Source organism: Rhizobium sp. Root1203 (assembly GCF_001424945.1).
Lineage (GTDB): Bacteria > Pseudomonadota > Alphaproteobacteria > Rhizobiales > Rhizobiaceae > Rhizobium.
Genome location: NZ_LMCW01000069.1, coordinates 1 through 55,970 on the forward strand (window position 1 = coordinate 1; position 55,970 = coordinate 55,970).

General features: G+C 62.1%; 56 protein-coding genes (1 of these 56 running past the window's edge). 33 read left to right on the top strand and 23 right to left on the bottom strand.

The window, feature by feature from the left end; translation table 11 throughout:
* Positions 1-129: 129 nt before the first annotated feature.
* Positions 130-849, bottom strand: coding sequence for an anti-sigma factor (locus ASC97_RS31520; RefSeq protein WP_057472273.1), 720 nt, complete (start codon positions 847-849; stop codon positions 130-132).
* Positions 846-1,385, bottom strand: a complete 540-nt coding sequence (locus ASC97_RS31525) for a sigma-70 family RNA polymerase sigma factor (protein ID WP_057472274.1) — start codon at positions 1,383-1,385, stop codon at positions 846-848. Before ASC97_RS31525 ends, ASC97_RS31520 begins: the two co-directional genes overlap by 4 nt.
* A gap of 161 nt (positions 1,386-1,546) precedes the next feature.
* Between ASC97_RS31525 and argB the strand changes: the two genes are divergently transcribed.
* Positions 1,547-2,434, top strand: a complete 888-nt coding sequence (gene argB, locus ASC97_RS31530; RefSeq protein WP_057472275.1) for an acetylglutamate kinase — start codon at positions 1,547-1,549, stop codon at positions 2,432-2,434.
* A 59-nt stretch (positions 2,435-2,493) separates the two neighbouring features.
* On the opposite strand, the gene ASC97_RS31535 is transcribed toward argB, so the two are convergent.
* Genes ASC97_RS31535 through bchE form a run of 3 tightly spaced genes read right to left on the bottom strand, consistent with a single transcriptional unit; the run spans position 2,494 to position 5,945 of the window.
* Complete coding sequence (locus tag ASC97_RS31535) at positions 2,494-3,273, bottom strand: isocitrate lyase/PEP mutase family protein (protein WP_057472276.1); 780 nt, start codon at positions 3,271-3,273, stop codon at positions 2,494-2,496.
* Entirely contained in the window at positions 3,270-4,349 is a 1,080-nt protein-coding gene (locus tag ASC97_RS31540; protein ID WP_057472434.1) for a bifunctional transcriptional activator/DNA repair enzyme AdaA, read from the bottom strand. Before ASC97_RS31540 ends, ASC97_RS31535 begins: the two co-directional genes overlap by 4 nt.
* 54 nt (positions 4,350-4,403) lie before the next feature.
* The gene (gene bchE, locus ASC97_RS31545) at positions 4,404-5,945 is read right to left on the bottom strand and encodes a magnesium-protoporphyrin IX monomethyl ester anaerobic oxidative cyclase (RefSeq protein ID WP_057472277.1); all 1,542 of its coding nucleotides are present in this window, start codon (positions 5,943-5,945) and stop codon (positions 4,404-4,406) included.
* Between the two features lie 156 nt (positions 5,946-6,101).
* Between bchE and ASC97_RS31550 the strand changes: the two genes are divergently transcribed.
* Both ASC97_RS31550 and ASC97_RS31555 read left to right on the top strand, forming a co-directional pair.
* Entirely contained in the window at positions 6,102-6,809 is a 708-nt protein-coding gene (locus tag ASC97_RS31550) for a pyrimidine 5'-nucleotidase (protein ID WP_057472435.1), read from the top strand.
* Positions 6,810-6,917: 108 nt separating this feature from the next.
* Complete coding sequence (locus tag ASC97_RS31555; RefSeq protein ID WP_057472278.1) at positions 6,918-7,559, top strand: EF-hand domain-containing protein; 642 nt, start codon at positions 6,918-6,920, stop codon at positions 7,557-7,559.
* 51 nt (positions 7,560-7,610) lie between these two features.
* Here ASC97_RS31555 and ASC97_RS31560 read toward each other — a convergent pair whose 3' ends face one another.
* A complete protein-coding gene (locus tag ASC97_RS31560) occupies positions 7,611-8,477 on the bottom strand; it encodes an LOG family protein (RefSeq protein WP_057472436.1) in 867 nt (288 codons plus the stop codon).
* A 194-nt stretch (positions 8,478-8,671) separates the two neighbouring features.
* Here ASC97_RS31560 and dapD point away from each other — a divergent pair, with 194 nt between their 5' ends.
* The 3 genes from dapD (at position 8,672) to ASC97_RS31575 (ending at position 11,437) form a co-directional block, all read left to right on the top strand.
* Positions 8,672-9,532 (top strand): 2,3,4,5-tetrahydropyridine-2,6-dicarboxylate N-succinyltransferase, encoded by an 861-nt coding sequence (dapD, locus tag ASC97_RS31565; protein WP_057472279.1) that lies wholly within the window; start codon positions 8,672-8,674, stop codon positions 9,530-9,532.
* Between the two features lie 128 nt (positions 9,533-9,660).
* Entirely contained in the window at positions 9,661-10,854 is a 1,194-nt protein-coding gene (gene dapE / locus ASC97_RS31570; RefSeq protein ID WP_057472280.1) for a succinyl-diaminopimelate desuccinylase, read from the top strand.
* Positions 10,841-11,437, top strand: coding sequence for a hypothetical protein (locus tag ASC97_RS31575; RefSeq protein WP_057472281.1), 597 nt, complete (start codon positions 10,841-10,843; stop codon positions 11,435-11,437). Before dapE ends, ASC97_RS31575 begins: the two co-directional genes overlap by 14 nt.
* A gap of 4 nt (positions 11,438-11,441) precedes the next feature.
* On the opposite strand, the gene arsC is transcribed toward ASC97_RS31575, so the two are convergent.
* From arsC to ASC97_RS31610, 7 genes are all read right to left on the bottom strand, one after another.
* A complete protein-coding gene (gene arsC / locus ASC97_RS31580; protein ID WP_057472282.1) occupies positions 11,442-11,846 on the bottom strand; it encodes an arsenate reductase (glutaredoxin) in 405 nt (134 codons plus the stop codon).
* Positions 11,824-12,630 carry a tRNA pseudouridine(38-40) synthase TruA gene (truA, locus tag ASC97_RS31585; protein ID WP_057472283.1) on the bottom strand — a complete coding sequence of 269 codons (807 nt, stop codon included), beginning with the start codon at positions 12,628-12,630 and terminating at the stop codon, positions 11,824-11,826. Before truA ends, arsC begins: the two co-directional genes overlap by 23 nt.
* Positions 12,630-13,565 (bottom strand): methionyl-tRNA formyltransferase, encoded by a 936-nt coding sequence (gene fmt, locus ASC97_RS31590; protein ID WP_057472284.1) that lies wholly within the window; start codon positions 13,563-13,565, stop codon positions 12,630-12,632. The genes truA and fmt overlap by 1 nt, the downstream gene beginning before the upstream one ends.
* 30 nt (positions 13,566-13,595) lie before the next feature.
* Entirely contained in the window at positions 13,596-14,018 is a 423-nt protein-coding gene (locus tag ASC97_RS31595) for a type II toxin-antitoxin system VapC family toxin (protein WP_057472285.1), read from the bottom strand.
* Entirely contained in the window at positions 14,015-14,299 is a 285-nt protein-coding gene (locus ASC97_RS31600) for a FitA-like ribbon-helix-helix domain-containing protein (protein ID WP_057472286.1), read from the bottom strand. Before ASC97_RS31600 ends, ASC97_RS31595 begins: the two co-directional genes overlap by 4 nt.
* Before the next feature lie 63 nt (positions 14,300-14,362).
* Complete coding sequence (def, locus tag ASC97_RS31605; protein WP_057472437.1) at positions 14,363-14,881, bottom strand: peptide deformylase; 519 nt, start codon at positions 14,879-14,881, stop codon at positions 14,363-14,365.
* Positions 14,882-14,979: 98 nt separating this feature from the next.
* The gene (locus ASC97_RS31610; protein ID WP_057472287.1) at positions 14,980-16,479 is read right to left on the bottom strand and encodes a globin-coupled sensor protein; all 1,500 of its coding nucleotides are present in this window, start codon (positions 16,477-16,479) and stop codon (positions 14,980-14,982) included.
* Positions 16,480-16,675: 196 nt separating this feature from the next.
* Here ASC97_RS31610 and ASC97_RS31615 point away from each other — a divergent pair, with 196 nt between their 5' ends.
* From ASC97_RS31615 to ASC97_RS31625, 3 genes are all read left to right on the top strand, one after another.
* A complete protein-coding gene (locus ASC97_RS31615) occupies positions 16,676-17,899 on the top strand; it encodes a DNA recombination protein RmuC (protein WP_057472288.1) in 1,224 nt (407 codons plus the stop codon).
* A 48-nt stretch (positions 17,900-17,947) separates the two neighbouring features.
* Positions 17,948-18,847 carry a ribokinase gene (locus tag ASC97_RS31620; RefSeq protein WP_057472289.1) on the top strand — a complete coding sequence of 300 codons (900 nt, stop codon included), beginning with the start codon at positions 17,948-17,950 and terminating at the stop codon, positions 18,845-18,847.
* Between the two features lie 220 nt (positions 18,848-19,067).
* Positions 19,068-21,407, top strand: coding sequence for a methyl-accepting chemotaxis protein (locus tag ASC97_RS31625; RefSeq protein ID WP_057472290.1), 2,340 nt, complete (start codon positions 19,068-19,070; stop codon positions 21,405-21,407).
* A 74-nt stretch (positions 21,408-21,481) separates the two neighbouring features.
* On the opposite strand, the gene ptsN is transcribed toward ASC97_RS31625, so the two are convergent.
* The 6 genes from ptsN to lptC all read right to left on the bottom strand — a co-directional run bounded on the left by ptsN (position 21,482) and on the right by lptC (position 26,711).
* The gene (ptsN, locus tag ASC97_RS31630) at positions 21,482-21,946 is read right to left on the bottom strand and encodes a PTS IIA-like nitrogen regulatory protein PtsN (protein ID WP_007529605.1); all 465 of its coding nucleotides are present in this window, start codon (positions 21,944-21,946) and stop codon (positions 21,482-21,484) included.
* A 63-nt stretch (positions 21,947-22,009) separates the two neighbouring features.
* A complete protein-coding gene (gene hpf, locus ASC97_RS31635) occupies positions 22,010-22,585 on the bottom strand; it encodes a ribosome hibernation-promoting factor, HPF/YfiA family (RefSeq protein ID WP_057472291.1) in 576 nt (191 codons plus the stop codon).
* 252 nt (positions 22,586-22,837) lie between these two features.
* On the bottom strand, positions 22,838-24,400 hold the full coding sequence (gene rpoN / locus ASC97_RS31640; protein WP_057472292.1) for an RNA polymerase factor sigma-54: 1,563 nt from the start codon (positions 24,398-24,400) through the stop codon (positions 22,838-22,840).
* A 158-nt stretch (positions 24,401-24,558) separates the two neighbouring features.
* Positions 24,559-25,368 carry an LPS export ABC transporter ATP-binding protein gene (lptB, locus tag ASC97_RS31645; RefSeq protein WP_057472293.1) on the bottom strand — a complete coding sequence of 270 codons (810 nt, stop codon included), beginning with the start codon at positions 25,366-25,368 and terminating at the stop codon, positions 24,559-24,561.
* Between the two features lie 15 nt (positions 25,369-25,383).
* Positions 25,384-26,031: an LptA/OstA family protein gene (locus ASC97_RS31650; protein ID WP_057472294.1), complete on the bottom strand. Its 648-nt coding sequence runs from the start codon at positions 26,029-26,031 to the stop codon at positions 25,384-25,386.
* A 14-nt stretch (positions 26,032-26,045) separates the two neighbouring features.
* The gene (gene lptC / locus ASC97_RS31655; RefSeq protein WP_057472295.1) at positions 26,046-26,711 is read right to left on the bottom strand and encodes an LPS export ABC transporter periplasmic protein LptC; all 666 of its coding nucleotides are present in this window, start codon (positions 26,709-26,711) and stop codon (positions 26,046-26,048) included.
* 210 nt (positions 26,712-26,921) lie between these two features.
* On the opposite strand from lptC, the gene sppA reads away from it, so the two are divergent.
* The 4 genes from sppA to ASC97_RS31675 all read left to right on the top strand — a co-directional run bounded on the left by sppA (position 26,922) and on the right by ASC97_RS31675 (position 29,766).
* Positions 26,922-27,872, top strand: coding sequence for a signal peptide peptidase SppA (gene sppA / locus ASC97_RS31660; RefSeq protein WP_057472296.1), 951 nt, complete (start codon positions 26,922-26,924; stop codon positions 27,870-27,872).
* 29 nt (positions 27,873-27,901) lie between these two features.
* A complete protein-coding gene (locus ASC97_RS31665) occupies positions 27,902-28,201 on the top strand; it encodes an integration host factor subunit beta (protein WP_057472297.1) in 300 nt (99 codons plus the stop codon).
* A 123-nt stretch (positions 28,202-28,324) separates the two neighbouring features.
* Positions 28,325-28,657, top strand: a complete 333-nt coding sequence (locus ASC97_RS31670; protein ID WP_057472298.1) for a DUF1049 domain-containing protein — start codon at positions 28,325-28,327, stop codon at positions 28,655-28,657.
* A gap of 203 nt (positions 28,658-28,860) precedes the next feature.
* On the top strand, positions 28,861-29,766 hold the full coding sequence (locus tag ASC97_RS31675; protein ID WP_057472299.1) for a S1C family serine protease: 906 nt from the start codon (positions 28,861-28,863) through the stop codon (positions 29,764-29,766).
* 5 nt (positions 29,767-29,771) lie between these two features.
* On the opposite strand, the gene ASC97_RS31680 is transcribed toward ASC97_RS31675, so the two are convergent.
* Positions 29,772-30,209 carry a GNAT family N-acetyltransferase gene (locus ASC97_RS31680; RefSeq protein WP_057472300.1) on the bottom strand — a complete coding sequence of 146 codons (438 nt, stop codon included), beginning with the start codon at positions 30,207-30,209 and terminating at the stop codon, positions 29,772-29,774.
* A 50-nt stretch (positions 30,210-30,259) separates the two neighbouring features.
* Complete coding sequence (locus tag ASC97_RS31685; protein ID WP_057472301.1) at positions 30,260-30,712, bottom strand: SRPBCC family protein; 453 nt, start codon at positions 30,710-30,712, stop codon at positions 30,260-30,262.
* Positions 30,713-30,829: 117 nt separating this feature from the next.
* Here ASC97_RS31685 and ASC97_RS31690 point away from each other — a divergent pair, with 117 nt between their 5' ends.
* From ASC97_RS31690 to ASC97_RS31710, 5 genes are all read left to right on the top strand, one after another.
* Positions 30,830-31,930 carry a class I SAM-dependent methyltransferase gene (locus tag ASC97_RS31690; protein ID WP_057472302.1) on the top strand — a complete coding sequence of 367 codons (1,101 nt, stop codon included), beginning with the start codon at positions 30,830-30,832 and terminating at the stop codon, positions 31,928-31,930.
* Entirely contained in the window at positions 31,927-32,787 is an 861-nt protein-coding gene (locus tag ASC97_RS31695) for a TrmH family RNA methyltransferase (RefSeq protein WP_057472303.1), read from the top strand. The genes ASC97_RS31690 and ASC97_RS31695 overlap by 4 nt, the downstream gene beginning before the upstream one ends.
* Entirely contained in the window at positions 32,784-33,287 is a 504-nt protein-coding gene (lspA, locus tag ASC97_RS31700; protein WP_057472304.1) for a signal peptidase II, read from the top strand. The genes ASC97_RS31695 and lspA overlap by 4 nt, the downstream gene beginning before the upstream one ends.
* A 55-nt stretch (positions 33,288-33,342) precedes the next feature.
* On the top strand, positions 33,343-35,610 hold the full coding sequence (locus ASC97_RS31705; protein WP_057472305.1) for a hybrid sensor histidine kinase/response regulator: 2,268 nt from the start codon (positions 33,343-33,345) through the stop codon (positions 35,608-35,610).
* Positions 35,611-35,720: 110 nt separating this feature from the next.
* Positions 35,721-36,596, top strand: coding sequence for a GNAT family N-acetyltransferase (locus ASC97_RS31710; protein WP_057472306.1), 876 nt, complete (start codon positions 35,721-35,723; stop codon positions 36,594-36,596).
* A gap of 96 nt (positions 36,597-36,692) precedes the next feature.
* On the opposite strand, the gene ASC97_RS31715 is transcribed toward ASC97_RS31710, so the two are convergent.
* Positions 36,693-38,978: an NADP-dependent malic enzyme gene (locus tag ASC97_RS31715; protein ID WP_057472307.1), complete on the bottom strand. Its 2,286-nt coding sequence runs from the start codon at positions 38,976-38,978 to the stop codon at positions 36,693-36,695.
* Between the two features lie 124 nt (positions 38,979-39,102).
* Here ASC97_RS31715 and mutS point away from each other — a divergent pair, with 124 nt between their 5' ends.
* The 4 genes from mutS (at position 39,103) to murJ (ending at position 46,723) form a co-directional block, all read left to right on the top strand.
* Positions 39,103-41,823, top strand: coding sequence for a DNA mismatch repair protein MutS (mutS, locus tag ASC97_RS31720; protein WP_443216799.1), 2,721 nt, complete (start codon positions 39,103-39,105; stop codon positions 41,821-41,823).
* Positions 41,824-41,826: 3 nt separating this feature from the next.
* Positions 41,827-42,102, top strand: a complete 276-nt coding sequence (locus ASC97_RS31725; protein ID WP_057472309.1) for a hypothetical protein — start codon at positions 41,827-41,829, stop codon at positions 42,100-42,102.
* A gap of 120 nt (positions 42,103-42,222) precedes the next feature.
* Entirely contained in the window at positions 42,223-45,132 is a 2,910-nt protein-coding gene (locus tag ASC97_RS31730) for a [protein-PII] uridylyltransferase (protein WP_057472310.1), read from the top strand.
* Between the two features lie 10 nt (positions 45,133-45,142).
* Entirely contained in the window at positions 45,143-46,723 is a 1,581-nt protein-coding gene (murJ, locus tag ASC97_RS31735; RefSeq protein ID WP_057472311.1) for a murein biosynthesis integral membrane protein MurJ, read from the top strand.
* Positions 46,724-46,743: 20 nt separating this feature from the next.
* Here the strand turns inward: murJ and ASC97_RS31740 are convergent, their stop codons facing one another.
* Positions 46,744-47,172, bottom strand: coding sequence for a YcbK family protein (locus ASC97_RS31740; protein WP_057472312.1), 429 nt, complete (start codon positions 47,170-47,172; stop codon positions 46,744-46,746).
* 463 nt (positions 47,173-47,635) lie between these two features.
* Between ASC97_RS31740 and trpS the strand changes: the two genes are divergently transcribed.
* The 11 genes from trpS to ybeY all read left to right on the top strand — a co-directional run.
* The gene (gene trpS / locus ASC97_RS31745; RefSeq protein WP_057472313.1) at positions 47,636-48,700 is read left to right on the top strand and encodes a tryptophan--tRNA ligase; all 1,065 of its coding nucleotides are present in this window, start codon (positions 47,636-47,638) and stop codon (positions 48,698-48,700) included.
* Between the two features lie 82 nt (positions 48,701-48,782).
* The gene (locus ASC97_RS31750; RefSeq protein WP_057472314.1) at positions 48,783-49,208 is read left to right on the top strand and encodes a cupin domain-containing protein; all 426 of its coding nucleotides are present in this window, start codon (positions 48,783-48,785) and stop codon (positions 49,206-49,208) included.
* Positions 49,209-49,287: 79 nt separating this feature from the next.
* Positions 49,288-49,779 carry a universal stress protein gene (locus tag ASC97_RS31755; protein WP_057472315.1) on the top strand — a complete coding sequence of 164 codons (492 nt, stop codon included), beginning with the start codon at positions 49,288-49,290 and terminating at the stop codon, positions 49,777-49,779.
* A gap of 110 nt (positions 49,780-49,889) precedes the next feature.
* The gene (locus ASC97_RS31760) at positions 49,890-50,456 is read left to right on the top strand and encodes a NifU family protein (RefSeq protein WP_057472316.1); all 567 of its coding nucleotides are present in this window, start codon (positions 49,890-49,892) and stop codon (positions 50,454-50,456) included.
* A gap of 94 nt (positions 50,457-50,550) precedes the next feature.
* A complete protein-coding gene (tsaB, locus tag ASC97_RS31765; protein WP_057472317.1) occupies positions 50,551-51,210 on the top strand; it encodes a tRNA (adenosine(37)-N6)-threonylcarbamoyltransferase complex dimerization subunit type 1 TsaB in 660 nt (219 codons plus the stop codon).
* Complete coding sequence (locus ASC97_RS31770; RefSeq protein ID WP_200959580.1) at positions 51,207-51,707, top strand: GNAT family N-acetyltransferase; 501 nt, start codon at positions 51,207-51,209, stop codon at positions 51,705-51,707. Before tsaB ends, ASC97_RS31770 begins: the two co-directional genes overlap by 4 nt.
* Positions 51,708-51,743: 36 nt before the next feature.
* Positions 51,744-52,172, top strand: coding sequence for a Fur family transcriptional regulator (locus ASC97_RS31775; protein WP_057472319.1), 429 nt, complete (start codon positions 51,744-51,746; stop codon positions 52,170-52,172).
* 30 nt (positions 52,173-52,202) lie between these two features.
* The gene (locus ASC97_RS31780) at positions 52,203-53,000 is read left to right on the top strand and encodes a lysophospholipid acyltransferase family protein (protein ID WP_057472438.1); all 798 of its coding nucleotides are present in this window, start codon (positions 52,203-52,205) and stop codon (positions 52,998-53,000) included.
* Between the two features lie 48 nt (positions 53,001-53,048).
* A complete protein-coding gene (gene miaB / locus ASC97_RS31785) occupies positions 53,049-54,458 on the top strand; it encodes a tRNA (N6-isopentenyl adenosine(37)-C2)-methylthiotransferase MiaB (RefSeq protein WP_057472320.1) in 1,410 nt (469 codons plus the stop codon).
* Positions 54,459-54,477: 19 nt separating this feature from the next.
* On the top strand, positions 54,478-55,530 hold the full coding sequence (locus tag ASC97_RS31790) for a PhoH family protein (RefSeq protein WP_037065662.1): 1,053 nt from the start codon (positions 54,478-54,480) through the stop codon (positions 55,528-55,530).
* Positions 55,530-55,970, top strand: partial view of an rRNA maturation RNase YbeY gene (gene ybeY / locus ASC97_RS31795; RefSeq protein WP_057472321.1) — the 5' portion only. Its footprint extends 75 nt past the window's final position; only the first 441 of its 516 coding nucleotides appear in the window; the start codon lies at positions 55,530-55,532; the stop codon falls past the right edge of the window. Before ASC97_RS31790 ends, ybeY begins: the two co-directional genes overlap by 1 nt.

Consider the following 55,970-nt stretch of genomic DNA (forward strand, 5'->3'; position numbering starts at 1 on the left):
AAGCTTCTCAACGAACGGCTTCAGCCAATCCGTCAGTGCAATATCCTGCTCCACCATCCACCGCACCCCTTTTGAGGTGCCAAAGATGGCCGATCATCGTTAACCACCGGTTAATCTGCCAAAGTAGTGCTAGGGCCTGTGCGCACTGCCGCTGGCGACGATCGGCCCGGTGGCCTGTCCGGTCGGCGAGCCGCCGAAGGGCTCGAGGCTGACGGCGAACGTGGTGCCATCGCCGATGCTGCCACGCATATCGGGCGGAATGACAAGCTCGCCGGTCTGCCCCGGCGGGAACACGCCGAGCGACTTCGGCGCACCAGTTGCCGGCACCATCCAGAGTTCGAGCGACTTCTCCTCCGGTCTGCCCGCGGCGACCGGGACGATCTTCATACGGCCGCTTTCGGCATCGTAGGATGCCATGAGACTGACCTGGCTGCCCGGGGCGGAGAGTTCGGCAACGAGCGGCGCGCCGGGTTTCGGCGGAGACACCGCCGCAAAGGCGAGCACGAGGGCGGCTGTGGTGAGCAGCAGGGATACGGCCGTCAGCGACCGCCAGAAAACCACCGAATTCCACAGGCCGCGGGACGGAACGGATGACCTGTCGGGCGTGCCGAAGAGGCGCGCCTCGACCTGCTTGAAGGTTTCCTGGCTTGGGGTGACGACGTCATAGTCGTCGTTGAAGGTGGAGAGATTGGCCTCCCACCGGCTGACGATGGCGGCGAACGGGCGGTCGCGGCGCATGCGCTCTTCGACCACCTGCCGATCCTTGAAGGAGAGAACGCCGAGCACATACTCGCCTGCGAGCACTTCGTCGCGGGAACGGCCGCCCTTGCTTTGATCGGAGGATGTCATCGTTCCATGCACTCTCTCAGCTTCAGGAGGCTGCGCCGCAGCCATGTGCGCATCGTATTCAATGGTACGCCGAACTGAGCAGCCAGCTCAAGATAGCTCAGTCCTTCGACATAAGCCCTTCGTACTGCCACTGCCCGATCAGCTTCCAACTCTTCCATGCAGGTGTCAATCCGCCTTCCTTCATCCCGGATCACTGTCTGCTCCTCCGGATTGAGATCGCCGTCAGCTAGGTCGTAGGCGCTGTCGAGTTCGTCTGCCACGGGTTTGCGGCTGCGCAGCGTGTCGATCGCCTGGTTGCGTGCAATTGCTGCGAGCCAGGACGACGGCGCGCCCGTGGTGGCGGCAAAAACCGAGGCGCGCTGCCAGATCTTGATGTAGACCTCCTGCAGCGCTTCCTCGGCCTCTGTGCGGTCTTTCAAGATACGCAGGCAGATGGAAAAAAGTTTCGAACCGGTGACACGATAAAGAGCCTCGAAGGCTTTGCGATCGCCAATGGCAACGCGGCCGATCAGTCCTGCGATTTCCTCGCTCGTCATCCGGCGCCTCTTCCCCGTGTTGTCGCATCAGCAAGGGCGCCTTGCAGCACTTGGCAAACCACCCGAATGCAAGCAGATACGGTAAACTAATGCCGTCTGGATTATTCCATCTGTCAAAAACTTGAGATAAAAGGCCGCAACCTAATTCTGCGGGGTACCCCATGATCGAGACCGAAAGCGAAACTCAGGCGCGCCTGCTGGCTCAGGCACTGCCCTACATGCAGCGTTACGAAAACAAGACGATCGTCGTCAAATACGGCGGCCATGCCATGGGCAACCCCGAACTCGGCAAAGCGTTTGCCAGCGACATCGCCCTGTTGAAGCAATCCGGCGTCAACCCGATCGTGGTTCACGGTGGCGGTCCGCAGATCGGTGCGATGCTGACGAAGATGGGGATCGAATCGAAATTCGAGGGCGGGCTTCGCGTCACCGATGCCAAGACGGTCGAGATCGTCGAGATGGTGCTTGCCGGCTCCATCAACAAGGAGATCGTCGCGCTCATCAACCAGACGGGCGAATGGGCGATCGGTCTTTGCGGCAAGGACGGCAACATGGTCTTCGCCGAAAAGGCGCACAAGACCATCAAGGATCCCGATTCCAATATCGAACGGGTTCTGGACCTCGGCTTCGTCGGCGAGGTCGTCGAGGTCGACCGGACGCTGATCGACCTGCTCGCGCGTTCGGAAATGATCCCCGTCATCGCTCCGGTTGCTCCCGGGCGTGACGGCGCGACCTACAACATCAATGCCGACACGTTTGCCGGGGCCATCGCGGGCGCCCTGAATGCCACGCGGCTGCTGTTCCTGACGGATGTTCCCGGCGTGCTCGACAAGCAGGGCAACCTGATCAAGGAACTCTCGGTCTCCCAGGCGCATGCCCTGATCGCCGACGGTACGATCTCCGGCGGCATGATCCCGAAGGTCGAGACCTGCATCGACGCCATCAAGGCAGGCGTCCAGGGTGTCGTCATCCTGAACGGCAAGACCGCCCATGCGGTACTGCTCGAGATCTTCACCGAGCACGGCGCCGGAACGCTGATCGTTCCGTGAGCCGGCGATAGAGCGTTTCCGCTTTTCCTCAGATCGCGAAAACGCTCCATCTTTTGCTTTTACGCAAAACCGGCGGCGGCGAAGACGGCCGTCGCGTCCTGCTTCAGCTTTTCCATCATCGCCCGGTATGGCCCGGGACCATAGCTGACGCGGCCGACGCCGAGCTTCGCAAGCGTCTTCAGATCGGGAGTCCCCGGCCACATCATGATGTTGACCGGCAGTGCCGAGGTACGGCAGATCCTGTCGATCAAGCCTTCGTCAACCAGACCCGGCACAAAGAAGCCGTTGCCGCCGGCGGCCGCATAGGCCCTGCCGCGCTCGATCGCTTCATCGACCAGGCCGGCATGCTTCGACTGGTCGCTCTCGGCGAGAAAGAGATCGGTGCGCGCATTGATAAACAAGGCGATCCCCCTTCCTTCGGCTGCGTCTCGAATTGCCCGGATACGGGCGGCCTGCTTTTCGACGGCGTGCAGGCCGCTTCCGCCAACCACCCGATCTTCGAAATTGATGCCGACCGCGCCCGCATCGATCAGCTTGGCGACGTTGGCGGCGGCGCCGGCGGGCTCAGTCGAGTATGCTCCTTCGACGTCGACGGACAATGGCAGGTCGCTGACTGCCGTGATCTGGCGAGTCACCGCCACCACTGCCTCCAGCGGAATCTTCTCGCCATCTCCATAGCCCTGCGCGGCGGCAACCGACCAGCTTCCGGTCGCCAGCGCCTTGGCACCGGCATCGGCAACCGCCTTCGCGGTTCCGGCATCCCAGATATTGTAGAGGACAACCGGGTTGCCCTTGCGATGCAGGGCACCGAACGCTCTGGCCTTTTCCGCTTGATTCATTGCACTCCCTCCATAAACAGCCCCTTGGGCCTCATTTTTCCTTCATGCCGCAGAAGCCATTGCTTGCGCCATAGCCCGCCACCGTACCCTGTCAGGGATCCATCCGCACCGATGACGCGATGACAGGGTATGACGATGGAGAGCCGGTTTGCGCCGTTGGCGCGGCCGACGGCGCGCACGAGCTGCGGGTTCTCCATTTCCCGTGCAAGGTCGCCATAGGCGCGCGTCTCGCCGACGGGGATGCCCATGAGCCTTTTCCAGACCTCGCGCTCGAAGGCGGTGCCGCCAGCGAGCGCGAGGGGCGTCCTGAACATGGCGGATCGACCTTCGAAATAAGCGGCGAGTTCGGCCTCGATCTGATCGAGCGCCTTTGTCCGCCCGGTGGCAACCGCCGAACGCGTCTTGCGCTGCAGGCTGTCCAGTTCGGCGGGCAGCCCCTTGCGATCGTGAAACTCCAGGAGATGCAGATGCGTCTGATCGGCGACCGCCACCATGGGGCCGAGCGGCGTATCGAACCAATCGGCAAACAGCAGTTCGCGGTTCTGGGACAGCACCGGCGCCGCGCGGATCAGGCGCTGGAACGCGGCGCGAAAACCGCTGGCGGACTCGTAGCCCGCCTCGAACTGGGCATCGATGACACGTGCGCCTGCGGCAAGCTGTCTCGCCGCCTCGCCAAGGCGGCGACAGCGTGCGATGTCGAGGAAGGTCATGCCGAGCGATCGCTTGAAGGCGCGACGCACGGTGGAGGGGTCGTAGCCTTTGCGGACCAGGTCGTCTTCCGTCCACCGCGCCGCCGGATCACGATCGAGTGCATTCAGCAATTCGTCGATAACAGGCTCCCTGCCCGGCTGCTCCAGCGGTTTGCAGCGCCGGCATGGCCGGAAGCCTGACTGCATGCAGGTGGCGATGCAATCGTAAAACAGCGTGTTCTCCCGCTTCGGCTTGCGCGCCGGACAGGTCAACCGGCAGAAAATGCCCGTTGTCTTCACGCAGACATAGGCAAGGCCCTCGTAGTTGGAACTGCGGGCAATCAACGCATCGTAGAGCGTGTCTTCGTTGGGAAGGTCGAAAAGCATGACGCGTTCTACCATTGCCGCGGGTTTCCGTCCGCCGAAAATCGGGCGTCTATTTCATTCCGCTGCATCTATGACGCGAGGCGGCATGCTGGCGGTACGAGCGGGCAGGAGCATCGATTCTTCCTCCGCATCCTGCGGCGCGCCCCAGAAAGCCTCAAGTGTCGGGCCGTTCTTCACCATTCGTCGCCGGAAGGCGAACTCTGACAGCTCGTGAAACCAGACGCGCCGTCCCATCTGCGTGTACCAGCGCATCGAATGGCGCTGTACCGGATCGCGGTGGAAGAGAATACGGATCAGTGCCTTCGGGCGGGCCTGTATCGCCACCTCAATCAGCTTCACGCAGGAGATGAGAACGGCGGGATGCAAGTGCTTCATCTTCAGCACTTGATGCTTGTAGTCCCACTTTCGGACGTCGGTCTCGATGACGGTGCGCTCCCGGGCGATGCGGAAGAACGGCGTCCAACGGTGCGGCGTGACATAGAGCGCCTGGATCTGGTCCGGGTCGTAGGACAGCAGCTGCCGGAAGCCGCGCCACAAGTCCTTCAGCCGATCCTCTTCAAACCCGACCACCCAGGTCGCCATGGAAAGGATTCCATGCTTGCGCAGCAGCCTGATCGCTTCCCGATCAGTCGCGGTGCCGCCGCCCTTCCGAATGAGCGCCAACGTCGCTTCGTCGGTGTTTTCCATGCCCATCAGCCAGCGGACGACACCGGCTTTGCGGTAGAGATGCAGAATGTCGGCATCCCGCACGATATCGTCTGCACGAGTCGAGCCGACGATCAGCACCGGCACGTTCTCGGCGATCAGTGCCTGCAGAAAGGCGGCCCATGCCTTTCGGGACGAGGTTGGATTTTCGTCCGCGAGATTGATCAGCTCAACTCCTTGCTCACGATGGAGCCGCGCGATCTCCCTCGCAAAGAGAACCGGATCGCGGTGACGCCAGCGGGTCCAAAAGCCCCGCTGGCCACAATAGTTGCAAAGATGGGGACAGCCGCGGGAGAACTGCATCACCACCGCACGCTTGCCGCCCCAATAGCTGTAGCGGGCGTGATCGATCAGCTCCCAGCCGACGCGATAGCTGTCCAGCGACGCGATTGCCCGGGCGGACCGGGTCGCGAAGGGTTCGCCATCACCGGCCAAAAAGGCGATGCCAGGCACCTGTTCAAGCGGCCTGCCGCTTGTTATGGCGTCCATGAGACTGACGACCGTCTCCTCGCCTTCGCCGCGAACTAGAACGTCGAAAACATCGGTTTCGGCCAGGATGTCGCGCCAGTGATATGTCGGGAACACTCCACCGTATATGACGCGAACGGCTGCAGCCTCAGCCTTAAGGGCCTTGGCGATCTCGACAGCCGTAGGGTGCGCCGAGGTCGAGCCGGAATGGCCGATCAGCACCACATCAGGCGATTGTCGCAGAACCTCGCTGACGACTTTCGCGATAGGCAGCGGGCCGAACTCCGCGTCAATCAGGACCACGTCGTGGTCCGCATCGATAAGCGGGCCGCCAATCGACAACAGCCCGAGCGGCGGCAGATGGTCATCGGGGACGCGGCTTCCGATGGCAGTATGCGGCGGATTTATCAGAGCGATCTTCACTGGCTATCCCTCGGTCTCGGAGCCTGCAGAACAGACCCGCATGGCGGCAAAAATCAGACTTTATCGCCTTAAAGTTGAGGAATTCGCAAGGCGTTTTCGTGAAGAATGACGTTGAAAGACTTTGGCATGGGGCGCCAGCCGTGCCATAACGCCGCCATGACCAAGATAGATCGCACTCCGACCAGTTCGGATTTTTCGCATGTGACCGAGTGGGTGTTCGACCTCGACAACACGCTCTATCCGCATCATGTCAATCTCTTCGCGCAGATCGACAAGAACATGACCGCGTATGTGTCGGCGCTGCTGCAGATGGAGCGGGACGAGGCACGCAAGCTTCAGAAGCAATACTATCTGGAGCACGGCACGACATTGCAGGGTCTGATGATCCATCACGGCATCGATCCGAACGACTTTCTCGAAAAGGCCCATGCTATCGACTATTCGAGCCTGACCGCACAGCCGGACCTCGGTGCGGCGATCAAGGCTCTTCCCGGCCGCAAGTTCATCTTCACCAACGGCAGCGTCAGGCATGCCGAGATGACGGCCGGCGCGCTCGGTATCCTCGAGCACTTCGACGACATCTTCGATATCGTCGCGGCCGATTTCGTCCCTAAGCCTGCTCAGGCGACCTACGACAAGTTCACGGCGCTGAAGCGGGTCGAAACCGGCAGGGCGGCGATGTTCGAGGACCTGCCGCGCAATCTCAAGGTTCCGAAGGCGCTCGGCATGCAGACGGTTCTGCTGGTGCCGAACAACCTCGAGGAAACGGTGGTCGAGTGGTGGGAAAAGACCAGCGGCGATGACGACCACATCGATTTCGTCACCGACGACCTGACTGATTTCCTTGGCAAGATTACCGGCTAGATTACGAAAGTTTCATCCAGCTTACCGATCTTTAATTGGGCAATGTGCAGCACCGGCCCTAGCTTTCTTGTGTGATCCCAATGAGATCGCACACTGAAAGGATACAAGATGTCTCGGAACAAGCTGATACTGGCCGCACTTTCCTCCGTCTTGATCGCCGGCGCAGCAGCCGGCACCAGCCTTGCCGCACCTCACGACAAGAAGCACCATCCGCCTCGTCCGCATCCCATGATGGGCATGATGGGCGCCCCGCGGATGGCGGCGATGCGCGAGGTTATCTTCGTTCGGATGCTCCAGCAGTTCGATGCGAACAAGGATGGCCAAGTCTCCAAGCAGGAAGCCAAGGACGGCATGGAGGCGATCTTTGTCGCGATCGATACCGACAAGGACGGCTCGCTGACCCCAGGCGAGATCCGCAAATACCGGGAAGCCCAGATTGCCAAAGCGAAGGCACCGGCCGACGACATGGCCGACGATGATGGTGCGCCCATCGCCCCCCCGGCCGACGCCGACAGCGCGCAGCCCGCACCACCGCCAGGCGGCCCCAATGAGGGTGCACGTCGCGGCGGCATGGAGCGCGGAGGCATGATGCGCGGCATGATGATGATGCAGCGGATCGACACCGACGAAAACGGCCAGATTTCCAAACAGGAAGCCGAAGCCGCCTTCGACAAGTTCTTCACATGGATGGATAGCAACAAGGACGGCACGATCTCGATCGCCGATATGCCGGATCGTCCATTTCCGTAACCAACTACTTACCGACCACGAAACCCGCCGCGATCGTTGCGGCGGGTTTTTCTAGTCGTGATGCTCGTAGAAGTCCTGAATGATCTTCCAGGCGGCATCGGCGGTGTCCACGAAGCTGATCAGATCGACGTCATCGGGCGCGATCGTACCGAATTCGGCGAGCGCTTCAAAATTGATGATGCTGCGCCAGAACGTCTCGCCGAACAGAATGAGCGGCATCTTTTCCATGCGGCCGGTCTGGATGAGCGTCAGGCATTCGAAAAACTCGTCGAGGGTGCCGAAACCACCGGGGAAAACGGCGATCGCCTTGGCGCGCACCATGAAGTGCATCTTGCGGATCGCGAAATAGTGGAAGTTGAAGCTCAACTCCGGCGTCACGTAGACGTTCGGCGCCTGCTCGTGCGGAAGCACGATGTTGAGGCCGATCGACGGCGCGCCCTCGTCGGCCGCGCCGCGATTGCCCGCCTCCATGACGCCAGGTCCGCCGCCGGTGACGATGACATATTCGTGGAAATCGAAGCCGGCCGAATATTTCGAGCAGAGACGGGCGAACTTGCGCGCTTCGTCGTAGTAGACCGACGCTGCTTCCAGATTGGCGCGCTGCACCTCGTTTCTCGCCGCCCAGGCGCTTTGACCGGGTGCCGGGATGCGGGCGCCGCCGAACATGACGACCGTCGATTTGATGCCGCGCTCGGCCAGCATCATTTCGGTTTTCATCAGTTCCAGCTGCAGACGGATCGGCCGAAGCTCCTCGCGGCACAGAAATTCCTCGTCTGCATAGGCAAGGCGATAGGCTGGCGACAGGGTCTGCGGCGTCTTCGGCACCGCCTCGGCGCGTTGCTTGTCGGTCTCGCTCGTCTTCAGCGGGTCCCAGACGCCATCCTTGCGCCGCAGCCTGCCGTTTCGTCCCTTTGCCATGTCGAAATGCCTTTCAGTCCCGCCGGCAGCCACTGCCGGCATGTCGTTTCATGCGCTCTAACGGGAGAGTGATCCTGTCCCGAAAAATCATTCCATTTTAGCCCTGCATGCGATAGAGCAGATCGCATCCCGCCTATCACAATTCCCGGAGGCTTTGGGTCTCCACGATAAAGATCGAAGTTTAAGGAATTCCCATGAGCGCTACTGACCTTTCCTCCCTCGAAAAGACCCTCGAGACTGCCTTCGACAACCGTGACAGCGTGACCACCTCGACCAAGGGCGACGTGCGCGATGCGGTGGAAGCCGCGCTTGAGCTTCTCGACGGCGGCAAGGCGCGCGTTGCCGAACGCGGCGCCGACGGCATCTGGAAGGTCAATCAGTGGCTGAAGAAAGCCGTTCTGCTCTCCTTCCGCCTCAACGACATGGAGGTCGTCAAGGGCGGTTCGGGCAGCTCGACATGGTGGGACAAGGTGCCGTCGAAGTTCGAAGGCTGGGGGGAGAACCAATATCGCGCGGCTGGCTTCCGCGCCGTTCCGAACTGCATCGTCCGCCGCTCCGCCCATATCGGCAAGAACGTCGTGCTGATGCCCTCCTTCGTCAATCTCGGTGCCTTCGTCGACGAAGGCACGATGGTGGATACCTGGGCGACCGTCGGCTCCTGCGCACAGATCGGCAAGCATGTGCATCTCTCCGGAGGCGTGGGCATCGGCGGCGTTCTGGAGCCGATGCAGGCCGGCCCGACGATCATCGAGGACAACTGCTTCATCGGCGCCCGCTCCGAAGTTGTCGAAGGCTGCATCATCCGCGAGGGTTCGGTTCTCGGCATGGGCGTCTATATCGGCAAGTCCACCAAGATCGTCGACCGCGCCACCGGCGAAGTGACGTATGGCGAAGTACCGCCCTATTCCGTCGTCGTTGCCGGCTCGATGCCGTCGGGCAATGCGACGATGGCCAACGGCCTGCCTGCGCCGCATCTCTACTGCGCTGTTATCGTCAAGCGCGTCGATGAAAAGACCCGCTCCAAGACCGGTATCAACGAGCTGTTGCGCGACTGATGCTATCCAGCCGTCCCGGCGCGCCGGGACAGCCGCACATCGATCCGGCAAAACGGACGGCGCGTTCAACAGAGCGGCCATGCCGCCTTGCCTTTTCTTTGCCACTACCGCCGGATAATTCCATCACCATGACCGCTACCGATCCCGTCGCCAATCTCCAGACCCTGATTCGCTGCCCGTCCGTGACGCCTGTGGAAGGCGGTGCGCTTTCGGCGCTGGATGCGATGCTGTCGCCTCTCGGCTTCAAGGTCGACAAGGTGAAGGCGACTGAGGCCGGCACGCCCGACATCGAGAACCTCTATGCGCGCCTCGGCGACGACGGCCCGCACCTGATGTTCGCCGGCCACACGGATGTCGTTCCGGTCGGCGACGAAGCCTCCTGGACTCACCCCCCCTTTGCCGCCGAGATCGCCGATGGCGACCTTTTCGGCCGCGGCGCCGTCGATATGAAAGGCGGCATCGCCTGCTTCGTCGCGGCTATCGCCCGCCATATCGAAAAGCACGGCGTGCCAAGGGGCTCGGTGTCCTTTCTGATCACCGGCGACGAGGAAGGCCCTGCGATCAACGGCACGACCAAGCTGCTCAAGTGGGCGGCGGAACGTGGCGAGCACTGGGATGCCTGCCTGGTCGGCGAGCCAACCAATCCGGACAGGCTCGGCGACATGATCAAGATCGGCCGCCGCGGTTCACTCTCAGGCAGGATCACGGTCCACGGGGTCCAGGGCCATGCCGCCTATCCGCATCTCGCAGACAATGCCGTGCGCGGCATCCTGCAGTTGACGCAGGCGCTGATGGACCCGCCGTTCGACGCCGGGACCGACAATTTCCAACCATCCAACCTCGAAGTGACGACCGTAGACGTGGGCAATCCGGCAACGAACGTCGTGCCCGCCAAGGCGACGGCAAGTTTCAACATCCGTTTCAACGACAGTTGGACGGCCGAGAGCCTGCAGCAGGAGATCCTGCGCCGCCTCGATGCTGCCGCCAGCGACGGCGTGCTGCGTCCGGGTCGCGCGCCACTCAAATACGACATCGTCTGGGCGGAGCGTCCGAGCCACGTGTTTCTGACACGCAACAATGCACTGATTGCCTCCCTGTCCTCGGCTGTCGAAAGCGTCACGGGCCTGTCGCCCAAGCTTTCCACGACGGGCGGCACCTCCGACGCCCGGTTCATCAAGGATTATTGCCCGGTCGTCGAATTCGGCCTGGTCGGGCAGACCATGCATATGGTGGACGAACGCGTGGCGGTTTCCGACCTCGAGCGCCTCGCAGCCATCTACGAAACCTTCATCGAGCGCTGGTTCGAGAATGCCGGGCATTAGGGAAGTCCAGTACTACCTGGCAGGGCTGTGGCTGCTGGTCCGCATGGATCCGCGCGGCTTCCGGTTTCTCGACATGTCCGAGCGCGGCGTCAACCGCTCTTTCTGGGCGATCCCGTGGTGCCTGCCGCCGATGGGCATATCGTGGCTCTGGTGGCGCCAGGCCTTCCTGCAGACCATGCCGCCGCACACCGATGTCGGCTTGCTTTTCTACTTCCGCCTCGGGCTCGTGGAGGCCGCGAACTGGTTCGTGCCGCTGGTGCTGGCCGGCCTGCTGCTGCTTGCGTTCCACAAGGGAGAACGATTCGCGGCGCTGATCGTCAGCGTCAACTGGCTGGGCGTACCGCTCTCCTATATCAACGGCCTGCTGCTCGCGCTCGTCTACTTCCTGCCGGGCCTTGTCGGCCTCGTCTCGCTGCTGCTGCTTGCCTTCATGCTGGTTCAGGTTTTTTCCATTGCCCGCATCCTCCGAATGATCCTTCACGGCAACGGCCTGATCGTCGGGGCGCTGACACTGGTTCTGCTCGTGCCATCCCTGCTGCTGTCGGAATATCTGCAGCGTTTTCTCGGCATCTACCCGGTGTAGGCGGCTATTTGCCGCGAACGATTTCGCCGCCTTCCTTGGCGAACGTGCCGATTGCGGGATTGTGCAGAATGTCCAGAACGGCCTCCGACGGGCGGCACAGGCGCGTGCCTATCTCCGTGACGACGATCGGACGTTCGATGAGGATCGGATGCGCGATCATCGCATCCAGCAACTGATCGTCCGAAAGCGACAGGTCGCCAAGCCCGAGCACATCGTAGGGCGTGCCCTTCTGTCGAAGGAGCGCGCGCGGCGAAATGCCCATCGCAGCGATCAGCTCCACCAACTTTTCGCGGGTCGGCGGCGTCTCCAGATATTCGATGATCTCCGGCTCCTCGCCGGATTGGCGGATCATGGCCAGCGTGTTGCGCGACGTGCCGCAGGCGGGGTTATGATAGATTGTCGTCGTCATTGGCTGCTCCCGTCTCCCGGCGGCGGTCGGTGATCACCTCGGGATAGTCGACTTGCATGAAATAGAGGCCGTCCGGCGGCGCCACGGGGCCGCAGGCCTTGCGGTCCCTTGCGTCAAGTGCAGCGCGCACATCCTCCGGCGTCCACTTCCCCTCGCCCGCCAGCTTCAGCGTGCCGGCAAAGGAACGGATCTGATTGTGCAGGAAGCTCTGCGCGGTGGCACGAATCTCGATCAGTTCGCCATTGCGGGTCACATCCAGCCGGTCGAGCGTGCGAACGGGACTGGTGGCCTGGCAGTGCGCCGAGCGGAAGGTCGAGAAATCGTGCCTGCCGACCAGCGTCTGCGCGGCGGCATGCATCGTCTCGTGGTCGAGTGTCTTCGGCACCCACCACGCCTTGCCCGCTTCGATGGCCAGCGGCGCGCGGCGGGTGATGATGCGATAGAGGTAGTGGCGGCGCAGCGCCGAAAAGCGCGCGTCGAAGAATTCGCTGGCAGCGTCTGCCTCGACGACGGAGACGCGCTCGCCCGCAAGCCTCAAATGTGCATTCAACGCATTCTGCAACTTGAAGGGCGCCCACTCCTTGGCAAGATCGGCGTGAATGACCTGACCCATCGCGTGCACACCGGAATCCGTGCGCCCGGCGCCGCGGACCGATACCGTCTCGCCGCTCGCCGACAGGATCGCCTTCTCGATCGCCCCCTGAACGGACGGGCCGTTATCCTGCCGCTGCCAGCCGACATAGCGCGCTCCGTCATACTCGATGGTCATGCGATAGCGGTGCATCAGGCGAGCCTCGTGCCTGCCGGAAGCGGCGTGCCGTGCAGGAAATCGGCAGCCGCCAAGGGCTTTCCGCCTGCTTTCTGCAGCTTGGTCAGACGGACTGCGCCGGTGCCGCAGGCGAGCACGAGATCGTCCGTCAGCAATTCGCCTGCAGTGCCGGAGCCCTCCGCGCGCTCCGAACCCAGGACTTTCACGCGCTCCGGCTTGCCCCCGATCGCCAGCTCGAACCATGCGCCGGGGAAGGGAGCCAGCCCTCGGATATGATTGTGCACATCGGCCGCATCCCTGGAAAAATCGATCCGCGTCTCGTTCTTGTCGATCTTGGCGGCATAGAGAACGCCTTCCGCCGGCTGCGGCGTCAGGGGCAGGTCTCCCATTTCGAGATTCACCATTGCCTCGGCCATCGCCCTGGCGCCGACTAGCATCAGCTTGTCGTGCAGCTCGCCGCCGGTCATGTCGGGGCCGATCTCGACCTCGCGGGTGAGCGCCACCGGGCCGGTATCCAGCCCCTTGTCCATCTTCATCACCATCATGCCGGTCTTCGCATCGCCGGCCATGATTGCGCGCTGGATGGGCGCCGCGCCGCGCCAGCGCGGCAGCAACGAAGCATGGCCGTTGTAGCAGCCGTAGCGCGTGCCGCCAAGGATTGCTTCGGGCAACAGCAGGCCGTATGCGACAACGACGGCGACATCGGCCTTGTGGTCAGCGAAACGCGCGCGCTCCTCCGGATCCTTGAAGTTGACGGGCGTGAAGACCGGAATTCCCAGAAGTTCGGCTGCCTGATGCACCGGCGATTTCTGCAGGTCGAGCCCACGGCGCCCGCCGGGGCGCGGTGGCTGGGTATAGACAGCCAGGACCGTGTGCCCGGCATCCACCAGCAGGCGCAGGGTCGGGACCGAGAACTCCGGCGTTCCCATGAAGATGATGCGAAGAGACATTGTTTGCCGCCAGTCTGCCAGTCTTTGAGGTCAGCCGTCTTCAAACGGGTTTACGAGCTTGAGATCAAGCCCCTCGAAGTCTTTTGTGTTGCGGGTCGCCAGCGTTGCGCCATGGGTGAGGCAGATTGCGGCGATCATGGCGTCCTGAATCGAGATCGGACGACCCAGGCTCTCACGCCTTGCACGCAGACGGCCGGTCATGAAAGCAGCGTCGGCATCCCAGACGGAAACTCGGTCGCGGAACTGCCCGGCCAGAAGGTTGTCGATCGCCCGGAAATAGCGATCCGAGCCGGTCTCCAACATTATCCTCTCAGCGCCGTAGGTCTGCTCCATCAGAACGACGGTGCAGAGATAGAGCCTTGAGCGATCCTGGCGAAAGAGCCACGCCTTGACGCCCTCATGCGGCGTGGACTTGCTCAGTTCGGAAATGACATTGGTGTCGAGGACGATCATTCCAAGTCCTCGACCGGCCGGCCGAAATCCTTTTTACGCTCCGCTTCGATCTCGTCCATGATGGCTGCGAATTCGTCGCCTGACGCTCCTTCGCGCTCGAAGGCACGGCGGATCAGATCATAGGCCGACAGCGTTTCAACCTGCGGATCGGCCCTGTTCAAGAGGGCCTCGCGCAACAGTTCCTTGGCCTCATCGGAGAGGCTGTTGCCGCTGCGCTCCGCACGGCTGGCGATTTCTCGCTTCATCGCGTCGGAAATATCCCGGATCAGAAGATCGCCCATGCAGAACCTCCCCTATGATATCGCTGATATCATAGGGTGCGACGGCCGTTGGTTCAACAGAACTCAGAGAGCCTTGGCAGTCTTCGCAGCCTTGGTGAACTTCTTGATCACCATTTCGCGCTTGAGCCGCGATATGTGGTCGATGAAGAGCACGCCGTTCAGATGGTCGATCTCGTGCTGCAGGCAGGTGGCAAGCAGGCTGTCGGCTTCAACCATCTGTTCCCTGCCGTCACGGTCGAGATACTTGACGCCGACGGTGGCCGGGCGCTCGACTTCCGCATAGTAGTCGGGAATGGAAAGGCAGCCTTCCTCGTAGACCGAGCGCTCGTCGGAGGACTTGACGATTTCCGGGTTGATGACGATGAGCGGCTGCTTCTCCTCACCTTCGCGCGAGACGTCGATGACAAGCATACGGCGCGGAACGCCGATCTGGACGGCAGCAAGGCCGATGCCCGGTGCATCGTACATTGTGTCCAGCATGTCGTCTGCGAGACGCTGGAGATCGCTGTCCACGCGTTCGACCGGCTTGGACACCTGACGAAGCAGCGGGTCGGGGAGAATGATGAGTGGCTTGATGGTCATGGCGTTCCCCATAACCCATCTTTTTGCCCGATGGAATTATCCGGAAGCCGGAGGCGGCGCTTTTTTGCATCGCCTCCGGAATTTTGACGTATTTCGGCTCAGGCGGCGCGGCGCGAAGCTGCCGGAACGGAGCGCTCATGGACGCCGGTGCGGAAGCGCTGCAGCAAACCGACGAGGCTTTCGACTTCGCTTCGGAGACGCTTCGTCTCGGAGGAGGTGCGTTCGACCATGCCCGAGTTCTGCTGGGTGATGGTGTCCATGTTGCGGATTGCAACACTGACCTCGTTGACGCCGGTTGCCTGATCCCGGGCAGCGGCCGCGATGTCTGCAACGAAGCGGTTGATGATGTCGATGCGGGTGATCATATCGCTCAGCGCCTCGCCGGTGCTGCTGACGATGCCGACGCCCTCATTGACCTGAACCGAGCTCTCCGAGATCAGCTTCTTGATTTCCTTGGCCGCATCTGCGGTGCGCTGCGCAAGCTGGCGGACTTCCTGGGCGACGACGGCAAAGCCCTTGCCCGCGTCTCCGGCACGGGCTGCCTCGACGCCGGCATTCAGGGCCAGCAGGTTGGTCTGGAAGGCGATCTCGTCGATGACGCCGATGATCTTGGCGATCTCGGTCGAGGATTTCTCGATCCCCGCCATTGCCGAAACGGCGCTGTTGACGAGCTCGCCGGAGTTCTTTGCCTTCTGCTGTGTGTCGCGCACCGCATCGGAGGCTTTCTCGGCGTTTGCAGCCGTCTGGCCGACGCTGACCGACAATTGCTGCAGGGCGGCCGAGCTTTCCTCGACGCCGGCTGCCTGCTGCGCGGTGCGCAGCGCCAGGTCGTCCGAACCCTTCGCGATCACGGCGGTCCCCTGAAGGATTTCGCCCGAGGTTGCGCGGACGGACGCGAAGGACGTGCGCAAGGCGGCGACGGCACGGTTATAGTCCTCGGCCATATCCTTGAATTTTCCGGGCAGATCGGCCGGCAGAGTGGCTTCAAGATCGCCGTTCGACAGCGCTTCAAGGCCCCGGCGAAGATGATCGAGCGCGATCGTCTGATCCGATTCCGCCTTGACGCGTTCCTCTTCGAGCTTCAGCCGTTTTTGTTCTAGCGTTTCGAGATAGACTGAAATGGAATAATCCATATCGAGCATGGCGGCCTTGACGACTGCCGTAATCTTCTCCGCAAGCACCTTGCCCTGCTGCCGCGCAAACATCGAGGGCCACTGCTTGTCCATCAGCCCCTTGATCAGATCGCTCATCAGCAGAGCATAGCCGCCGATGTACCAGCGCGGCTCGAGACCGATGCGGGCATGCGTCCTGCCGACGGCCATGACGCCATTGACGTAGGCTTCGTCGAAATTTCCACCGGCGAGATTCGCCCAATGATCTTCCTGGCGCTTCTTGGCGCTGTTCATATGCGACTTGTCGGCGAAGAAGCCGGCAACCGCGGGCGTTTTTCCCAGCTTTCCATAGAAACGGTCGAGCGCGCTACCGAGCAGCGCGGAGATCGTCGGGCGCATCTCACGCAACGCCGCACGCGCCCCATCGTCAAGCTCGATGAAATCGAGACGTTGCTTGAGCGCGTTGTCGGATGGCTGAGTCGTCATGATATCTCTGCTTTGTAATTGATGTTGAAAGAGAAATTTGAGCAGAGCTTTTGCCCAATATAGTTTAGCAAAGGTTAAACGGGGATCCGATTTGTCGGCGGGTGCTTCGACGACGGTCGCCACAGCGTGCACAGGAAGCATCCGCTTGTTCACGTTTTGATCTAGCCAACAGGATCGAGTTTGATATTGTAGCGGGATGAACGCTGCCACCGAATCGCTTTCCGCCACCCTTTCGCAGATCAGCCCTTCGATGCTGGCGCTCGCCGGCGGCGGCATCGCCGCGCTGATCGTCCTGATCATCGTCCTCCTCCTTCGCAGCAGCCAGCTGCGCCAGGAGCAGGCCGAGGAGGCGAGCGAGCGGGCGGCCGACGCGGATGCGCGCATGGCAGAACTTCTGAGGATCCAGGCCGAGATGCACGGGCGCATGTCTGCGATGACCGAGGTATTCGGATCCCGGCAGGCGGAATTCAACCAGGCGATCAACCAGCGCCTGGACGGTATGTCGCAGCGCGTCAGCAGCACGATCACGGAGCAGACCCGATCGACGCACGAGAACCTGCAGCGGCTGCAGGAACGGCTGGCGGTGATCGATGCCGCACAGAACAATATCCAGACGTTGGCGAAAGACGTCGTCGGCTTGCAGGCAATTCTCTCCAACAAGCAGACGCGCGGCGCCTTCGGACAGTCACGCATGGAGACCATCGTCGCCGACGGACTGCCGATGGGGGCCTTTGCCTTCCAGCAGACGCTTTCCAACGGATCCCGCCCGGACTGCACGATCCGCATGCCGAACGGCGCACCGCCGCTGGTCATCGACGCGAAGTTTCCGCTTGAAGCATGGAATGCGATCCGCGAAGCAGGGGGGCCGGAGCTTGCCAAGGCAGCGTCGCAGCAGTTCCGCCGCGATATGGAAACGCACATCCGGGATATCTCGGAAAAGTACCTGCTCCAGGGCGAAACGCAGGAGACTGCGTTCCTGTTCGTCCCCTCTGAATCCATTTTCGCTGAAATCCACGAGAATTTCGAGGCGGTCGTACAGAAGGCCCACCGTGCTCGCATCGTGATCGTTTCGCCGTCGTTGCTTATGCTCTCCATCCAGGTCATCCAAGCTGTCCTCAAGGACCAGCGGATGCGGGCGCAGGCGCATGTGATCCAGGGCGAAGTTGCCAATCTCATGGACGACCTCAGCCGGCTGGACGAGCGCGTCCGCAAGCTGCAGGGCCATTTCGCGCTTGCCCAGAAGGACGTCGACCTGATCGTCACGTCGGCCGACAAGCTGAGCAAGCGAGGCGGCAGGATCGAGGCTCTCGAATTCGAGGGCGGGGAGACAGGAAAATCCGGACGCGAGAGCGAACCGCCGCCGAAATCCATCGACAGCCGCACGGGGCTTCTGAAGCTCAGAGTGGTTGACGACGAGTAAGCCATTCAGGCAGTGTCCCGCGACAGAAGCATTTGACGGGACACCCTCATGATCACAGTTTTCGGCTCCATCAACATGGACCTCATCGCCACGACGGAACGGTTGCCCAAGCCCGGCGAAACGGTTGCTGGCAACAGCTTTTCGACGGCTGCGGGCGGCAAGGGCGCCAACCAGGCGCTCGCCGCCCGGCGTGCCGGCCGCGCGGTGCATCTGGCGGGCGCCGTCGGCAGGGACGGCTTCGCCGGACCGGCGCTGGCGCTTCTGAAGGATGCCGGGACGCAGCTCGAAGCCGTCAAGCAGGTTGACGAGCCGACGGGAACGGCCCTGATCCTGGTCGGCGGCGACGGCGAGAACATGATCGCCGTCGTGCCGGGTGCGAACGGCACCGTGACCGCGGCGGGCGCAGACCTTGCCGTCGGCGCCATGAGCAAGGGCGACATCCTGATGCTCCAGCTTGAAATTCCGGTTCCTGCGGTCGAGCGGGCGCTGGCTGCGGCGCGCGCCGGCGGCGTCATCACCGTTCTCAACCTTGCACCGCTGATCGATGACGCAGGGCGGCTCGGGCGCATTGCCGATATCGTCATCGCCAACGAGACGGAGTTCGAGCGCCTCGCGGGCCGGGAGAACATGGGGCCTGACGACCGCGAGGCGGCCCTGAAGCAAATCCACGGCGAAACGGGGCAGACGCTGATCGTCACGCTCGGGGCAGATGGCGTCATCGCGATCCGCGACAGCGTCATTTTCCGTGCCAAGGGGCTGAAGATCGAACCCGTGGACACGGTCGGAGCCGGAGATACGTTCTGCGGTTATTTCGCCGCCGGCCTCGACGAGGGGCTCGATTTCGAGACCGCGCTACGGCGTGCTGCGGTCGCCGGGTCGCTCGCGTGCCTCACGCAGGGTGCCCAGCCGTCCATTCCCCTCAGCGCCGACGTCGCAAACAAACTATAGGGCGTTTCTGCCTGCGACATTTCGGGAGACTTCGTCGTCGCGGGCAGCAACTTCATCGTATTTCACTTAAATTTAAGAGGTTTCTGGCGATCTTTCGCTTGAGCGCCAGACTCTCTCTCAAAGGGATGGCTTTCGTCACGGCTGCTCCATGAAGGGGCGATGCCTTTGCCTCTGTGCCGATGAATGCATTGTCCGGCACATCCTTGCTCCCGAGGAATACATGTTCATCTTTCGCATGAAGTCGCTTGCGGCCAAGCTTATCCTGATTACAGGCGTAGCCATCGCGCTTGTTCTCTTCGTTTCCAACTTTTTCCTCATCGGCGAGACCCGCGACCGCGTCCAGACGCTGACCATGGATCAGGCCAATCTCGAGGCGAAATCGATCGCCAACGAAGTTGCCTCGTCGGTCGGCGAACTGGCGGGCGCCGCCCGTTCGATGGCCGGTACGATCGGCCGCGGCCAGGAAGGCAAGTACCTCGACCGCAAGGCCGTGCTGGACATGCTGAAAGCCAATGTCGAGCGCAACGCCTTTGCGTTCGGCAGCTGGTTTGCGGAAGAGCCGAACGCCTTCGACGGACAATCGCCCAGCATGGCCGGCAAGACCGACTTCGGCGCCGCCAAGGACGGGACCTTCAATCCCTACTGGACCAAGCGCAAGGACGGCGGGTTCGCCTTCTCGACCTTCGATTCCGACTACAAGGCCGATTGGTACGCCCTCGCGGCGGCAAGCAAGAAGGGCGCGCTCTCGCCACCCTATGCCGAGACGACCACCGGCGAGAACACGGCCATGACATCGATCGCCTATCCGGTCATGTCCGGCGGCAAGATGATCGGCGTCAGCGGCGTCGATATCTCGCTCAAGTCCCTCGCGGACAAGCTTTCCACTCTCCATCCTTTCGGCTCCGGCCGCGTTACGCTGCTCTCGCAAACCGGCAACTGGATTGTTCCGCCGAAGGCCGATCTGTCCATGAAGGCGTATGACGGCGAAGGCGCGGATGCGGTCAAGGGCGCGCTTTCCACCTTGCAGCCGTCCGTCGTCCCCAACCTGACCTACGACGGCTATGAGCCTTTCGATCGCGTCGTCTATCCGTTCGCCCTGCCTGATATCAACACGACCTGGGTCGTTCTGGTGGATGTCCCCCACAGCGCCATCAACGCGCCGGTAAAGGACCAGACCTTCATGATGATCGTTGCCGGAATTCTGGTTCTGACGGCTGTCATGCTTGCTCTCTACTTCGCCGTCCGCTCCCTCGTTCAGCGTCCTCTGAGCGGCCTGGTGGCGAGCGTCAAGGCGCTCAGCGACGGTCGCTACGAGCAGCCGGTCGCCGGCCAGGATCGCGCCGACGAAATCGGCTCCGTTGCCAAGGCCCTGGAAGGCTTCCGCTTCGCGCTTGCCGATACCCAGCGTCTAGAAGCCGAAGCCAACAACCAGCGCGACGCCGCCGAGAACGAACGCAGCCGTTCGGAAACCGAGCGCCAGCAGTCCGTCAGCCTGCAGCGTCACATCGTGTCCATCGTCGGAGCGGGCCTTTCGGAACTGTCGCAGGGCAACCTCGGCCATCGCATCACCGACGAGTTCCCGGGCGAGTACGACAAGCTGAAGCAGGACTTCAACGCTGCACTCGCAAGCCTTGAGGAAACCATCAACACGATGAACCACAGCGTCGTGAACATCGGCTCCGGCACCAGCGAAATCAGCGGCAGCGCCTCCGATCTCGCCAAGCGCACCGAACAGCAGGCCGCGAGCCTGGAGGAAACGGCAGCGGCCCTCAACGAACTCACGGCACAGGTCAATTCCAGCGCCGAGAATGCGCGCACGGCGGCCGACAACGTCAACCATGCCTGCGAGGACGCCGAGAAGTCCGGCGAAGTCGTTCGCAAGGCGATCTCTTCCATGCACGGCATCGAACAGTCGTCGACGGAAGTCTCCCGCATCATCGGCGTGATCGACGAGATTGCGTTCCAGACGAACCTGCTGGCCCTCAACGCGGGCGTCGAGGCCGCACGCGCCGGTGAAGCCGGCAAGGGTTTCGCCGTCGTCGCCCAGGAAGTCCGCGAACTCGCACAGCGGTCCGCAAATGCAGCCAAGGAGATCAAGACGCTGATCAACACCTCGGCCGTCCAGGTCAAGGAAGGCGTCGATCTCGTCGGCCGAGCCGGCGACACGCTGCACAAGATCTCCGAGCAGGTGATGGGCATCAACAGCCTGATCCGGGAGATTTCGGCCTCGGCCAGCGAGCAGGCGATCGGCCTCAAGGAAATCAACCAGGCCATGAACCAGATGGACCAGGTGACGCAGCAGAACGCCGCGATGGTCGAAGAAACGACCGCCGCCAGCGTGACATTGAACGACGAGGCCCAGACGCTGAAGCAACTGGTCATGCGCTTCCGGGTCACTGGCTCCGGCAACGCATCCGCGCTTCGCTCGACCGCGCAGCAGATGCGCGCCCCGGCCGCTGCGCCGAGCTATCGTCAGGCTGCCGCTCCGGCGCCGCGCCGCGTCGTCGCACAGTCGCATGGTTCTGCAGCGCTTGCACAGGACAACTGGGAAGAATTCTGAGCCGAAGCAACGGCTGAAACGGAAAGAGGCGCCTGAGCAATCAGGCGCCTCTTTCGTCTTCCTATGGAGTGTTGTCAGGCCGCGTTGGACGTCTGCTCTTCGTTCAGAAACGCATAAATCGCCGAAGCGGAATCCGTCGCCCGCAGCTTGGCCACGAGGTCGTGATCGCGCAGGACACGGGCAATCCGCGACAGAGCCTTCAAATGATCGGCGCCGGCGCCCTCTGGCGCCAGAAGCAGAAACACCAGGTCGACCGGCTGGTCGTCCAATGCTTCGAAATCCACCGGTTGGTCCAGACGTGCGAAGATCCCGACGATGGAATGGACGCTTGCGAGCTTGCCGTGCGGTATGGCGATGCCATTGCCGACACCGGTGGAACCGAGGCGCTCACGCTGCAGAACAACGTCGAAAATCTCACGCTCGGACAGCCCGGTCACTTTCGACGCCTTGGCCGCCAATTCCTGCAAGAGCTGTTTCTTGGAATTTACCCTGAGAGCGGGAATGATCGCATTTTGCTGCAGCAAATCTGCCAATGCCATTTCTTTTTCCTTCTGTGCCGAGACTTGGGGAGCGGCAGGCGACCTGCCGCCCTCGCCTCGATCTCAGCCTTTGATGTTGGCTGCGTCTATCCAGCCAATGTTGCCGTCTTGCCGACGGTAAACGATGTTCAACTCGTCTTTGCCGGGGCTGCGGAAAAGCAGCAGCGGCTCGTCCGTCATGTCGAGCGCCATGACGGCGGTCGCTACGGACATGGTCTTCAGTTGCTTCGTGCTTTCCGCGACGATTGCCGGAGCAAAGTCGTCAGCAACTTCCTCGTCGTGATCCGGCATACCGTCCATGACGGTGTAGGCGACCTCGGCAAAACCATTCAGATGATTCCCGGCATGATGATCCTTAAGCTTGCGCTTGTAGCGGCGAAGTCGCTTCTCAATTCGTGCGGAAGCGGCATCGAATGCCAATTGCGGATCCATCGCCTCGCCCGCGGCGTGCAACACGACCCCGCTGTCGAGATGAACCTTGCAATCGGCGGAAAAGCGGGCGTTGGCCTTCTGCACGATGACCTGACTAGAATACCCTCCGTCGAAGTATTTCGTGACGGCCACACCAATTTGGTCCTCTATCCGCTGCCGGAAGGAGTCACCAATTTCCATATGTTTACCGGATACACGCACACTCATGGAGTTTCCCTTCTTATGTGGTTTGCGGGTACCAGTTTACGCCAAGGCTCATCAGCATCCAAGCACTTCGCTCGATCTCAAGCAAGATCGGCCGAAGTTCTCGGCTGCGGGGCGCCCTGAGGATGATGGGGATAACCTCCGACGCTATTCACAGCGCCAATCGCGGCGGCTTCTAGCCAGAAGTTACCAAAAAGTCAACAACAGCTCTATTTCACGCGGAAATGCACACGCAGGTCGTACCGACCCTACTCGTCAGAAGCCCGCGACTTTGGCGAGGGCTCGCTTCTCCCGCCGGCGCTGAACGGAGGAAGCAATATTCATCGCTTCACGATACTTCGCAACCGTCCGCCGAGCAAGCTCGATGCCGCCCTTGTTGAGGATATCCACGATATCGTCATCGGAGAGAACTGCCTCCGGCCTTTCCTGCATGATGAGTGCACGGATCTTGTGGCGCACGGCCTCGGCCGAATGGCTGTCGCCCCCCTCTACCGCGCCGATCGACACCGTGAAGAAATACTTGAGTTCGAAGAGCCCCCGCGGCGTCAGCATGTACTTGTTGGAGGTGACGCGGCTGACGGTGGACTCATGCATCTTGATCGCATCGGCCACCGTCTTCAGATTGAGGGGGCGCAGGTGGTCGACGCCATGAAGAAGAAAGGCATCCTGCTGGCGAACGATCTCGCTGGCGACCTTCATGATCGTCTTGGCCCGCTGGTCCAGGCTGCGCGTCAGCCAGTTGGCGCTCTGCAGGCAGTCCGACAGGAAAGCATGGTCCTCGCCGTTCTTCGTCACATTGGCGAAATAGGACTGGCTGACGAGAACGCGCGGCAGCGCATCGGGATTGAGCTCGACCTGCCAGCTGCCGTCGGAGGCTGCCCTGACCACGACATCCGGCATGATGCCTTCCGAGACGCTGGCCTCAAAACCGCTGCCCGGCTTGGGATTGAGTTGACGAATTTCGCTCAGCATGTCGAGGAGATCTTCCTCGTCCACGCCGCAGATGCGCTTCAGGGTGGCGAAATCGCGGCGTGCCAGCAGTTCGAGATTGCCCACGAATGCTTTCATCGCCGGATCATAGCGATCCTTTTGCCGAAGCTGGATCGCAAGGCATTCCGACAGACTGCGGGCAAAAACGCCAGGCGGATCAAGGGTCTGCAGCGACGCAAGCACGCGTTCGACGTCGTTCAGGGTGGTACCAAGCCGCTCGGCGGCTTCGCCGAGATCCGCATGCAGGTACCCGGCTTCATCGAGCTGATCGCCCAGGAACTGGGCAATCAAGCGATCGGCCATGTCGGACAGAAGGAACGGCAATTGCTGCGCCAGATGGTCGCGAAGCGACACCTGGCCGGCAACGAAGTCGTCGAGATCGTAGGATTCCGTCCCGTCCCCGCCGCCGGGCATCGATTTCCACTGGCTGATGAGTTCGGGCGCATCGGCGCGTTGCGGAACGCCATCGTCGGGAAACACGTTCGAATAGTTGGCGTCGAGTTCATCGGTCATGCGGCCCGCGCCGGCACTGTCGGTCCGATCCGACCAATCGCCGGACATGACTTCCGTGCGGCTGTCGTACTCGCCGTCCGAGCTTGCCTCTTCGGCCTGGCGCGCATAGGCATCGTCTTCTTCCGCGCTGCGCTCGCTGCCTGTTTCCGCGTCATTTGACGGAAAGTCGAGCAGCGGGTTCTTCTCGACTTCCTGCGCGATGAACTGCGTAAGCTCGAAATGCGTCATCTGAAGCAGCTGAATCGACTGCATGAGCTGCGGCGTCATGACCAGCGACTGGCTTTGGCGTAGGAAGAGATTGGCCGAAAGTGCCATAGCGGACGCGAAACTCCCGTTCATTTCCTCCGGGAAACCGCGTCCTGCAACGGGGGTCAGGCCACGGAAATCCAAGTTGGCCCAAAAATTGCTTTTTTATTCTACTTGGTCAAGCGGGATGTGACAGGAAGGTGAATTTCCGTCGCATGCAAACGCCATCAAAGGCTGAAGTTGTCGCCCAGGTAGAGCCGGCGCACTTCCGGATTGTTGACGATGTCATTTGCCCTGCCATGCGTCAGCACTTCGCCCGCATGAATGATGTAGGCGCGATCGATCAAGCCGAGCGTCTCGCGCACATTGTGGTCGGTAATGAGAACGCCGATGCCGCGCGCCGTCAGGTGGTGGACGAGATTCTGAATGTCCGAAACAGAGATCGGATCGACGCCCGCGAACGGCTCGTCGAGAAGCATGAAGGTCGGGTCGGTAGCGAGCGCACGGGCAATTTCCAGGCGACGGCGTTCGCCACCCGACAAGGACACTGCAGCGCTCTCGCGAAGCTTGCGGATATGAAACTCGTCCAGGAGTTCGTCGAGTTTCTTCTCGCGCGCAGCCTTGTCCTTGACATGCACTTCCAAAACCGCGCGGATATTTTCCTCGACCGTCAGTCCGCGGAAGATCGAGGCTTCCTGCGGCAGGTAACCGACGCCAAGCCGGGATCGACGATACATCGGCATCGACGTCACGTCGTTGCCATCGATCTCGATCGTGCCTTCGTCGACCGGCACCAGGCCGGTGATCATATAGAAACAGGTCGTCTTGCCCGCGCCGTTCGGGCCGAGCAGCCCGACGGCCTCGCCGCGCCGCACGACGAGGGAGACGCCGTTCACGACACGCCGGGTGCTGTAGGTCTTGGTCAGACCGCGCGCAATGAGCGTGCCCTGGTAGCGGCTTTTATCAGTGGCAGCGGCATCGGTCGCAGCGTGCGAACCGGCCTTGCCGAACTTGGTCGATAGCGAGAATAATTTCACGTGGTGAGGCCGGGGTCAGTTCTTATTCTGTGATTTAGGATCGAGCTGGATCTGGACGCGCCCCCCACAACTGTCCAGTTGAGCCTCTCCTGTCGCCATGTGCACCGTCAGCTGGCAACCTGTGAAGACGTTCGGCCCGTCGGAGAGAACCACCTTGTCACCCTTGAGGATGAAAAGCTGCTTCGCCATGTCGAACGAACCGTTGTCAGCCGTTGCGGTCTGCGTGCCCGAAGTCAAGAACACATTGTCGGTGACGATGATGTGATCGATATCGGCGTTGCCCGAGGCAATGGAAGCCGGAGCCTCTTTGCTGGCTGCCTCCTTGTTGGCGGCCTTCGTCTCGGATGCCTTCGTCGCGGCACCGTTGGCAGCATTGGCATCGGCCTTCGGCTTGTAGAAGACCGTCATATGACCCGCCTGCAGCGTGGTCGTGCCCTGCACGACCTTGACGTTGCCGGTAAAGTCGGCGGTGTGTTCCTGATCGTGGATCTCCAGCTTGTCGCTTTCGATCTGGATCGGTTCATCCTTGTTGAGCTTCAGCCCGCTCATCTGACTGGTGGTCGCCTGCGCCAACGCGCCCCCGGCCAACAGCATGAGCGCAAGCGCACCGTTGAAGAATACTGCACCCGACTTGCGGGTAGAAATGCGACAATCGTTTGCCATAGTGACCCGGCTTGTTAAGTGCCCTGTTTGCGAATGACGGATGGATCAACATTCATGCGAACATTCCCCTCGAATGTGATCGTCCGACCCTTATCCGTCATCTTGAGCGAGTGCGCAACAACCGATGCGCCATCTTTTTCAATCGTAACGGGATCGCTCGTCGTCAGTTTCCCGCCCTTTACGTCCACCTGGGCAGTCTGGAACTTGGCGCTCAGGCCGTTGCTCAAGTTAATCGTGAAGGGCGATTTGACGTTCAGATTATCTGTTGCTCGGTCGTAGTCGGCCGTCGTCGCCTCGACGCGAGCGATCAGGTCATCCTTGATGGGCACCGCCGCCTTGACGGTTTCGAGGGTGATGAGATTGGGGTTCTTGATGTCCTGCAGCGCACGCTCGGCGAGCATCGAATAGTTGATTCCAGCGGCGTTGCGGCCCGCGATGGCGGGCTTCTCCATCACGACCTTGCCGTTTTCGATCCTTGCGCCTTCAATCTTGATATTCTCGGGCAGGTAGGTGCGGATGACCGAAACGCCGATGAACACCAAAGAGACGATCACGGCAGCCACAGGAAGCAGGACCTTCAGCCGGCGAACCCGCGCAGAGTGAAACCGCGCGTCGCCATATGCGTTCCTTGCGGAATTCGCGTAGGCAGCCTGTCCGCCGTTGTTCAATGTGTTGAGCATAATTCCGGTCCGTGTCGCCGATCGTTAGCGTATATAGGCATTGCCTCGCCCGATCACAGTTCATTTCGCATTATTACACTGGCTTGCCAATATGGATTTTTTTCTGCAACAAGCAAGAAAACCACAAAACCCGGCAAAGCGGCATTTCCGCATCCCTGCGGAACTCTAGATGGATTGAGTTGCCCAAGCATTGCGGATCTGGAGGAAAGAATGGACAGTTCGATGATCGCGGATCGCCGCAGGTTGCGCCGCAAGCTTGGCTTCTGGCGTATCGTCGCCGTTCTGCTGATCGTGGCGCTCGGGCTTGCGGCCTATCAATTTCTTTTGGGCGATGCCGCGACAAACCGGCCGCATGTCGCCCATGTCACCATTTCGGGGCTGATCACCGACGACAGCGAACTTCTCGATCGGCTCGACACGATCGAGAAGAACGACGCGGTGAAGGCCGTCATTGTGTCCATTTCTTCGCCCGGGGGCACTACCTACGGCGGCGAGCGGATTTTCAAGGCAATCCGCGCCATCTCCGCCAAGAAGCCTGTCGTCTCGGACGTGCGCACCCTTGCCGCCTCGGCGGGCTACATGATCGCAACGGCGGGCGACATGGTGATCGCCGGCGACAGCTCGATCACCGGCTCGATCGGCGTCATTTTCCAGTACCCGCAGGTCAAGCCGCTGCTCGACAAGCTCGGCGTCTCGATGGAAGAGATCAAGTCCTCGCCGCTGAAGGCGGAGCCCTCGCCATTCCATCCCGCCAGCGAGGAGGCCAAGGCGATGATCAACGGCATGGTCGTTGACAGCTACGGCTGGTTCGTCGATCTGGTCGCCGACAGGCGCAAGATGCCGCGCGACGAGGTGCTGAAACTTGCCGACGGCACGATCTTCACGGGACGCCAGGCGCTCAAGGTCAAGCTGATCGATCAGATCGGCGGCGATGACGAAATCCGCGCCTACCTGGCAACCCGGAAAGTCGACAAGGACCTTCCGGAAATTGACTGGGACAAGAAGCGCAACACCGCTTTTCTGTTCGCCGGGGCAGCGTCGCGGGTATTGACCCTTCTTGGCTACGGCGATCTTGCCAGAAGCGAAGACCTTACCGGAATTCTGCCGCAGAAGTTGCTTCTTGACGGGCTCCTTTCAGTTTGGCAGGTTGGCCACGATTGATAAGAAATCAATAATTTAAGGGGGCGACTGTGATCAAGTCCGAACTGGTGCAGATAGTTGCGGCACGCAACCCGCATCTCTATCATCGCGACGTCGAAAATATCGTCAACGCGGTGCTCGACGAGATCACGGACGCGCTCGCGGCAGGCAATCGAGTCGAGCTGCGCGGCTTTGGCGCCTTCTCGGTGAAGAACCGTCCCTCGCGCTCCGGTCGCAACCCGCGTACGGGCGATACGGTGTTCGTCGAGGAGAAGTGGGTTCCGTTCTTCAAGACCGGCAAGGAGCTGCGCGAGCGGCTGAACCCCGGACAAGGCGATCAGGACGATTGACCGTTGCCGGGCGCTGGCGCCCGACGAAAAGCCGGACTTGACCTTCATGCGGCCCATTCTATCCTGTGGCCGAACGATGGTCGTGGGCCCGATCGCCCGGCCGGGGCATAAGGAGACCGAACCATGACGAAGAAGATCCTTAACCTTCTGATTTTTCTTCCTCTCGGGGTGATCCTGATCATCTTCTGTGTCGCCAACCGGCAGACCGTGTCGATGGCGTTCAATCCCTTCCGGCCGGACGACCAGGTGTTGTCGCTCTCCGCTCCTTTCTTCGTTTTCATTTTTGTCGCGCTCATCATCGGCATGATCGCCGGCTCGGCGGCCACGTGGCTCAACCAGAGCAAACACCGCAAGCGTGCGCGTTCCGAAGCGAAGGAAGCCGTTCGCTGGCAGAGCGAGGCCGATCGACACAAGACGCGTGCGGAGGAAATTGCTGGGCAGCTGCCGTCGCGATAGCGCCTGGAGTGCAGGCCCGCCGCCTGTCGGCGACAAGCGTCTCCGCCCCATCCTGAACCCGTGCCCTGCAACCCGAGAAATTCGGACGGCGAAGGCTTGCCGCGAGCAATGTGCCTTCATAGCTATATACGGATGATCCGTTGCGCCTGTGCTACGCACTTGCTGTTTCACCGCCTCAGCGCCACGCCTTAGAGGATGAAACCATGAATATCGACAGAATCCTGAGGTCCGTCGTGGCCGTACGTACCTCAATCCCCGAAGATGCCTTTACGGCCGATGCACTCGGCATCCGCCGCGAGGGCAGCGGCGTTGTCATCAAAGAGACCGGGCTGGTGCTGACGATCGGCTACCTGATCACCGAAGCGGAAGAGGTCTGGCTGACGACGAACGAGGGACACGTCGTTGCCGCCCACGCGCTTGCCTACGACCAGGAGACCGGCTTTGGCCTGCTGCAGGCACTCGGCGAACTCGGGCTTCCCGCTCTTGATTTCGGCGATGCGGCGAAAGCCGGCGTCGGCGATCCGGTCGTGCTGGCAGACGGTATCGGGCAGTTCGTCGAGGCTAAGATCGTCGCCAAGCAGGAGTTTGCCGGCTACTGGGAATACCTGCTCGACGAAGCGATCTTCACGACGCCCGCCCATCCCTCCTGGGGCGGTGCACCGCTCGTCGATTCGAACGGGAAGCTCCTGGGGATCGGGTCGCTGCGCCTGCAGATGAACCAGAGCGGCGAGGTCGCGGACATCAACATGGTCGTTCCGATCAACCTCCTGCCACCCATCCTCGACGACCTCTTGACGCGGGGCCACGTGAACAAGCCGCCGCGGCCATGGCTTGGCGCGTTTTCCGCCGAGAGCAACGGCGACGTCATCGTGATGAGCGTGGCTGAGGGAAGCCCCGCCGATCAGGCCGGGCTGCAGCAGGGCGACATCATCTCGGAGATTCGCGACGGGGAAGTCGACGGTCTTGCCGACTTCTACCGGAAGGTCTGGAGCAGCGGTGCCGCCGGCGCCGAAATCCCCATCCGGGTTCTGCGCGATGGCCGCGAGGCCTGGCTGCGCGTGCGGTCGGCGGACCGGAACGCCTTTCTGAGAAAGCCGCAGCTGCAGTAGGGCCGCTATCTCGGCGGCGTAAAGCTCAGCTCTTCGTAGTCGCCTTCGGCCGAACTGCCGCTGCCGGTCACCGCGAAACCGTTGGTCAGGTAAAAAGCCTTGGCGCCGCTGTTCTTGACGAGGCACTTCAGCCGGTATTTCTGGCGCGGCCAGTCCGGCAATGCCCGCAGGAGGGCATTGCCCGCGCCCTTTCCTTGCCACACCTTGCGGACGTAAAGCATGTGAATGAAATCGTCCGGGGGCCAAAGCGTCATGAACCCGGCGATCTCGCCTTCCGGCGTCTCGGCAAGCCAAACGATCTCGCCCTGCGTATGGGCGAAGAAGTCCCCATGATGGAACTGGGACGCTGCGACCCAGGTGAAAGTCTCGCGGCGGACCGTAAGATAGATATCGGCGAGTTCCTCGCGTTCCGGCCCTTCAGGAGCTCTCACAATCCATTCCATGAACACCGGATTAGACGACGCATTGAGGCCTGCCAACTCCTTCGTGCTCCTTATTCTGCGGCTTTTGCACTGGCGGCGGCGTTGAAGTCCGAAAAGAACTGCTGCGCCAGTTTCTGCGACGTGGAATCGATCAACCGGGCCCCGAGCTGGGCGATCTTGCCGCCGACCTGGGCGTTGGCCCTGTACTGGAGGATCGTATCGGTGCCCTCCTCCTTCAGCGTCACGTCGGCGCCGCCCTTGGCAAAGCCTGCAATGCCACCCTTGCCTTCACCCGAGATCGTGTAGCTTTCCGGCGCGTTGATGTTGGAAAGCGTGACCTCGCCGTTGAAGGTGGCGGAGACCGGACCGATCTTGATTTTGACGGTTGCCGCAAGCTCCGTCGGCGACTTCAGTTCGAGGTTCTGACACCCCGGGATACACTGCCTCAGCACGTCCGGGTCGTTCAATGCAGCCCATACGACATCCCGCGGGGCCGTGATCCGTTCTTCGCCGGTCAAGTCCATCCGAAATCCTCCCATTTCGACCTGGCTTAAACTATCACAGCGGGAAAGCGCTTTGCCAAGGTGAAACGGAATGCTATTTGCACCAACTCTATCGAATTCAGCAGGCGGAAGACCACGTTGAGACAGAAAGAACGCCGGCCGGGCCAGAAGTCCGCAGCCGGCCCCTCCGGAGGACGCCGCAACGACGATCGCGGCACCAGCCGCCCGCTGAAGGTTGCGGGCAAGACCGTCCCTGCCCGGGAAGCCCCGCGCGAACCCGCCGGCGCGGCTGCGAGCGAACGGCCGCTGATGGCGCGCACCGGAGAACGCCCTACCGAACGGGTGCCGGTCATCCTCGAATCTCTCGGCGCCGGCGATTTCCATCTGATCGACAGCGGCAATGGCGAGAAGCTGGAGCAGTACGGTCCCTATCGGATCATCCGCCCGGAAGGCCAGGCGCTGTGGCGGCCGTCGCTGCCGGCGCATGTCTGGGAGAAGGTCGATGCCGCCTTCACCGGCGATACCGACGAAGAGGGCACCGGACGCTGGCGCTTCCCCAAGGATGCGCTGGGCGAAACCTGGCCACTCAATCTGCTCGGCGTCGATTTCCTCGGGCGTTTCACCTCCTTCCGCCATGTCGGGGTATTTCCCGAGCAGATCGTGCACTGGACATGGATGAAGCAGCAGGTCGAGGCGGCCGGACGGCCGCTCAAGGTGCTGAACCTCTTCGGCTACACCGGTGTCGCATCGCTGGTTGCGGCAGCGGCCGGCGCAGAAGTCACCCATGTCGATGCCTCGAAGAAGGCAATCGGCTGGGCGCGCGAAAACCAGGCGCTCAGCCGCCTCGACAAGGCGCCGATCCGCTGGATCTGCGAAGACGCGATGAAGTTCATCCTGCGTGAGGAACGCCGCGGCAATGCCTACGACATCATCCTCACCGATCCGCCGAAATTCGGTCGCGGCCCGAACGGCGAGGTCTGGCACCTGTTCGACCATCTGCCTGTCATGCTCGACGTCTGCCGCGAGATCCTGTCGCCGAACGCCGTCGGCCTGGTGCTGACAGCCTATTCGATCCGGGCCAGCTTCTATTCGATCCACGAGCTGATGCGCGAGACGATGCGCGGCGCCGGCGGCGTGGTCGAGTCGGGCGAACTGGTGATCCGCGAAGCCGGGCTGGACGGCAAGACGCCGAGCCGCGCGCTCTCCACCTCCCTCTTCTCCCGCTGGGTGCCGAAATGAGCCATGAACACAGGGGCTCCGGCCCTCACAAGGTCGGCCAGGTGAAAGAGGTCACCTCGCTTGCCAATCCCATCATCAAGGACATCAAGTCGCTCAGCGACAAGAAGACCCGCGAGCAGAGCGGCACCTTCATGGCCGAGGGCCTGAAGCTCGTGATTGACGCGATCGAACTCGGCTGGACGATCCGCACGCTGGTCTATGCAAAGGCCGCCAAGGGAAAGCCGCTGGTCGAGCAGATGGCCGCGAAGACCGTCGCCTCCGGCGGACTGGTGCTCGAAGTCAGCGAGAAGGTGCTCTCCTCGATCACCCGGCGCGACAATCCGCAGATGGTGGTCGGCGTCTTCGAAACCCGCTGGAAGGCGCTTCGCGACGTTCACCCCAGGCAGGGCGAAACATGGATAGCGCTCGACCGCGTCCGCGATCCCGGCAATCTCGGCACGATCATCCGCACGGCGGACGCCGCCGGCGCCTCCGGCGTCATCCTGGTCGGCGAAACCACCGATCCGTTCTCACTGGAGACCGTGCGCGCCACCATGGGTTCGGTCTTTGCCGTGCCCGTCGCCCGCGCCACCCCGGAAGAATTCATCGCATGGAAGAGGCACGCGGGCGTTTCCGTCGTCGCCACGCATCTTGCCGGATCGGTCGATTACCGGACGATCGACTACAAGAAGAAGCCGGTCGTCATCCTGATGGGCAACGAACAATCCGGCCTGCCCGAGCAGCTGGCAAGGGAAGCCGACGCGCTTGCCCGCATCCCGCAGCAGGGCCGCGCCGACTCGCTCAACCTCGCCGTTGCCAGCGCCGTCATGATGTTCGAGGCGCGCCGCCATCTCCTCTCACTCTCCGAGGCCAAATGACCGAACAGACGCAAGACCGACCGGCGCTGTTTTCGCGCCCGCTGCCGATCCTGATCTTCGTCGCCATCGCCGTCGTGCTTGACCAGATCGTCAAGATCGTCGTCGATCACACCTTGCCGCTGCAGGAGATGGTTCCCGTCGTCCCGATGCTGGCGCTTTACCGCACCTACAATCTCGGCGTGGCCTTCTCCATGCTGTCGGGCATGGACGGCTGGTTCATCGTTGGCATGCGGCTGATCATCGTCGGCTTCGTCATCTGGCTATGGCGGCGGACCGGGAAGCAGCGCACCTTCGCGCATCTCGGCTACGCGCTGATCATCGCCGGCGCGCTCGGAAACCTCATCGACCGCTTCCTTTACGGTCACGTGATCGACTATATCCTGTTTCATACGGAGACATGGTCGTTCGCCGTTTTCAACCTGGCCGACAGTTTCATTACGATCGGCGCGGGCTGCGTGATTCTAGACGAACTGGTGCAACCTAAAAGCTCGGATCGCTAAAGTTTTACCGGTTTGCTGAAGGCATTCGGAACGGCCTGCGTGTTACCCGTTCATCATGCACGGTCTGGGTCAATTGCATGAAAAGCTGGCCACCGCATTTGGCGGTCATCCCGCTCATCCAGGAGATGAGCGGGCAGAGGATGCGACTGCCTCCCCATCCGCGCACGCCAGGAGATCGTCCTCGCTCATCGCGAGGGGCAGACTGCTGTCCTATTGGCTCGGCGGCGCCGGCCTGCTCGCTTCGCTTGTACTATTGGCGCTCGGCTATGCCGGCGGGTTGCTGATCGTTTCGATCGGCCTTGGAAGCCTCGCAGTCGCCGCTCTCCTCGGCATGGCCGTTCTTGCGGCACGTCTGCATAGCACACCAACGACTGCCGAGCAGCGCGAGAAAGCCGGCAGACGCCGGGGTGCCGACCTCTTTGCCAGCATACACGACGCACTGGGCGACATCACCGTTACCCGCACCATGGACCGGCGGATCGTCGGCGCCAACGACATGTTTCGCCGACTGACCGGTCGGCTCAGCCCCGAGGGACAGACCTGCGAGGAGATCGGCATCGCCTTTCGGCCAGGGGCGGAACCACATCGCTACGACGTGGAGATCTCGACGCCCGAGGGGCAACGCATTTTCTTCTGGCGTGATGTCATCACGCGTGACGCGAGCGGCGGGCGGCTTCTGCTGCACAGCATCGCACGCGACGTGACCGACGAACGCCTCGCGGCCCAGGCGCGCGAGGAGGCCCGGCAGAAAGCCGAGTACAACAGCGCCGCCAAGTCGCGAATGCTCGCCACCGTCAGCCACGAGATCCGCACGCCGCTCTCGGGCATCCTCGGAATGACGCATCTGTTGACCGAGACGCGACTGACGCAGGAGCAGCAGAACTACCTGACAGGCATCCACCAGTCCGGCCATGCGCTGACCCATCTCGTCGAGGATCTCCTGGATTTCTCGACGATCGAAGTCGGTCGATTCCAGTTGCGCCCTCGCGCGGAATCGCTGCGCAAGCTGCTGGAGAGCGTTGTTGAAATGCTGGCCCACCGGGCGCACGAAAAAGGCATAGAGATCGGCGCGACGGTATCGTCGGACGTTCCCGACGTCATGAACTTCGATCCCGCCCGCCTGCGCCAGGTGCTCTTCAACGTCATCGGCAATGCCGTGAAGTTCACCCAGTTCGGTGGTGTGTTCATTCGCGTCTCGCTTGAGGACGACGACCTGCTGATCACCGTGACCGACACCGGAGCCGGCATGACCGACGAGGAGCAGTCGCGGATCTTCGGCGAATTCGAGCAGGGCGGCGGCATGGTCGAGAAGAGCGGCGGTACTGGGCTTGGCCTTGCCATCTCCGCCCGCATCATGCGCGAATTCGGCGGTACGCTCACGGTCGCGAGCGAAAAGGGAGCCGGCAGCGAATTCAGCATCCGCTTCGGCATTGAACACGAAGAACGCAGCCGGGCGCGGCGCGACGGCCTGCTTGCTGGGAATATCGTCGTGCTGCTTGCGCCGGCCGGCGCCGCCCGCACCGCCATCTCCGAAACGATCGCAACGCTTGGCGGCAGCTGCCATTTCGTCGAGGACGGGGAGACTGCGCGCCGAACACTCCTCGATATAGCCAGCCGTGGCCGCCGCCCGACCGACATCATCGTCGATCACCGCATGTCCGGCGAGTTCGCGACACACCTTGCCGACCGCGCGGATATCGCGGCTCTCGGCTTGCGAAAGATCTTCCTGGTCAATCCGGAGGAGCGCAATGCCCACTCGCTCGATCTCTTCGATTCGTGGCTCATCCGGCCGCTGCGCGAGCAGTCGCTGATCGACGTGCTGCGCGGGCGCATGCGCGGCATGGAAAAACGCGACGCGCTGAACGACAACCAGCCGGGCTTCAGTGCCGCCATTCCGGAAGCGGGCATTCAGGGCGGACTCAAGATTCTGCTCGCCGAGGACGATCCGATCAACGCCATGCTGATCCGCGCCATGATGGAAAAGGCCGGACACAGCGTAGAGCATGTCGATCACTTCGAAGCGCTGCTCGACGCGGCGCTGGCGGAGGGAAGCGTGCGCCCCGATATCATCATCAGCGATCTTTCCATGCCCGGCGGCGACGGCATCGAAATGCTTGGCCGGCTACGCGGCCACGAACGCCGGCTCGACGTTCCGCCCGTGCCGATCATCGTGCTGACAGCCGACAAGCGCGACGAATCGCGTCGCCAAGTCTTGCTGAACGGCGCAAACCGCGTCATGCTTAAACCTGTGGATCCGATAAGGCTTCTGACGGAAGTTCAAGCTGTCGCCGCTCTCTCCGCACGTCGCGCAGAAGCGCTATAACGGTCAAACCAGCCCGTGCGTTTCCTGCGTATCAGGGGGTTAAAAATGTCACTTTCATGTAACATATAAGTGTTCTATGGCGTCTCAAAGCCGGCAATGAAAGAATCGTCATGTCCGTAGACATCTTCAACCGTGACACCGTCACCGAGGCTCACCGGCCGTCGAGAGCGGCTGCGCCGAAGGAAGGCGATGTGCTTGGCCGCATCGGCAATCTGGAAACCCGGCTTGCCCGTACCCCGAGCGAAGTCGATGCCGCACAGGCGGTTCGCTACCGCGTCTTCGTCGAGGAAATGCAGGCGCAACTGCCCGCCGAAGCGATGCGGCGCAAGCGCGATGTCGATGCCTACGATGCTTTCTGCGACCACCTGCTGGTGCTTGACCGCTCGATCGAAGGCGACAGCGAAGACCAGATCGTCGGCACCTACCGGCTGTTGCGACAGGACGTCGCAATGGCGAACGGCGGATTTTACTCGGCTTCCGAATTCGCGATCGACGAGCTGATCGCGCGTCATCCGGATAAGCGCTTCATGGAGCTCGGCCGCTCCTGCGTCCTGCCTGACTACCGGACCAAGCGCATCGTCGAGCTTCTCTGGCAGGGGAACTGGGCCTATGCCCTGAAGCATGGCATGAGCGCAATGTTCGGCTGCGCCTCATTTCCCGGCGTTCATCCGGAAAGCCACGCTCTTGCGCTGTCGTTCCTTCGTCACAGCGTTGTCGCCAAGGACGACTGGGCGGTCGGCGCCCTGCCGCACCTTGCCCGCGACATGGACCTGATGCCTGTCGAGGCGGTCAATCCGAAGCGGGCGCTGGCGGCACTGCCGCCGCTCATCAAGGGCTACCTGCGGCTCGGCGCCATGGTCGGCTCCACAGCCGTCGTCGATCAGGCGTTCAACACCACCGACGTGCTGATCGTCCTGCCGATCGCCAGCATCTCGGATCGGTATCTGAACTACTACGGCGCTGACGCCGGACGGTTCTCCAGCTGATTCCATAGGTGGCGGAGGGATGCCTCATCCGCCTGCCGGCACCTGCTCCCGGCTGGGGAGAAGAGCCGCGTTGCCGGTCTCCTCTCCCCGTCCCAATTACGATCCCGCCGTGTAGGCAGCGATCGCCGCCATGTTGACGATGTCGGAATCCTTTGCGCCCATCGAGGTGATCTGCACGGCCTTGTCGAGACCGACGAGGATCGGGCCGATGACGGTGGAGCCGCCGAGTTCCTGCAGCATCTTCGTGGAGATCGATGCGGAATGGAACGCCGGCATGACGAGCACGTTTGCCGGTCCGGACAGGCGGCAGAACGGATACTGTTCCATGACCTTGCGGTTCAACGCCACGTCCGCGGCCATTTCGCCGTCGTACTCGAAATCGACACGGCGCTTGTCGAGGATATTGACGGCCTCGCGCACCCGCTCCGAGCGTTCGCCGGACGGATGGCCGAAGGTGGAGTAGGCAAGCATGGCGACGCGCGGCTGATAGCCCATGCGACGCGCAAAACCCGCGGCTTCCACAGCGATATCTGCGAGTTCCTCGGCCGACGGCATGTCGTGGACGGCGGTATCGGCAACGAAGACAGTGCGGCCGCGGCAGAGCGCGATCGAAACACCAATCACCCGGTGTCCCGGCTTCATGTCGATGCAGCGGCGCACGTCGTCGAGCGCGGTCGAATAGTTGCGGGTGATGCCGGTGACCATGCCGTCCGCATCGCCGAGCGCCACCATGCAGGCGGCGAAATGGTTGCGGTCGTTGTGGATCAGGCGCTGGGCATCGCGGTGCAGGTAGCCTTTGCGCTGCAGGCGCGCGTAGAGATAGTCGATATAGGTCTCGACGCGGGTCGAAATGCGGGCGTTGACGATCTCCAGTCCGGGACGGTTGAGATCGATACCGGCGCGCTCGGCAGTCGCGTGGATCAAGTCCTCGCGGCCGAGCAGGATCGCGGTTCCGAGTTCCTGATTGGCATAGGAAAGGGCCGCGCGCATCACCTGCTCTTCTTCCGCTTCGGCAAACACCAGCCGCTTGGGCCGGCGGCGGACGCGCTCGTAGAGGCTTGCCAGCGTCGAGGCGATCGGATCGCGGCGGGCCGATAGTTCGCGGGCGTAGCCGGCCATATCGGCAATCACCTTGCGGGCGACGCCGCTATCGATCGCAGCTTGCGCGACCGCCACCGGAATTGCCGAAATCAACCGCGGATCGAAGGGAACCGGGATGATGTACTGCGCGCCGAAGCGAGGGCGATTGCCCTGATAGGCAGCGGCGACATCGTCCGGCACGTCCTCGCGCGCCAGGCTGGCCAGCGCCTTGACGGCGGCTATCTTCATCTCGTCGTTGATCGTCGTGGCGCGGACGTCGAGCGCGCCGCGGAAAATATAGGGAAAGCCGAGGACGTTGTTGACCTGGTTCGGGTAATCGGAACGGCCCGTCGCCATGATTGCGTCGTCGCGGATGCCGGCAACCTCCTCGGGGGTGATTTCCGGATCGGGATTGGCCATGGCGAAGATGATCGGACGCTCGGCCATCGAACTGATCATTTTCTCCGAGAAAGCACCCTTCTGAGAAAGGCCGAAGACGACGTCGGCGCCATTCATGGCCTCCTCGAGCGTCCGCGCCTTGGTTTTCACCGCATGCGCCGACTTCCACTGGTTCATTCCCTCGGTGCGGCCCTGATAGATCACACCCTTGGTGTCGCACAGCGTGATGTTCTCGGGCGCAAAACCCAGGGCCTTGATGAGCTCGACGCAGGCGATTGCCGCGGCACCCGCGCCGTTGCAGACAAGCCTGGTCGTCTTCAGGTCGCGGCCCGTCAGTTCCAGAGCGTTGATGAGACCGGCCGCGGCGATGATCGCGGTTCCGTGCTGGTCGTCGTGGAAAACGGGGATATCCATCAGTTCGCGCAGGCGCTGCTCGATGATGAAGCAATCGGGCGCCCTGATGTCCTCAAGGTTGATGCCACCGAAGGAAGGGCCGAGGAAGCGCACGCAGTTGATGAATTCGTCGACATTTTCCGTATCGACTTCGAGATCGATGGAATCGACGTCGGCGAAACGCTTGAAGAGCACCGACTTGCCTTCCATGACCGGCTTGGACGCCAAGGCCCCGAGATTGCCGAGGCCGAGGATTGCCGTGCCGTTCGAGATGACCGCCACCATGTTGCCGCGCGTGGTGTAGTCGTAGGCGGTCGCCGGATCGGCGGCGATCGCCTTCACCGGAACGGCCACGCCGGGGGAATAGGCGAGCGACAGGTCACGCTGCGTGGCCATCGGCTTGGTCGGCGTGATCTCAAGCTTCCCCGGCCGCCCCATCGCATGAAATTCGAGCGCTTCACTGTCGGTCACGGACGTCAGCGGCCGCTGCTTCTTCTCGGTATCGGGCATTTTTCCTCCAACGTCCTGTGGGTGACGCGTTGCTCTTCCTCAATCGCGGTTGTCATCTATAGCGGCGCGCGGATAGGGTTGGCACCTCTTTTTTGGGAAAAATTGCACCTCCGTGAACGAACGAATGGACTCCAGACACGAAGCCTTTTCGGCTGCCGAGCTCGCAACGGAGGAAAGCCGCGCCTCGGCGACGCCGATGATGGAGCAATTCATCGAGATCAAGGCCAACAACCCCGACTCGCTGCTGTTCTACCGCATGGGCGACTTCTATGAATTGTTCTTCGAGGATGCGCTGGAAGCATCGCGCGCGCTCGGCATCACGCTGACCAAGCGCGGCCAGCATATGGGGCAGGACATTCCCATGTGCGGCGTCCCTGTGCACGCAGCCGACGACTATCTGCAGAAACTGATCGGGCTCGGCTTCCGCGTCGCCGTCTGCGAGCAGATCGAGGACCCGGCGGAGGCCAAGAAGCGCGGCGCCAAATCGGTCGTCAAGCGCGACGTCGTCCGACTCGTGACGCCGGGGACGATCACCGAGGAAAAGCTGCTCTCGCCTTCGGAATCGAATTACCTGATGGCGCTTACCCGGATTCGCGGCGCATCCGAGCCGCTGATGGCACTGGCCTGGATCGACATCTCGACCGGCGTCTTCCGGCTTGCGGAAACGGAAAGTTCGCGGCTGCTGGCCGATATCCTGCGGATCGATCCGCGCGAGCTGATCCTGCCGGATACGATGTTTCACGATCCCGAGCTGAAGCCGGTTTTCGACGTTCTCGGTCGCACTGCCGTTCCGCAGCCTTCGGTGCTGTTCGACAGCGCCACGGCGGAGGGCCGCATTGCGCGCTACTTCGGCGTCTCGACGCTCGACGGCTTCGGCGCCTTCTCGCGGGCCGAGCTGGCGGCAGCCGCCGCGGCCGTCGCCTATGTCGAGAAGACGCAGATCGCCGAACGGCCGCCGCTCGGCAAGCCGGAGCGTGAAAGTGCCGCCTCGACGCTCTTCATCGATCCTGCGACGCGGGCCAACCTCGAGCTTGCCCGGACGCTGTCCGGCGACCGTAACGGCTCGCTGCTGAAGGCTATCGACCGCACAGTCACCGGCGGCGGGGCGCGATTGCTCGCCGAGCGACTGATGTCGCCGCTGACCGACCCCGTCCGCATCAACGAGCGCCTGGATTCGATCGGTTTCCTCATCGAGGAGCCCTCGCTCTGCGGCGACCTGCGCGACCGCCTGAAGCAGGTGTCGGACATGCCGCGGGCGCTGTCCCGCCTTGCGCTCGACCGCGGCGGTCCGCGCGATCTGGCGGCAATTCGCCAGGGTTTGACAGCCGCGACCGACGTGGCTGAGCTGCTGGGCAGCGCGCTGCTGCCCGAAGAGCTTGCGCAGGCGCTCTCCGGGCTGCGCGCCTTGCCGTCCGAACTGGCGAAACTGCTTCTTGAAACACTGGGCGACGAGCTTCCGCTTCTGAAACGCGACGGCGGCTTTCTGCGCGATGGCGCCAGTGCCGACCTCGACGAGGTCAGGGCGCTGCGCGATCAATCGCGCCGGGTAATCGCCGGCCTGCAGTTGCAGTATGCCGACGAGACCGGCATCAAGTCGCTGAAGATCAAGCACAACAATGTGCTCGGCTACTTCATCGAGGTGACCGCCGGCAATGCGGGGCCGATGACCGACACTCCCGAGGCAAAGTCACGCTTCATCCATCGGCAGACGATGGCGAATGCAATGCGGTTCACGACGACCGAGCTTGCCGATCTCGAAAGCCGGATCGCCAATGCGGCGGATCGGGCTCTCGCCATCGAACTCGCCGCCTTCGACAGGATGACATCGGCCGTCGTTGCCGAAGCGGAAGCGATCAAGGCAGGCGCCCGTGCACTCGCCATCGTCGATGTCGCAGCCGGGCTCGCACTGCTGGCAGACGAGCAAGCCTACTGCCGGCCGATTGTCGACGGCACAAAGATGTTTGCGATCGAAGGCGGGCGCCACCCCGTCGTCGAGCAGGCATTGCGGCGCCAATCTTCCGGTCCCTTCGTTGCCAACAATTGCGACCTCTCGCCTGTGGCAGACGGCAAAGACGGGGCGATCTGGCTGCTCACCGGTCCCAACATGGGCGGTAAATCGACGTTCCTGCGCCAGAACGCGCTGATCGCGATCCTTGCGCAGGTGGGCTCGTTCGTGCCCGCGACAGCAGCTCATATCGGCATCGTCGACCGGCTGTTCTCGCGCGTCGGCGCGTCGGACGATCTGGCGCGGGGGCGTTCGACCTTCATGGTCGAGATGGTCGAGACAGCGGCGATCCTCAACCAGGCGACCGAGCGCTCCCTGGTGATCCTCGACGAAATCGGTCGCGGGACGGCAACGTTCGACGGCCTTTCCATCGCCTGGGCTTCCGTCGAACATCTACACGAGGCGAACCGCTGCCGCGGACTTTTTGCCACGCACTTCCATGAACTGACCGTCCTCTCCGAGAAGCTTGCGCGGCTGTCGAACGCGACGATGCGCGTGAAGGAATGGGACGGGGACGTCATCTTCCTGCACGAGGTCGGCCCGGGTGCTGCCGACCGCTCCTACGGCATCCAGGTCGCGCGGCTGGCGGGTCTGCCGGCCTCGGTCGTGGCGCGCGCCCGCGACGTGCTGACGCGGCTCGAAGATGCAGACCGGAAAAACCCGGCGAGCCAGCTGATCGACGACCTGCCGCTGTTCCAGGTCGCGGTGCGCCGCGACGAAGCGGCACGCGGGCCGTCCAAGGTCGACGAGGCGCTGAAAACCATGAGCCTCGACGACATGACGCCGCGCGAGGCACTCGATGCGCTCTACGATCTGAAAAAGAAGCTGAAGCAGGGCTAGCCGATGTTCATGGACCGTCTTTTGCGCGAAACGCAGTGTCTCGCCAACGTCTTCACTGCAGTCGAGGCGCTGCGGCTTGCCGACGAGCACGGCAATCCGCGCGGCTGGGCCTCGCCCTGCGGAATGCTGGAGATTACCCGCTGCTGCGCCGTCATCTCCGATCTCGCGCTCTCGATCGCGAAGGCCGGCTACCGCGAATGCGACAAGCAGACGCTCGACGAAATCGCCAGCGAAACGCGCCAGGTCCTCTATTCCATGAAGGCCCAATTCGCGGCGTAATCGCGGTCCGTCGGTGGCCGGTGTCCTCCCGACGGAGGCGGACACCACCTTTTCGCCAAAATTAAAGGTTCTTGCAGTATGAAAGCCCGTGTCAAACACGGGGCAAAGAGGCTATAGCGCATGCAGACGAAACGAGAGGCGGACCAGGACGCGGTTGCGCCGCGCGAACAGGAAGCCGCCCTGCGCATGGCGATGACGAACACCATCGATTTCTCTGATATCCTCGACACGGCCGCTCTGCGACGGACCTGCGACGCTGTGGCCGAGGCCAGCAGGAACCGGCCGGATGTGATGCGCTCCGATCTGCTGGCCATTCTCAAGAAGGCAAGCAGCGAAGGCCGCGACAAGGCACGCGAACTTCTCTCCGCCGACGGCAGCGGCCTCAGCTGCGCCCGCCGCATCTCCTGGCTGCAGGACCAGATCATCGCCGTCCTCTACGAATTCGCGACAGCGCATGTCTTTCCGGCGCAGAAGGACAAGTTCGCGGTGACGGCCGTTGGCGGCTACGGCCGCGATACGCTGGCGCCAGGCTCGGACATCGATCTTCTGTTCCTGTTCCACCCGAAGCCGGCCGAAGAAACCCACAAGGCAGTCGAGTTCATGCTCTATGTCCTCTGGGACATGGGCTTCAAGGTCGGGCATGCGACGCGGACGCTCGAAGAATGCATCGCGCTGTCCAGGTCCGACATGACGATCCGCACGGCGATCCTCGAGATGCGCTTCATCTGCGGCCTGAAGTCGCTGGAGACAGACCTCGAAACGCGCTTCGACAAGGAAATCGTGACCGGTACCGGCCCGGAATTCATCGCGGCAAAGCTGGCCGAACGCGACGAGCGCCACCGCAAGGCAGGTGACACGCGCTATCTTGTCGAACCGAACGTGAAGGAAGGCAAGGGCGGCCTGCGTGACCTGCACACGCTGTTCTGGATCTCGAAATACTACTACCACGTCCGCGACACCGCCGAACTCGTTGCCCTCGGCGTGCTCTCCAAGCATGAATACCGGCTGTTCGAAAAGGCCGACGATTTCCTCTGGGCCGTGCGCTGCCACATGCATTTCCTGACCGGCAAGGCCGAGGAACGGCTCTCGTTCGACATCCAGCGGGAAATCGCCGAAGCACTCGGCTATCATTCGCGCCCCGGCCTTTCGGCCGTCGAACGCTTCATGAAGCACTACTTCCTGGTTGCCAAGGATGTCGGCGACCTCACCCGCATCCTCTGCGCAGCGCTCGAAGACCAGCAGGCGAAGTCGACGCCGGGATTGTCGGGCGTCATCAGCCGCTTTGCCCATCGCAGCCGCAAGATTGCCGGCAGTACCGATTTCATGGAGGATCGCGGCCGCATCGCGCTCGCCAGCCCCGACGTGTTCAAGCGCGATCCGGTCAACATCATCCGCCTGTTCCATGTTGCAGATATCAACGGGCTCGAATTCCACCCGGATGCGCTGAAACGCGTCACGCGGTCGTTGAGCCTGATCGACAACACGCTTCGGGAAGGCGAAGAGGCGAACCGCCTCTTCATGTCGATCCTCACCTCCAAGCGCGATCCGGCGCTGATCCTGCGGCGGATGAACGAGGCCGGCGTGCTCGGGCGCTTCATCCCCGAGTTCGGCAAGATCGTCGCCATGATGCAGTTCAACATGTACCACCACTATACGGTGGACGAGCATCTGATCCGCACCGTCGACGTTCTGTCGGAGATCGACAAGGGCAAGGCCGACGACCTGCATCCGCTTGCCAACAAGCTGATGCCGGGGATCGAGGACCGCGAGGCGCTCTATGTCGCCGTTCTGCTGCACGACGTCGCCAAGGGCCGCCAGGAGGATCACTCGATCGCCGGCGCGCGCGTCGCCCGCAAGCTCTGCGCCCGCTTCGGGCTCTCGCAAAAACAGACCGAAACGGTCGTCTGGCTGATCGAGGAACATCTGACGATGTCCATGGTCGCGCAGACCCGCGACCTCACCGACCGCAAGACGATCACCGATTTCGCCGATCGGGTGCAGTCGCTCGAACGGCTGAAGATGCTGCTGATCCTGACGATCTGCGACATCCGCGCCGTCGGTCCGGGCGTCTGGAACGGCTGGAAAGGCCAGCTGCTGCGAACGCTCTACTACGAGACAGAGCTGCTGCTCGCCGGCGGCTTCTCCGAGGTCTCCCGCAAGGAGCGCGCCAACTTCGCAGCCGAGGCGCTGTTCAACGCGCTGTCCGACTGGAGCCAGAAGGACCGCAAGACCTACAGCAAGCTGCACTACCAGCCCTACCTGCTTTCCGTGCCGCTGGAAGACCAGGTGCGCCATGCCGGCTTCATCCGCCAGGCGGACAATTCGGGCCAGGCGCTGGCCACGATGGTGCGCACCGACAGCTTCCACGCGATCACGGAGATCACCGTGCTCTCGCCCGACCACCCGCGCCTGCTCGCCGTCATCGCCGGCGCCTGTGCGGCGGCCGGCGCCAACATCGTCAACGCGCAGATCTTCACAACCTCGGACGGCCGCGCGCTCGACACGATCCATGTCAGCCGCGAGTTCAAAGACGATGCCGACGAGCTGCGTCGCGCCGGCACCATCGGGCGGATGATCGAGGACGTTCTCTCCGGCCGCAAGCGCCTGCCCGAGGTGATCGCCACCCGCGCGAAGAACCGCAAGAAGAGCAAGGCTTTCGTCATTCCGCCGTCGGTCAACATCTCCAACAGCCTGTCGAACAAATTCACCGTCATCGAGATCGAGTGCCTCGACCGGCCGGGCCTGCTTTCGGAGGTGACCGCCGTGCTCTCCGACCTGTCGCTCGACATTCAATCGGCGCGCATCACCACGTTCGGCGAGAAGGTGATCGACACCTTCTACGTCACCGACCTCGTCGGCCAGAAGATCTCCGGCGACAGCAAGCGATCCAACATCACCGCACGGATGAAGGCCGTCATGGCCGAGGAGCAGGACGAGCTCCGCGAGCGCATGCCCTCCGGCATCATCGCGCCGGCGACCACGCAACGCAGCGGCGCCCCGACTGAAAAGAAAGCGGACTTCACCGCATGAGCCTGTACGTATGAGCCTTGTCAAGAAATTCGCCACCGTCGGAGGCGCTACGCTCGGCAGCCGCCTGTTCGGCTTTGCCCGTGAAACGCTGATGGCGGCAGCGCTCGGCACCGGCCCGATGGCTGACGTCTTTTATGCGGCGTTCCGGTTTCCGAATCTGTTCCGCCGGCTGTTTGCCGAAGGCGCGTTCAACGCTGCCTTCGTGCCGCTGTTTGCCAAGGAAATAGAGGCGCACGGCATCGACGGTGCCAAGCGCTTTTCCGAGGAAGTCTTCGGCGTCCTGTTCTCGGTGCTGCTGCTGATCACCATCGTGATGGAGCTGGCGATGCCGCTTCTGGTGCGCTTCGTCATCGCGCCGGGCTTCACCAACGATCCGGACAAGTTCGACATCACCGTGCGCATGGCGACGGTGATGTTCCCCTACCTGATGTGCATGTCGCTGACGGCAATGATGAGCGGCATGCTGAATTCGCTGCATCATTTCTTCGCAGCGGCGATCGCGCCGGTCTTCCTCAACGTGGTGATGATCGGCGCGCTGTTCTATGCGCTGTACACGGGCGCCGAACCGCTTGCGACCGCGTGGTATCTCTCCTGGGGCGTGCTCGTGGCGGGTGTGCTGCAGCTTGCCGTGGTCTATTTCGGCGTCCTCCATGCGGGCATGAGCATCGGACTTCGCTTCCCGCGCTTCACGCCCAACGTCAAACGGCTGCTGATCCTGGCGATCCCGGCGGCTGTCACGGGCGGCATCACGCAGATCAACCAGATGATCGGCCAGGCAATCGCGTCCAGCCGCGAGGGCGCCATTGCGGCGCTGCAGTATGCCGACCGCATCTATCAGCTTCCACTCGGAGTCGTCGGCGTTGCCGTCGGCGTCGTGCTTTTGCCGGAACTCGCGCGGGCGCTCAAGGGCGGCCATCTGCGCGAGGCCGGGAACCTGCAGAACCGTTCGATCGAATTCGTCCTTTTCCTGACGATCCCGGCGGCGTTCGCGCTCTGGATTCTCTCGGACGAAATCATCCGCGTGCTCTACGAACGCGGTGCTTTCCATCAGCAAAACACCGCGATCGTCGGCTCCATTCTGGCGATCTACGGTATCGGCCTGCCCGCTTTCGTGCTGATCAAGGCATTGCAGCCCGGTTTCTACGCGCGCGAGGACACGAAGACACCGATGCGGTTTTCGGCCGTTGCCGTCGCGGTCAACTGCGCGACAGCCCTGACGCTTTTTCCACGTCTGGGTGCGCCCGGCATCGCCGTTGCAGAGGCGACGGCGGGCTGGATCAGCACGGTGCTGCTCTTCGGGACGCTGTTGCGCCGCGGCCACCTCACCTGGGAATGGGCGCTCGCGCGCCGTGCCGCCCTTCTCGTCGTTTCGGCGGCGGTCATGGGTGGGGCGATCATGTACCTGCAGCACCGCTGGGAACCGTCACTCGCGTCCAGCGCCCCGCTTTTGACGAAGGTCGGCACGCTCGGGCTGTTGATCGCCATTGCGATGGTCGTCTATTTCGCGACCGCGTTTCTGATCGGCGGCGCGAACCTCGGCATGATCCGGCGCAACCTCAACCGCAAGCCGGCGGTCAAGACGGACAGCTAATTCCGCAGATCGCGTTTCAGCTAGCAGTACACCCATCGCCGTTTCGGGCCGACGTCGACATGGACGATGCCGTTGCAGTAGCGGCCGATGCCGCCTATGCCGGGCGCATCGGCGGCGATCGCGACAATCGTTCGGTCGGAAACCCCCGGTACGCGGATGTCGGCGGCGGCGCAGTTGCGGTGCTGCGAATGCGACCGCCCCGAGTGCGGCCGGAAGCCCGAAGTGACCAGGGGCCTGCGACCTGTCCGCAGGGCGATATAGGCCAGAATCCCCCTCAGCTGCGGCGGAAAGCAACTCGCTCGCACACTGACGGTTTGCAAAGTGTAGGCAACTGCATGCGGATGTTTCAAAGGTCCGATAGACAATTTACGCACGTTCTGGGCACCAGCGCCGTCAAAGCAGGAAAGGCTGAAAAGACCGGCAATCGCGATGGAAAATGCAGTATGCATGGTTATTTCCCCCGAGAACGGCATCGGCAAGGTCCGATGCTCATATTTGCGGACGGAAACGCATTCCTGAAAAATGGCCTTTTTGTGAAATTATATACCGACTAAGTTATTTGTACCCCCTGATTTACGTCGATTTGATAAATTCAATATACCTAAAAAGCAGTATAAATTACCGTACAATTAAAATTGAATTAGAAAATTCACAGAAAAATTGGCGGTCGGTTTTAGCGCTTTCGGATATACCCACGCAGCAATTTGCGGTCCCCCCTTCCGAGGAAGCAGACATGGTCAGACAGGGGCGATGAAGCAGCGTGATCGATGAGGCGCGCGCAGAGCGATGTCCCGGCAGACGGGCGACCGCTCCGAACCACTTGATTGCTGCCCCTCCCCCGTGCATAAGCCGCGACGTTAGCAACATGGGCCGTTGGCCCTGGGGCCCTCCACAAGCCTAATCGAGGACAGAATGAGCGAATTCAAGAAAGTCGTCTTCTCCGGCGTTCAGCCGACAGGAAATCTCCATCTCGGCAACTATCTCGGCGCGATCCGCAAGTTCGTGGCGCTGCAGGACGGCAACGACTGCATCTACTGCGTCGTCGACATGCATGCGCTGACGGCGCAACTGGTGCATGAGGACATGCCGAACCAGATCCGTTCGATCGCCGCCGCCTTCATCGCGTCTGGCATCGATCCGGAAAAGCACATCGTTTTCAACCAGTCGGCCGTACCGCAGCACGCGGAACTCGCCTGGATCTTCAATTGCGTCGCGCGCATCGGCTGGATGAACCGCATGACGCAGTTCAAGGACAAGGCCGGCAAGGACCGGGAGCAGGCCTCGCTCGGGCTTTACGCCTATCCGAGCCTGATGGCCGCCGACATTCTCGTCTATCGCGGAACGCATGTTCCCGTCGGCGACGACCAGAAGCAGCACCTTGAACTTGCCCGCGACATCGCGATGAAGTTCAACCTCGATTTCGCCGACAATATCCGCAAGGCCGGCTACGGCATCGACATCACCGTCGGCAACGAACCGGTGCATGCCTATTTCCCGATGGTCGAGCCGCTGATCGACGGTCCGGCTCCGCGCGTCATGTCGCTGCGCGACGGCACCAAGAAGATGTCGAAGTCGGACCCTTCCGATCTCTCGCGGATCAACCTGATGGACGACGAGGAAACCATCTCGAAGAAGATCCGCAAGGCAAAGACCGATCCGGATGGGTTGCCCGGTGAACTCGACGGCCTGAAGGGTCGCCCCGAGGCCGACAACCTCGTCGGCATCTACGCGGCGCTTGCGGACAAGACGAAGACCGAGGTTCTTGCCGAGTTCGGCGGCCAGCAGTTCTCCGTCTTCAAGCCGGCCTTGATCGATCTGGCCGTCACGGTTCTTTCGCCGATCACCGCCGAAATGCGCCGCCTGATGAGCGATACGAGCCACATCGACGCGATCCTGCGCAATGGCGGCGAGCGCGCACGGGCGCGCGCCGAAGTCACCATGAAGGAAGTCCGCGACATCGTCGGCTTCATCTACTGACACCTCGTCCGGGCGGCCAGCCGCCCGGACTTGTCGAACCGGGGACCACAGCGTACTCTCATCGAACCCGTTGGAGGCTCTGATGCGTGATCGCAAGCTCATCCAGATCGGCACCATGGAAGTCCGGTTCCTGATCGACGAAGATCAGAGTTCGGAAAGCCTAGTGATGTTCGAGTTCGTAGTGCCTCCGCAAGCCAGAGTGCCGGCTGCGCATTTCCACCGCGACGTGGACGAGGTGATCTACGGAATCTCCGGAACAATGACGACCACCGTCGACGGGAACAAGCACGAGGTGCATCCGGGTGAAACGGTGTTCATTCCACGCGGTTTCGTGCACACCCATGAAAACCTTCATGCCGAGACCGCCCGGGTGCTGATTACCATGACACCCGGACTGATCGGTCGTCGATACTTCGAAGAAATCGCCTCGGCAATGAACGTCGTCGGCAAGCCCGACATCGAGCATGTGAAGGAAATCATGTTGCTTTACGGCCTCGTGCCCGTCTGATCCTCCGCTTTCCCGGCGATCGGTCCAGGCCAAAACGAGGACTTGCAAAGTCTCGGTATCGCATGTCAGAGTCCGCTCCATGGTATCAAAACGACTCTCCCGGCTGGAAGGCCATCGCCGCAAATTCATGGCGGTCATCGATGACACGCCCGAATGCCAGCGCGCCGTCCATTATGCGGGGCGGCGTGCGAAAAACTCCAACGGCGGCCTCGTGCTGGTCTACGTGATCCCCGAAGGCGACTTCCAGCAGTGGCTGGGCGTGGAAGAGATCATGCGAACCGAGGCGCGGGAAGCGGCCGAGGCGGTCGTGGCGAAATCGGCTCAACTGGTGCGGGAGACGATCGGCATCGAGCCCGAGATGGTCATCCGCGAAGGAAGTGCCGCCGAACAGATCAATGCGGTGATCGAGGAAGACCGGGACATCGCGATCCTCGTCCTTGCCGCCAGCTCCGCGAAGGAAGGCCCCGGACCGCTGGTTTCGTCGGTCGCCGGTCGTGGCGCGGCCTTCCCCATCCCCGTCACCGTCCTTCCCGATACACTGACGGACGAGGAACTCGACGCGCTGGCATGACGTCTTTTCTTGAGTGCCGGTCTCTTGAATAGAGTCGCCAATCGGCTTATTTTCTCTTTTGAAGAATTCTAAAGACGGCACGGCGAAATGCCTGCCGCACGGAGAACGAGATGTTTATTCAGACCGAAGCCACGCCGAATCCCGCCACGCAGAAGTTCCTGCCCGGCCGGGTCGTCATGGAAAACGGCACTGCCGAATTCCTCAGCGCCGACGAGGCTCAGGCATCGCCGCTCGCCGCGCGCCTTTTCGAAATTCCCGGCGTTACCGGTGTCTATTTCGGCTATGATTTCATCAGCGTTTCCAAGGAAGACCAGGAGTGGCAGCACCTGAAGCCCGCCATTCTCGGGTCGATCATGGAGCACTTCATGTCGGGCAAGCCAGTCATGGGCGACGCATCCATCCTGTCGGAGGATCAGGATGCCGGCGGCGAGTTCTTCGACGAAGGCGACGAGTCGATCGTCCTGACGATCAAAGAACTGCTGGAAACGCGCGTCCGTCCGGCCGTCGCCCAGGATGGCGGCGACATCACCTTCCGCGGCTTCAAGGATGGCAAGGTCTACCTCAACATGAAGGGGTCGTGCGCCGGCTGCCCGTCCTCGACGGCGACGCTGAAGCACGGTGTACAGAATTTGCTGCGCCATTTCGTTCCGGAAGTTCAGGAAGTCGAAGCCGTCTGACGACCTGAACCTGAAATCGCCATGGCGCAGCGTTTGCAAACGCGGTGCCGCGATGTATGGACAGTCAGGAACGCTTTATTCGGAAATTGATGCCATGATCATACTGGCGCTCGACACCGCAGGTGTGGATTGCGCTGCCGCTCTCTATGACAGCGGCAGGGATACGGTGCTGGGGGAGGCATCGGACATGATCGGCAAGGGGCATGCAGAGCATCTGATGGGGATCGTCGATCGCGCGCTGGACCAGGCGGGCATCGCTCTTTGCTCTGTCGATCGCATCGCCGTCACCGTCGGCCCGGGCTCATTTACAGGCATTCGTGTCGGCGTGGCCGCTGCCCGCGGCTTTGCGCTGTCGCTCGAAATTCCCGCCGTCGGCATCACCACGCTCGCTGTCATGGCGGAGGCGGAACGGCAAAGGTCGCCGGGACGGGCGGTGCTTTCCGCGATGGATGCCAAGCGCAACGAAATCTATCTGCAAACCTTCGATCCCGGCGGAAAGCCGATCGATGAGGCCCGTGCGGTCTCAGTCGAGGACGCGCAGGCGCTCGCCGCGGATTTCGACGGTGCCGTCACCGGCTCGGCGACACCCCTGCTGGATCCGGACGCGACCGGCGATCATGCCAATCACTTCCCGATTTCCATCGTGGCGCGCCTCGGCGCTACCGCCGACCCCGATTCCGGAAAGCCGAAGCCCCTTTATCTGCGCGGACCCGACGCCAAGCCGCAGGCCGGGTTTGCAATTGCGCGAGTATGACGATGCTGGAATCCTACCTGTCGCTGAAGCCGGAATTCGAAATCGTCGCGATGGACAGCGACGACTGCCGCTCGGTTGCGGCCCTGCACGGCGAACGCTTTGCCCGCCCCTGGGGCGATGGCGAGTTCTATAGCCTTTTGACGCAAGGCACCGTCTTCGGGTTCGTGGCACGCCAGACCAATGCTTTCCTGAAGAAGCCGCTGCCAGGCTTCGTCCTTGCCCGCGAGGTCGCCGGCGAGGCCGAAATCCTGACCATCGCCGTGCAGGCGAAGGTGGCGCGGGCCGGCCTCGGCTGGCGGCTGATGCAGGCGGCGATGCGCGAGGCGAAGCTGCGCGGCGGCGAGAGCATGTTCCTAGAGGTCGACGATGGAAACGCCGCGGCGCTCGGCCTCTACCGCAAGCTCGGCTTCGAGAACGTGGGCGAACGTCGCGGATACTACAAGGATGCGAACGGTGCCGTTTCCAGGGCGCTTGTCATGAAGCGCGTTCTTCGCTAGTTCCGTTGCTGAACGTTGACTATCGGAAGGCAGCTCATGACTGACGTGGCCAAGACCCTTGAGGAGCTTTGCGCTGAACGCGGCATGCGCATGACCGAGCAGCGCCGCGTCATCGCGCGCATTCTCGAGGAGTCCGAAGATCATCCCGACGTGGAAGAGCTCTATCGGCGCTCGGTGAAAGTGGATGCGAAGATCTCGATTTCGACCGTCTACCGCACGGTCAAGCTGTTCGAGGACGCAGGAATCATCGCGCGCCACGACTTCCGTGACGGTCGTTCGCGCTACGAGACCGTGCCGGAGGAACACCACGACCACCTGATCGATCTGAAGACCGGGGTCGTCATCGAGTTCCGCTCGCCCGAGATCGAAGCGCTCCAGGAGCGGATCGCCCGTGAACACGGCTTCAAGCTCGTCGACCACCGGCTCGAGCTCTACGGCATCCCGCTCAAGAAGGACGAGCACTGAGGTCATGAGTGCCGCCGTGGAGTGTTCGAGTTGATCGCCGGGCTGCGCGTCGCCCTTGCCGGTATCGTCATCCTTGTTGCCAGCATCCTGCTCATGCCCTGGCAGCTCCTCGCCTTGCGCTTCGACTGGAAGCTCCGGCGTCGGCTGCCGCGCGTCTGGCACCGCATCGTCTGCCGCTGCCTCGGCATCCGCATCCGTGTCCACGGCAAGATGGAAACGCACCGACCATTGATGCTGTGCGCCAACCACTCGTCGTGGATGGACATCATGGTGCTCTCGGCGATCGCCGACGTCGCCTTCATCGCCAAGGTCGAGGTGCGGGACTGGCCGATCTTCGGGACGCTTGCCAAGCTGCAGAAGAGCGTCTTCGTCGTCCGCGAGGAAAAACGCAAGACCGGCCACCAGGCGAACGAGATCGCCGCCCGGATGGCGGATGGCGAGATCGTGGTGCTTTTCCCGGAGGGCACAACGTCCGACGGAAACCGCCTGCTCGAGGTCAAATCCTCGCTCTTCGGCGCTGCGGCGATGGCCGTACCGGCATCGCCGACCGGCCTCGTCATCGTGCAGCCGGTTGCGGTCGCCTATACCGGCGTCCACGGCCTGCCGATGGGGCGGTATCATCGCCCGCTGGCATCATGGCCCGGCGATGTCGAGATGCTGCCGCATCTGAAGGATGTGCTGCGGTGCGGCGCGTTCGAGGTGGACGTCTGCTTTGGCGAGGCGGTCGAATACGGCCCGGAAACCAATCGCAAGCAGGCCAGTGCGACGATTGCGCAACGCATTCGTTCCATGCTCGGAGACGCCCTGCGCGGCCGGAATATCGCCTGAGGCAAGATTTCCTTTTCTCGCGCGCCAAAAACCACTAAATAGCGCGCCATGACCCACGACAGCGCCCTTCTTCCGGCCCCGGAGACCGATCTCCGCGATGGCAGCAACAGCCGCAAGGTTTTCATCAAGACCTACGGCTGTCAGATGAACGTCTACGACTCGACGCGCATGAGCGATGCGCTTGCCCGCGACGGCTACGAGCCGACCGAGGATATGGAAGAGGCCGACCTCGTCCTGCTGAATACTTGTCATATTCGCGAGAAGGCGGCGGAGAAGGTCTATTCGGCGCTCGGCCGCCTTCGCGATATGAAGAAGAAGCGCACCAGCGAGGGCCGCGAGTTCATGATCGGCGTTGCCGGTTGCGTTGCGCAGGCCGAAGGCGAGGAAATTCTCCGCCGCGCGCCGGCCGTCGATGTCGTCATCGGTCCGCAGACCTACCACCGGCTGCCGGAGGCGCTGCGCCGCGCCAAGGAAGGCCAGCGGATCGTCGATACCGAATATGCACTCGAAGACAAGTTCGAGCACCTGCCGATCGCTGACAGGACCAGGATCCGCGCGCGCGGCGTCACCGCATTCCTGACGGTGCAGGAAGGCTGCGACAAGTTTTGCACCTTCTGCGTCGTGCCCTATACGCGCGGCTCGGAAGTGTCGCGCCCAGTCAGCCAGATTGTCGAAGAGGCGCAGAAGCTCGTCGATGGCGGCGTGCGCGAGATCACGCTGCTCGGCCAAAACGTCAACGCCTGGCACGGAGCCGGTCCCAACGGGCAGGAGTGGACGCTTGGCGATCTGCTCTATCGGCTCGCGGAAATCCCCGGCCTTGCGCGTCTGCGCTATACGACCAGCCATCCGCGCGACATGGACGACCGCCTTATCGAGGCGCATCGCGACCTGCGCGCGCTGATGCCATACCTGCACCTGCCGGTTCAGGCGGGTTCGGACCGCATCCTGAAAGCGATGAACCGGCGCCACACGGCGGCCGAATACCTGACATTGATCGAGCGCATCCGGACGGCCCGTCCCGATATCGCGCTGTCGGGCGATTTCATCGTCGGTTTTCCGGGGGAGACAGACCAGGATTTTGAGGATACACTCCGCCTGGTAGAAGAGGTGCGCTATGCACAAGCCTTCTCCTTTAAATACTCGACTCGGCCGGGTACTCCCGGTGCGGAACTGAAGGACCAGGTGCCCGAAGAGATCAAGGCAGAACGACTCGAACGCCTGCAGGCGCTTCTCCTGAAGCAGCAGCAGGAATTTGCCGAATCCTGTATCGGAAAGACGATCGAACTGTTGCTTGAAAAGCCCGGTCGCATGCCAGAACAACTTATCGGCCGTTCTCCCTGGCTTCAGTCCGTGAATGTTGATGCAAAAGCATCGCAAATCGGTGACATTATTAAAGTGCGAATCACCGGAACCGGAACCAACAGCCTGTTTGCCGAGATTGCAGAGGCTGAGGTCTAAACCCAAGGAGCTCGACCGCTTGAACGGACAAGAATTGGTTTCTTCTTCACCGCGCCACCCACGCATCGCGAGCGACGCCAATCACTTTATTCTGACGTTCGAGAACAATCGGTTCGCCAGCGAGCTGTTTGGTCAATTCGACCAGAACCTCAAGCTCCTCGAGGAACGCCTGAACATCGATGCACGAGCGCGTGGCAATTCGGTTGTCATATCCGGGGACATCGTCACCACCAATCAGGCGCGTCGCACGCTCGACTATCTCTATGAGAAACTCCAGAAGGGCGGCAGCGTGGAACGTTCCGACGTCGAAGGCGCAATTCGCATGGCGGTGGCCGCCGACGATCAGCTGAGCCTGCCGACGATGGAGAAGAAGGCCAAGCTGACGATGGCCCAGGTTTCGACGCGCAAGAAGACCATCATCGCCCGCACGCCGACCCAGGATGCCTATCTCAGGGCACTCGAGCGGGCCGAACTCGTGTTCGGCGTCGGTCCGGCCGGGACCGGCAAGACCTATCTCGCCGTCGCGCACGCCGCCCAGCTCCTCGAACGCGGTGTCGTGGAGAAAATCATCCTTTCGCGTCCGGCCGTCGAAGCCGGCGAGCGCCTCGGGTTCCTGCCGGGCGACATGAAGGAGAAGGTCGATCCCTATCTCCGTCCGCTCTATGACGCGCTCTATGACATGATGCCGGCCGACAAGGTCGACCGGGCGATTACCGCCGGGGTCATCGAAATTGCGCCGCTCGCCTTCATGCGTGGTCGTACGCTGGCGAACGCCGCCGTGATCCTCGATGAAGCGCAGAACACCACATCGATGCAGATGAAGATGTTTCTGACGCGTCTCGGTGAGAATTCGCGCATGATCGTGACCGGTGACCCGAGCCAGATCGACTTGCCGCGCGGCGTCAAATCCGGCCTCGTCGAGGCATTGCAACTGCTGAACGGCGTCGAGGGCATCTCGATCGTCCGCTTCAAGGATACCGACGTCGTGCGCCATCCGCTCGTCGGGCGTATCGTCAGGGCCTACGATGCCACCTATGCGACGGAAACTGCAGAGGTCATCCGGCAGGACTGATGGCGGAACTCGATATCCAGATCAGCATCGAGGAGGGCAACTGGCCCTCCGAGGAGGCCTTGCATACATTGGCGGACCGCGTGCTGGAAACGGCTGCCTCCTATCTTCGCGAGACCGAAAAGCAACCGTTTCCGAAAATGGTGCCGGAAGTCTCGATCGTCTTTACCGACGATGCGTCGATTCAGGACATCAATGCGGAATGGCGCGGCAAGGACAAGGCGACGAATGTGCTTTCGTTTCCGGCCTTTCCGGTTCAACCGGGCAAGGTTCCGGGACCGATGCTCGGTGATATCATCATTGCCAGGGAGACCGTGGAGCGTGAGGCTGTCGAGCTTGAGAAGAGCTTCGACGACCACCTGACGCACCTTCTGGTGCATGGATTCTTGCATCTATTTGGCTACGATCATAATAATGATGCAGAAGCCGAGAGAATGGAGGGG

Coding starts and splice junctions, on each gene's coding strand:
- def (WP_057472437.1), bottom strand. CDS start 14,881: ATGACCATCAAGCCACTCATCATTCTCCCCGACCCGCTGCTTCGTCAG.
- ASC97_RS31520 (WP_057472273.1), bottom strand. CDS start 849: ATGACATCCTCCGATCAAAGCAAGGGCGGCCGTTCCCGCGACGAAGTG.
- ASC97_RS31680 (WP_057472300.1), bottom strand. CDS start 30,209: ATGGAATGGATTGTGAGAGCTCCTGAAGGGCCGGAACGCGAGGAACTC.
- ptsN (WP_007529605.1), bottom strand. CDS start 21,946: ATGGCATTGGCAGATTTGCTGCAGCAAAATGCGATCATTCCCGCTCTC.
- ASC97_RS31575 (WP_057472281.1), top strand. CDS start 10,841: ATGCCGGGCATTAGGGAAGTCCAGTACTACCTGGCAGGGCTGTGGCTG.
- ASC97_RS31620 (WP_057472289.1), top strand. CDS start 17,948: ATGATCACAGTTTTCGGCTCCATCAACATGGACCTCATCGCCACGACG.
- ASC97_RS31595 (WP_057472285.1), bottom strand. CDS start 14,018: ATGATCGTCCTCGACACCAATGTCATTTCCGAACTGAGCAAGTCCACG.
- fmt (WP_057472284.1), bottom strand. CDS start 13,565: ATGTCTCTTCGCATCATCTTCATGGGAACGCCGGAGTTCTCGGTCCCG.
- ASC97_RS31695 (WP_057472303.1), top strand. CDS start 31,927: ATGAGCCATGAACACAGGGGCTCCGGCCCTCACAAGGTCGGCCAGGTG.
- dapD (WP_057472279.1), top strand. CDS start 8,672: ATGAGCGCTACTGACCTTTCCTCCCTCGAAAAGACCCTCGAGACTGCC.
- ASC97_RS31525 (WP_057472274.1), bottom strand. CDS start 1,385: ATGACGAGCGAGGAAATCGCAGGACTGATCGGCCGCGTTGCCATTGGC.
- ASC97_RS31625 (WP_057472290.1), top strand. CDS start 19,068: ATGTTCATCTTTCGCATGAAGTCGCTTGCGGCCAAGCTTATCCTGATT.
- murJ (WP_057472311.1), top strand. CDS start 45,143: ATGAGCCTTGTCAAGAAATTCGCCACCGTCGGAGGCGCTACGCTCGGC.
- ASC97_RS31555 (WP_057472278.1), top strand. CDS start 6,918: ATGTCTCGGAACAAGCTGATACTGGCCGCACTTTCCTCCGTCTTGATC.
- ASC97_RS31730 (WP_057472310.1), top strand. CDS start 42,223: ATGCAGACGAAACGAGAGGCGGACCAGGACGCGGTTGCGCCGCGCGAA.
- lptC (WP_057472295.1), bottom strand. CDS start 26,711: ATGCTCAACACATTGAACAACGGCGGACAGGCTGCCTACGCGAATTCC.
- ASC97_RS31755 (WP_057472315.1), top strand. CDS start 49,288: ATGGTATCAAAACGACTCTCCCGGCTGGAAGGCCATCGCCGCAAATTC.
- dapE (WP_057472280.1), top strand. CDS start 9,661: ATGACCGCTACCGATCCCGTCGCCAATCTCCAGACCCTGATTCGCTGC.
- ASC97_RS31750 (WP_057472314.1), top strand. CDS start 48,783: ATGCGTGATCGCAAGCTCATCCAGATCGGCACCATGGAAGTCCGGTTC.
- hpf (WP_057472291.1), bottom strand. CDS start 22,585: ATGAGTGTGCGTGTATCCGGTAAACATATGGAAATTGGTGACTCCTTC.
- ASC97_RS31725 (WP_057472309.1), top strand. CDS start 41,827: ATGTTCATGGACCGTCTTTTGCGCGAAACGCAGTGTCTCGCCAACGTC.
- ASC97_RS31560 (WP_057472436.1), bottom strand. CDS start 8,477: ATGGCAAAGGGACGAAACGGCAGGCTGCGGCGCAAGGATGGCGTCTGG.
- ASC97_RS31760 (WP_057472316.1), top strand. CDS start 49,890: ATGTTTATTCAGACCGAAGCCACGCCGAATCCCGCCACGCAGAAGTTC.
- ASC97_RS31615 (WP_057472288.1), top strand. CDS start 16,676: ATGAACGCTGCCACCGAATCGCTTTCCGCCACCCTTTCGCAGATCAGC.
- ASC97_RS31550 (WP_057472435.1), top strand. CDS start 6,102: ATGACCAAGATAGATCGCACTCCGACCAGTTCGGATTTTTCGCATGTG.
- rpoN (WP_057472292.1), bottom strand. CDS start 24,400: ATGGCACTTTCGGCCAATCTCTTCCTACGCCAAAGCCAGTCGCTGGTC.
- ASC97_RS31705 (WP_057472305.1), top strand. CDS start 33,343: ATGCACGGTCTGGGTCAATTGCATGAAAAGCTGGCCACCGCATTTGGC.
- ASC97_RS31775 (WP_057472319.1), top strand. CDS start 51,744: ATGACTGACGTGGCCAAGACCCTTGAGGAGCTTTGCGCTGAACGCGGC.
- ASC97_RS31535 (WP_057472276.1), bottom strand. CDS start 3,273: ATGAATCAAGCGGAAAAGGCCAGAGCGTTCGGTGCCCTGCATCGCAAG.
- ASC97_RS31770 (WP_200959580.1), top strand. CDS start 51,207: ATGACGATGCTGGAATCCTACCTGTCGCTGAAGCCGGAATTCGAAATC.
- ASC97_RS31715 (WP_057472307.1), bottom strand. CDS start 38,978: ATGCCCGATACCGAGAAGAAGCAGCGGCCGCTGACGTCCGTGACCGAC.
- ASC97_RS31710 (WP_057472306.1), top strand. CDS start 35,721: ATGTCCGTAGACATCTTCAACCGTGACACCGTCACCGAGGCTCACCGG.
- argB (WP_057472275.1), top strand. CDS start 1,547: ATGATCGAGACCGAAAGCGAAACTCAGGCGCGCCTGCTGGCTCAGGCA.
- truA (WP_057472283.1), bottom strand. CDS start 12,630: ATGCACCGCTATCGCATGACCATCGAGTATGACGGAGCGCGCTATGTC.
- ASC97_RS31685 (WP_057472301.1), bottom strand. CDS start 30,712: ATGGACTTGACCGGCGAAGAACGGATCACGGCCCCGCGGGATGTCGTA.
- miaB (WP_057472320.1), top strand. CDS start 53,049: ATGACCCACGACAGCGCCCTTCTTCCGGCCCCGGAGACCGATCTCCGC.
- ASC97_RS31675 (WP_057472299.1), top strand. CDS start 28,861: ATGAATATCGACAGAATCCTGAGGTCCGTCGTGGCCGTACGTACCTCA.
- arsC (WP_057472282.1), bottom strand. CDS start 11,846: ATGACGACGACAATCTATCATAACCCCGCCTGCGGCACGTCGCGCAAC.
- ASC97_RS31600 (WP_057472286.1), bottom strand. CDS start 14,299: ATGGGCGATCTTCTGATCCGGGATATTTCCGACGCGATGAAGCGAGAA.
- trpS (WP_057472313.1), top strand. CDS start 47,636: ATGAGCGAATTCAAGAAAGTCGTCTTCTCCGGCGTTCAGCCGACAGGA.
- sppA (WP_057472296.1), top strand. CDS start 26,922: ATGGACAGTTCGATGATCGCGGATCGCCGCAGGTTGCGCCGCAAGCTT.
- mutS (WP_443216799.1), top strand. CDS start 39,103: ATGGACTCCAGACACGAAGCCTTTTCGGCTGCCGAGCTCGCAACGGAG.
- ASC97_RS31670 (WP_057472298.1), top strand. CDS start 28,325: ATGACGAAGAAGATCCTTAACCTTCTGATTTTTCTTCCTCTCGGGGTG.
- ASC97_RS31540 (WP_057472434.1), bottom strand. CDS start 4,349: ATGCTTTTCGACCTTCCCAACGAAGACACGCTCTACGATGCGTTGATT.
- tsaB (WP_057472317.1), top strand. CDS start 50,551: ATGATCATACTGGCGCTCGACACCGCAGGTGTGGATTGCGCTGCCGCT.
- ASC97_RS31650 (WP_057472294.1), bottom strand. CDS start 26,031: ATGGCAAACGATTGTCGCATTTCTACCCGCAAGTCGGGTGCAGTATTC.
- lspA (WP_057472304.1), top strand. CDS start 32,784: ATGACCGAACAGACGCAAGACCGACCGGCGCTGTTTTCGCGCCCGCTG.
- ASC97_RS31610 (WP_057472287.1), bottom strand. CDS start 16,479: ATGACGACTCAGCCATCCGACAACGCGCTCAAGCAACGTCTCGATTTC.
- ASC97_RS31740 (WP_057472312.1), bottom strand. CDS start 47,172: ATGCATACTGCATTTTCCATCGCGATTGCCGGTCTTTTCAGCCTTTCC.